Here is a 54,058-nt window from a genome sequence, read left to right as displayed (position 1 = left end):
CGCTGCTGGGCGCCGGGTGGACCCCGGACGCGCACACGGCGATGGTCGGCGACTCCCCGGCCGACGTGGCGGCCGCCCGCCGGCACGGGCTGACCGCGGTGGGCGTGACGTGGAGCGGCACCCCGGTCGGGGCACTGGCGGGCGCCGACGTGATCTGGAGTCGCGTGCCGTCGTGAGCAGAGGGCCGTCATGAGTGGGGGCCGCTGGGTGGTCCACCTCGACCTCGACTCGTTCTTCGCCTCCGCCGAGCAGCTCACCCGCCCGACCCTGCGCGGGCGCCCGGTGCTCGTCGGGGGCCTGGGGCCCCGCGGCATCGTCGCCGGGGCGTCGGGGGAGGCGAAGGCGTTCGGGGCGCGGTCGGCGATGCCGATGGCGCAGGCCCGCCGCGCGTGCCCGCCCGCCGTCGCCCTGCCGCCCCGCACGGCGGTCTACCGCACGCTCTCCGAGGCCTTCTTCGGCGTCGTCCGGGCGGCGGCGCCGGTGCTCGAGCAGGTCGCCTACGACGAGACGTTCGCCGAGCCCGCCGGGCTCGCGGGCGCCGGTCCCGACGACGTCCGCGCCTGGGCCGAGCAGGTCCGGGCCGACGTCCGCGCGTCGACGGGGCTCGCGGTGTCGGTGGGGGCGGGCTCGGGCAAGCAGGTCGCGAAGATCGCGTCGGGCCTGGCGAAGCCGGACGGCGTGCACGTGGTGGAGCACGGCGAGGAGCGCGCGCTGCTCGACCCGCTGCCGGTGCGGGCGCTGTGGGGGATCGGCCCGGTCGCCGAGACCACCCTCGCCCGTGCGGGCGTCACGACGATCGCGGCCCTCGCGGCCCTGCCGACCCCGGAGGTGACCGCCCTGCTCGGCTCCGCGATCGGGACCTCGCTGCACCGGCTCGCCCGCGGGATCGACGACCGGGCCGTGACGGAGCGCGGCGAGGCGAAGCAGGTGAGCGCCGAGACCACCTTCGACACCGACCTCTCCGACGTCGTCGCGGTCCGGCGCGCCGTCGCCGAGCTCGCCGCGTCCGCCCACCGCCGGCTGGTCGCCTCCGAGCGGGCGGCGCGCACGGTGACGGTGAAGGTCCGCGGCGGGGACTTCGTCACGCACACCCGGTCGGAGACCTCCACGATCGCCTCGACCGACCTGGCCGCCTTCACCACGACCGCCCAGCGGCTCGCGATCGACGCGCTGCCCGACGCCGGCGTGCGGCTCGTCGGGGTCTCCTACGCGGGCCTGACGACGGCGGTGCAGGGGACGCTGTTCGAGAGCGCGGCCCGGGAGGAGGACACGGGGGCGGTCCCGGCGGCCTCGTCGTCGGAGGTTCCCGACGAGGAGCCGGTGCCGGACCGCGCGGAGTGGCGCACCGGCGACGACGTGGCCCACCCGGAGCACGGGCACGGCTGGGTGCAGGGCGCCGGGCACGGGCGGGTCACGGTCCGCTTCGAGACCCGCTCGACGGGACCGGGGCGGGCGCGGACGTTCGGGGCCGACGACCCGGAGCTCACCCCGGCCGACCCGCTGGCGTCCCTGGCCTGACCGGCTCCGTGATGGCGGCGATCGTGACGTCCAGTGTCAGCATGGCCGCAGTGCGGACGCTCGGTGTCACGATCGCCGCATCGTCGAATCTCAGCAGACGACGCCGCGGAACGACTCCCGGAGCTCGGTGACGAACAGCTCGGGCTCCTCGAGCGAGGCGAAGTGACCCCCGCGGTCGAGGACGCTCCAGCGGCGCAGGTCGGTGTAGCGCGCCTCGACCCACGAGCGTGGCAGCTTCGCCATCTCGGCCGGGAACAGCGACACCGCCGAGGGCACGGTGACCGGCGAGCTCCGGTCGACCTGCGCGTTCTCCCAGTACATCCGCGCCGAGGAGGCTCCGGAGGCGCCGAACCAGTAGACGGCCACGTTGTCGAGCAGGCGCCTCGTCGGGACCGAGGGCTCCAGCGTGGCCCCGCCGAACGTCCACACGCCGAACTTCTCCGCGATCCAGGCGAGCTGGCCGACGGGGGAGTCGACGAGGGCGTAGCCGAGGGTCTGCGGGCGGGTGCGCTGCTGGCCCGAGTAGCCGCTGCCGACCTCGCGGAACTCGCGGGCCTGGCGCAGCCACTCCCGCTCCACGGCGGAGAGGTCCTCGTCGCGGGCGCCCTCGGGGCGCCCCGCCATCGGCATCGTCGTGTGCAGCATCGCGACGCGGTCGGGGTGCCGGACCCCGAGCGCGGTGGTGATCATCGCGCCCCAGTCGCCACCCTGCGCGAGGAAGCGGGGGTAGCCCAGTCGCGTCATGACGACGGCCCACGCGTCGGCGATGCGGTCGATGCCCCACCCCGTCGTCGTCGGCTTGTCGGAGAACCCGAAGCCCGGCAGGGACGGCGCGACCACGTGGAAGGCGGGCTCGACGGGGTCGGACGGGTCGGTCAGCGGGCGCACGACGTCGAGGAACTCGACGATCGAGCCGGGCCACCCGTGCGTGATCAGGAGTGGCTGTGCGTCACTACGTAGTGACTGTACGTGCATGAGATGGATGCCCAGGCCGTCCACCACCGTGCGGTACTGCCCCAGGTCGTTGAGCTCGGCCTGCAGGGCCGTGACGTCGTGGTCCTCCAGCCAGGCCCGCGTCAGCTCCGCGACGACGGCGGACGGGATGCCCTGCGACCAGTCCCCGACCGGCTCCGGCTCGGGCAGCCGGGCCCGGCGGAGACGTTCGTGCAGGTCGGCGACCTGGTCGGCCGGGACGTCGAGCTCGAAGGGCACCACGTCCTCGGTCGCGCCGAGCGGAGTGGTGCCGGCATCCGCGGCCGGGTTCCCGGCGTCGCTGTCGACCATGGGGGCGACGCTAACGGCCTCGTCCGGAAACCGCTGTGGCGGGCATCCGGTCGGGTGTCACCCCGACACGCCGCCGGATGGTCCCGGTCCCCCGAAGGTGGCATCTTCCGCCCACGCCGTCACACGGGCCGTCATCGTGGCGATGAACGGAGCGGAGGTGATCATCGTGCTGAACGAACGACCTGCGGCACTGCTGGCGGCAGCCGCGGATCTGGACGAGTGCGACGGCTACGTGGTCCTGGTCTTCGACCCGGAGACGGGGGAGATGGACGCCCACGGGCCCTACGAGGGGTTCGCGGCGACGCTCCGTGCCGAGGAGATGCGGCGCAACTTCGACGAGGACGGACTACCCGACGTGGTGGTCCGGGTGAGCAGGCTGCACCTGCCCTCACGGGTGCCCGCGCAGGCGTGGTGAGTCGGGTCCGGAGGGGGTAGACCCTCCGGCGTGACTCCCCAGGACGCGCAGCGCGGCGCAGGCGGACCCCCGACGACGGTGCGGGACGTGACGCTCGAGATCTTCCGGGCGCACGGCATGACGACGGTCTTCGGGAACCCCGGGTCCACCGAGCTCCCGATGCTCCAGGAGTTCCCCGACGACTTCACCTACGTCCTCGGGCTCCAGGAGGCGGTCGTCGTCGGGATGGCCGACGGCTACGCCCAGGCGACCGGGCGGCCCGCGCTCGTCAACCTGCACACCGCCCCCGGCGTCGGCAACGCCGTCGGGGCGCTGGTCAACGCGGCCGCCAACGGCACCCCGCTGGTGGTCACGGCCGGCCAACAGGTGCGCCCGATGCTCACGCTCGAGGCGATGCTCGCGAACCCGCGCGCCACCGAGCTGCCGCGCCCGACGGTCAAGTACTCGGCCGAGCCGCCGCGCGCCCAGGACGTGCCCGCGACGATCGCGCGGGCGATCCACCTCGCGACGACCCACCCCACCGGGCCGGTGTTCGTCTCGATCCCCATGGACGACTGGGACGTCGAGCTCACCGGCGACGACCTCGAGGTCGCCCGGCGGGCGGCGCAGCGCGTCGTCCGCCACCCCGCCGCCCCCGACGAGGCCGGCCTCGACACCCTCGTCGCAGCCCTCGACGCCGCGTCGGCGCCGGCCCTGGTGGTCGGCGGCGACGTCGACTCCGGCGGCGCGTTCGACGAGGCCGTGGCGCTCGCCGAGAGGCTGCAGTGCGCGGTCTACGGGCCGCCGTCGGACGGCCGCGTCGGCTTCCCCGAGAACCACCCGCTCTACCGCGGCTCGCTGCCCATGGCGATCGCCCCGGTGTCGGAGACCCTCGCCGCGCACGACGTCGTCGTCGTCCTCGGCACCGCGGTGTTCCGCTACTACCCCTACGTCCCGGGCGGCTTCCTGGCCGAGGGCACGGTGCTGCACCACGTGACCTCCGACCCCGACCAGGCCGCGCGCGCCCCGATGGGCGACGCGCTGGTGGCCGACCCGGCGACCGTCGTGCGGGCGCTGCTCGAGCGCGTGGCGCCCGGCGACCGCGCGGTCCCGGGGTCCGCGCCGACCACGACCGCCGCCCAGGCCTCGACCACCCCGGGAACTCTCACGCCCGAGGAGGTCTTCGACGTGGTCGGGGCCGTGTGGCCGGTCGACGGCGTGGTCGTCGACGAGACCCCCTCCAACCGCGCCGCCCTGCACGCGCGCCGCCCGGTGCAGCGCCCCGGCTCGTCGTTCTTCACGACGTCGGGCGGTCTGGGGTTCGGGTTGCCGGCGTCCGTGGGGGTCGCCCTGGCCGACCGGTCCCGCCCGGTCCTCGCGGCCATCGGCGACGGCTCGATGCAGTACGGGATCCAGGCGCTCGGCACCGCCGCCGCGCTCGGCGTGCCGGTCACGGTGCTCGTCCTGGAGAACCACGAGTACGCGATCCTCAAGTGGTTCGCCTCGCGGGAGAACACGCCGAAGGCGCCCGGGCTCGACCTCCCGGCCGTCGACTTCGGCGCCCTGGCCGCGGGCTACGGGGTGCCGGCCGAGTCGGTGTCGACCGCCGAGGAGCTGCGGGCCGCCCTGCAGCGCGGGCTCGACTCCGACGGGCCGCTCCTGATCTCGGTCCCCCTGGGCCGCGCTTCGGGCTGACGGTCCTGCGGCCCGAGTGGCAGCAATGGCACATCGCTGACATCTGACGTCAGCGATGTGCCATCGCTGACTCCGGCGCGGTACCCCGATCGATAACGACAACCGTTGTCGGATAACGTCCGGCCCGTGAAGATCGCCTTCGTCGGCAAGGGCGGCAGCGGCAAGACCACCCTCGCGTCGCTGTTCGCCCTGCGCGCCGCCGCGACCGGGGCGCCCGTGCTCGCGCTCGACGCCGACATCAACCAGAACCTGGCCGTCGCCCTCGGCGCCGACGAGACCACCGCGGCGGGCCTGCCCACGCTGTCCGGCCACGTCGGGGTGCTCAAGGAGTGGCTGCGCGGGGACAACCCGCGCCTCCCCGCCGCCGACCGGATGATCAAGACGACGCCGCCCGGCCGCGGCTCGCGGCTGCTGCGGGTCGACGAGGACAACCCGGCCTACGACGCCGCGATCCGCGAGGTCGTCCCCGGCGTCCGGCTCGGGCTGGCCGGCGCCTTCGACGACGCCGACCTCGGCGTCGCCTGCTTCCACGCCAAGACCGGCGCCGTCGAACTGCTGCTCGGCCACCTCGTCGACGGGCAGGGCGAGTACGTCGTCGTCGACATGACCGCCGGCGCCGACGCGTTCGCCTCCGGCCTGTTCACCCGCTTCGACCTCACGGTGCTGGTCTGCGAGCCGACGCTGCGCGCGGTCGGGGTGGTCCGCCAGTACGCGGGCTACGCCCGCGACTTCGGGGTGCGCCTCGGCGTCGTCGGGAACAAGATCGCCGATCCCGACGACGAGGCCTTCCTGCGGACCTCCCTTCCCGACGACGTCGGCCTGCTCGCCGTCCTCGGCTCCTCGGCCCACGTGCGGGCCGGCGACCGGGGCGCCGACCGGGCGATCGCCGGGCTGGAGCCGGAGAACGCGGCCGCGCTCGACGCCCTGCGCGCCACCCTCGACGCCCTGCCGCCGGACCGGGTGCGCTTCCAGGCCGACACCGTCGCCCTGCACCGGCGCAACGCCGAGCGCTGGGCCGGCGCCGCGCTGCTCGACCAGATCGACCCCGACTTCGTCCTGCCCGCCCCCACCTCCTAGGAGTCCCCGTGTCCCTCGACGTCTCCCCCGAGCTGCTCGCCGCCGCCGACCGCGACGAGGTGTCCGACGCCGACTTCGTCGCCTGCGTGCGCGACTCGCTGCCCTACGCATGGCAGGTCGTGTCCTCGGTGGCGGGCGCGGAGCCCGTGCCCGGGTCGCCGACCGTCCACGAGGTCCCGCCGCCCTCCGAGGCCGAGCGCGGCCAGCTGCTGCGCGCCCTCGCCTCGGACGCGATCCGTGGAGGCCTCGAGCGCCACTTCGGCGTGCGGCTCGCCTTCCAGAACTGCCACAAGGTCGCGGCCTTCGCGCCCGCGGGGCTCGACGGCGCCGACGCCGCGACGTACGCCGCGTTCGTCTCGCCGCGCGGGCAGCTGCTCAACCAGAGCCCGGCGCTGCGCGACTGCTGAGCGCTTGACCTGAACCGCGGGTGAGGTCGCACGCGCCGTCGGGCGTCCACCCGCTATCGAGATGCCGAGGTCGTCCCGCCCCGCGTAGCGTCGCGGGACGTGTCGACCCAGACGGAGCCCTCCACCAGGGGCGCCGAGAACCCACCCGCTCCCGCGGTCGAGGTCGCCGACCTCGTCAAGCGCTACCCGAAGGCGAAGACCAACGCGGTCGACGGCATCTCGTTCGCCGTCGCGCCCGGGGAGGTGTTCGGCCTGCTCGGCCCGAACGGCGCCGGCAAGACGACGACGATCGGGGTCCTGACGACCCGCGTCCGCAAGACCTCCGGCCGCGCCACCGTCGCCGGGATCGACGTCGAGGCCGACCCCGTCGGCGCCCGCGCGGTGCTCGGGGTGGTCCCGCAGCGGCCGAACCTCGACCGCTCGCTCGACTCCCGGGCCAACCTCGTCTGGCACGCCGCCTACCACGGTGTCCCGCGGGCCCGGCGCGGTCCGCTGGCCGACGAGCTCCTCGAGCGCATGGGGCTCACGGACAAGGCCACGACGAACCCCGACCAGCTCTCCGGCGGCCAGGCGCAGCGCCTCATCATCGCCCGCGGCCTCATGCACGACCCGCGGGTGCTCTTCCTCGACGAGCCCTCCACGGGGCTCGACCCGCAGGCGCGGCTCTTCGTCCACGACCGCGTCGCGGAGCTCGCGGCGGGCGGGGTGACGGTCGTGCTCACCACCCACGACATGGACGAGGCGGCCAAGCTCTCCGACCGCGTCGGCATCGTCGACCACGGGGTGCTGCTCGCCCTCGACACGCCCGCCGCGCTGGTGAGCCGCCTGACGGGGTCGGCCACCGTGGACCTGACCGTCACCGGCGTCGAGCCCGACCGGCTGCGGGAGCGGCTCGCCGCGGTGCGGGGCACCGCGGGCGCCGAGGTGCTCTCGGGCGGCGACGGGCCGGACGCGGCTCCGGCCCGCCTGCGCCTGCGCGTCGAGGGGGAGGCGGGTGCCGCGCTCCCCGGCCTGCTCGACGAGGTGGGCTCGGCCGGCGGCCGCGTCCTCGACGTCGCGCTCGGCGAGCCCACCCTCGAGGACGTCTTCATCGACCTGACCGGACGGGGACTGCGATGAGCACCACCGAGCTGCACCGCCCCCCGGCGGTCTCCCAGGGGAGGGCCTTCCTCGGCGTCCTCGGGCGCGACGTCGCCGTCACGGGCAAGGAGCTGGGCAGCTTCCTGTCCCAGGTCCTCGTCCAGCCGTTCTTCCTGCTGTTCGTCTTCGGCAAGGTGCTGGGCCAGCTCGGCTACATCGCGCCCGGCTACGCCCAGCTGCTGCTGCCCGGCCTGCTCGCGCTCAACGCGTTCTTCGTCGCGGTGCAGGCCGTGGCGCTGCCGCTGGTCATCGACTTCTCCTACACCAAGGAGATCGAGGACCGCCTGCTCGCGCCGCTGTCGACCCGCATGGTGGCGGTGGAGAAGATCGTGTTCGGGGCGCTCCGGGGTCTGATCGGGTCCCTGGTGATGATCCCGGTGGGCTACCTGGTGCTCGACGAGGTGGTCTGGGACCTGGGCGGGCTGCCGATCTCGGCGCTGCTGCTCGTGCTCGGCGCGCTCGCCGGCGGATCGGCGGGCCTCGTCATCGGGACGCTCGTGAGCCCGCGCCGGATCAACATCGTCTTCGCGGTGGTCATCACCCCGCTGCTGTTCACCGGCTGCACGCAGTTCCCGTTCCTGCAGATCGGGCAGCTGCGGTGGTTCCAGGTGATCTGCGCGCTCAACCCGATCACGTACGTGGCGGAGGGGCTGCGGGGGGCGCTGACGCCGCAGATCGTGCACCTGCCGGGCTGGCTGTGCGTGCTGGCGCTGGTGTTCTCGTGTCTGCTGTTCGGGGCGATCGGGATCCAGGGGTTCGTCCGCCGGGCGCTGGACTGACCGCCCCGACCAGGCGCAGCCAGACGACCGCGCCGAGCAGCGTCGGCACCGCGAACACGGGGCTCGGGAAGCCGAGCACCTGGCTCAGCGCGAGGTCGCCCACCGTGGCCACCGCCCCGGCCGCGAACCAGCCGGCGCCGGCCGTCGGCGGTGCCGGCCGGGCGGCGAACCGGAAGGTCGACCACGGCTTCGCGATCGAGAGCCACGCCTGGAACCCGAGGGCGGCGACCATGCACGCCGCGGCGGCGGCCATCCCGCCCGGGGCCGGGGCGTCGCCGGCGTCCACCGCGCGCAGCTGCACCGACAGGATGCCGATCCCCACGTAGAGCAGCCCGAGCGTGATCGCGAACTTCGCGGCGACCCACCCGTGACGGAGCAGGCCCCAGCGCGTGGCGAGGGCGAGCAGCACCCCGGTGACCGCGGAGGCGTTCGCGGCCGGCGCGAGCAGGGTCATGTCCAGCACGTGGGCCATGTCGACGGCGGCCGCGGCGCGCGCCGGCTCGTCGCGGGAGAGCGCGAACAGCACGACGAGGCCGAGCGCCGTGCTCATCCAGGCGAGCGAGGTCAGCACGTGGAGCCACACGAGGAGCTGCCGCCAGGTCCGCATGGACGACGACCCTCGTCGTCGGGCCGGGCCGCGACATCCGGGACGACCCTTGGTTCCCCCGGGGTGACGCAGGGTCGCCATCGGGGGGAAGTCCCTGATCGAGTGCCCCTTTCGGGGTAGTCCGGGCGCGTTTTCCGAGTACGGTCGTGCGCATCCCGGACCACGGCCGGGGGTCGCGAACGGGGGATCGCGTATGAACGGCGGGCTCGGAAGGGTCGAGGACAGGTCGGGGGAGACCACCGGGGAGATCGACCTCTCGCGGCTCCCGGGGCCCCGTGCCGCGGACGACGACGAGGCCGGTCCCCCTCGCGGGGTGACCGGGGAGGCGCCGCCCGACGAGGCCCGCCCCGAGCCCGATCCCGATCCCCAGGACGCGTGGACCGACGACGACGCCGGGCCCGATGACTGGGACGAGGAGCCGTTCCCCGACGGCCCGCTGCACGGCGACGTCCTGCACCGGGTGGTCGCCGCGGGCACGGCCGTGCTCGCCACCTCCGACCTGCACGGACGGCGCGACATCAGCGTGCTGTCCGGCCCGCGCTGCTTCCTGCGGGTCCTCGACGCGACGCGGCTCGCCTTCCCCGACGAGGGCGAGGAGTCGACCACCGCCGTCCGCGCGAACCTCGCCGAGGTCGCCGGGCTGGGCATGCTGCTCGTCGACCACGACGGTCGCCGGGGGCTGCACCTCGACGGCACCGCCCGGGTGGTGCCGGCCGCCGAGCTGCGCGCGGAGCACCCCGACCTGCCGGAGTCCCCGGTGCCGGGCCGGCCGACGGACGTCTGGGTGGTCGTCGAGGTCGGCGATCTCTACCCCCTCGACGGCGACGACGTGCCGCGCTTCGGCGCCGGTCGTCCCGCGGCCGCCCCGCCCCCCGAGCGGGGTCGCTCGCGGGGGACCCTGGCGGCGCTCGCCGTCCTGGGCGTGCTGGTGCTGCTGCTCGGGGCGCTCTCGATCGTGCTCGCGACGTCGGGTGGGCAGCAGGAGGTGGGTGCGCAGTCGCCCGCTCCCGCGCCGGCGCCCGCGGCCGACGCGGCCCCGACCGGGCCGCCGGTGCTGCGCGGGCAGGTGCGCCAGGTCCTCGACCCCGCGACCGTGGTGGTCGACGTCGACGGGCGCCCCGTCACCGTCGCGGTCGTCGGGCTCGACGCGGCGACGATCCCGGCGTGCGCCACGCCGGCCGCGCTCGCCTTCGCCCGCGAGACCCTCGACGGGCAGACCGTGACCCTCGTGCCCGACCCGACGCTGCCGCCGTCCCCGTCGGGGCCCACCCGCGCCTACGCCGTGCTCGGCAGCCAGCTCTCCTACACCGACGCGGCCATCCTCGGCGGGCACGCGAAGGCCTCGGGCGCCGCGCAGTACCGGGCCGTCTTCGACCGCGAGCAGGGCGTGGCGCAGGACGACGGGGTGGGCATGTGGGGCCCGCCCTGCGTGTCCTGACCCGCCCCGCGCTCTTCCCGACGAGCCCCGTGGCTCAGTCGGCGATCTTCGCGGCGACCTGCGCGAGCCGCGCGCCCTGCACCCGGGCCGCGACGAGGGCGTCGTCGTCGGGGGCCGACGACTTCTTCGACACCCACGACGCGCCGTAGGGGTTCCCCGAGCTCATCAGCGAGGGGTCGGCGGCGTAGCCGAGCGGCATGATCAGCGTGCCCCAGTGGTAGTAGACGTTGTTCATCGCGGCGATGGTCGTCTCGAGGCCGCCGTGCTCCGTCGAGGCCGAGGTGAACGAGGTCCCCACCTTCGACGCGAGCTTGCCCTGCGCCCACAGCCCGCCGGTGGTGTCGAGGAAGGCCTTGAGCTGCTCGGCGGCGCCGCCGAAGCGGGTGGGGCTGCCGAGCGCGATGCCGTCGGCCCACTCGAGGTCGTCGAGCGAGGCGGTGGTCTCGTAGGGGTTGTTCTCCACCCACTCCTTCCAGCGCCGGTTGCCCTCGATCGCCTCGGCGGGGGCCCGCTCGACGACGGGCCGCACGCGCACCTCGGCGCCCTCACCGCGCGCCCCCTCCCCGAGGGCCTCGGCGAGCGCGGCCACGTTGCCGGTGGCGGAGTAGAAGACGACGACGATCCTGGGGCGAGCGGAGCGACGGGGATTCGGCTCGGCCACGGGGGTCCTCCTTGCTCTGGGGTGTGGTGATCACCCTCTCGCGGCGGGCGGGTCACGGCACACTGGACCCGTGGTGGCAGCAGGCCGGTTCCCGGTGGGCAGGTCCGCCCCGCCGGCGGCGCGCAGCGGGGGCGGCGAGACCCTGCGCGGCCTCGTCGTGCTCTACCGGCGCCTCTCGGCCCTCGCCGCCGCCCCCGACGGACCCGGCGCGGTCACCCGGCTGCTGACCGGGGAGCTCCGGGTGGTGGCGGCCGTCGTCGCGCCCGACTCGACCGTCCTGGCGGCCTCCGCGCCCGGGGTCGACGAGGCGCGGGCCGCGGCGGTGCTGCGCGCCGAGATCGCCGAGCCGCGCTGGGAGCGGGTGCTCGCGGCCGCGGCCCGGGGCGGGCGGGCCCTGCGGGTGCCGGGGTCGGGCACGTGGGTGCGGGTGGTGGTCCCGGTCGAGGTCGCCGGGTCGGTCGCGGGGTTCCTGGTGGCCGAGGAGGACCCGGGGGAGGACGTCCGCCCGGCCGGCGACGACGTGGTCCTGCTCGCCGCCGAGCACGCCGCCACGATCGTCGGGGTGCTGCTCGGGCGCGAGCGGGTGCTCGCCGTGGCCGCCGGCCAGGTCCGCGACGACCTGATCTCGGGGCTCGTGCTGGGCCGCGCGCGGTCCTCGGCCGAGGCGGCGCAGTGGGCCGAGCACGTGGGGCTCGACGCCGACCGGACGCACCGCGTGCTCGTCGTCGTGCCCGCCGCTCCCGCCGAGGAGGAGGGGACCGCCCCCGCCGAGCTGCTCGCCACGGTCCGCGACCGGATCGCCCGCCTCGTCCCCGACGTCCTCGCGGTGGTGCGGGACCGCGAGGTGGTGGCGGTGATCCCGGCCGACGCCGATCCCGAGGGCGTCGGGAACCGGGTGGCCACCGGGATGGCCCGCGGTCGCGAGCCGTGGCCGGTGACGGTCGCGCTGGGCCGGGAGGTGCCCGACGTCGCGGGGCTCCCGGGCTCCTACGACCAGGCGCACCGCACCGTCGAGGCCGCCCGCCGGCTCGGCCGCGAGGGCCGCCTGCTGCGCTTCGAGGACCTCGGGGTCCACCGGCTGCTGCTGCAGGTCCCCGACCCCGAGGACGCCCGGGTGTTCGCCCGCGAGGTGCTCGGGCGCCTGGCCACCGACCCGTCCGAGCGCACGGTGGAGCTGATCCGCACGCTCGCGCGCTACTTCCGCGAGGACGGCAGCCCGCAGCGCACCGCGAAGGTCCTCTCGGTGCACCCCAACACCGTCGGCTACCGGCTGCGGCGCGCCGAGGAGCTCTCGGGTCTCGTCCTCGACCAGTACCGTGACCGGCTCGCCGCGCAGGTCGCCCTCGAGATCCTCGGGTGGATGGAGTGACGGGGTTCGGCTCGGGCGAGCGGAGCGACGGGGGATTCATCTCGGGCGAGCGGAGCGACGGGGGATTCACCGAGGCACTCTGGCGCGGGACGCTGCTCTGCGACGGCGCGATGGGCACGCTCGCGCAGGCCACCGGGGCGCGGGCCGACGGCGCCGGCAGCGAGCTGGTGCTGCTCGCGCCCGAGCTCGTCTCGGCGCTGCACCGGCGCTACACCGACGCGGGCGCGCAGGTGATCCAGACCCACACCTACGGCGCGGGCCGCCTGCGCCTCGCCCCCCACGGGCTGACCCGGCAGGTCCGCGAGATCAACCTGACCGCCGCCCGGCTGGCGCGGGCGGTCGCCGACGACGCCGGGCGCCGCGTGTTCGTGGCCGGGTCGATCTCCCCGGCCACCTCCCCGCGCGTCCCGGGCCCGGCCGACCCGGTCGCGGTGCGGGCGGCGGTCCGGGAGCAGGCCGCGGCCCTGACCGAGGGCGGGGCCGACCTGCTGATCCTCGAGACCTTCGCCCACGCCGAGGAGCTCGCCGACGCGCTCTCCGCCGCCCGCGAGGCCACCGACCTGCCGATCGTCGCGCAGGCGACGTTCGTCTTCGAGGACGGCGAGCCGGTGACCACCCACGGCGAGAGCCCGGAGGAGGTGGCCGCGGTGGTGGGTGCGCTCGGACCGGTCGCGATCGGGTCGAACTGCACCCTGGGGCCGCAGGGGCTGCTCACCGTGGTGCGGCGCATGGCGGCCGCCGTGCCACCCGGGGTCGCGGTGACCGCCCAGCCGAACGCGGGCCTGCCGCACGTCGTCTCCGACCGCAGCGTCCGGTTCGCCTCCGACGCCGCGCACTTCGGGCGCTACGCCGCGCGCTACGTCGCCGCCGGCGCCCGGCTCGTCGGCGGGTGCTGCGGGACCACCCCGGCGCACGTCGCGGCGGCCGCCACCGCGCTGGCCGAGGGCCCGGTCCCCGACGAGCCGGTGGTCCCGCCCCGCCGGGTCCTGCACCTGGCGCCCGGCCCGACACCGGACACGACGGCTCCGGGTAGGGCCGGCGAGCCGGGGCGCGGCGCGTTCGGGCGGTGGCTCGAGGCCCGGCACCGTCGTCCCCTGGTGGTCGCGGAGCTGACCGGGCCCGAGGGGCTCGACGCGCACGTGGCCCGCGGGCGGGCCGCGCTCGCGGCGGGCCCGGAGGTGCTCTGGGCGGGCCGCGAGCGCTCCCGGCGTCCGCGCACCACCGCCGCGGCCGTCGCCGCCGGGCTGCAGGAGGCGGTCGACGCCGACGTCGCGCTGACCGTGACCAGCTGGAACGCCAGCCGCATGGCCCTGCAGGCCGACCTGCTCGGGCTCGACGCCCTCGGCGTGCACACGATCGTCTGCGAGACCGGCAACCCGCCCGTGCACGCCGACCGCCCCGTGCGCGACGGGGTGTGGGAGGTCGACGCGGTCGGGCTCGTCGGGCTGGCGGCCGGGCTGACCGGCGGCGTCGACGCCGACGGGCTGCGCCTCCCGGCGGCGCCGTTCCGGGTGGGGGTGCGGGTCACGCCCGGCTCGGACGACCTCGACCGCGAGATGGCGCGCGTGCGGGAGAAGGTGGAGGCGGGTGCGGAGTTCCTCGTGACCCGCCCCGTCTTCGAGCTCGACCGGGTCCGGCGGGTGCTCGCGGGGCTCGCCGCGGTCGGCGTGCGAGTGCCGGTGCTGCTGACGGTCGCGCCGCTCTCCGGGTTCGCCGAGGCCGAGCACCTGGGCCACGAGGTGCCCGACGTGGTGGTCCCCGACGGGGTGCTCGCCCGCATGCGGGCGGCCGGGGACGACCCCGGGCCCGGCCTGGAGCTGGCCGCCGACCTCGTGGCGGAGGCGGTCGGCGAGGGGCTCGTCGCCGGCATCGTCGTGCGCCGGCCGGGTCCGGCGGAGGCGCTCGCGGAGGCGGTCACCCGGCTCGGGGAGACCGCGCGGGCCGCGCGCAGCCCGGCCGCGCGCGGCCGGGCCTGATCACACCGGGACGGGTGCGGTCCTCCCGTAGCTCTCGACGACGGGGGCGAGCTCGGCCGGCGTCGACGCGTGCATGATCACGCCGTCGACCCCGAGGTCGAGCTGGGCCGCCACCGCCGCGGCACACCTCTCCGGGCTCCCGGTCGCGGCGGGGGCGAGCCAGTCGGCCGGGAGCACGGTAGCGAGGTGCTCGATCTCGTCGCGGGTGGCGACGACGTCGGCCCACCCCCCGAGGCCCGCGACGACCGGGTCGGCGCGGAAGCGCTCGAGGTCGGCCGGGTCCCACCCGTTGGTGCGCACCAGGAGGTCCCCGTAGACCTGCAGGTAGGTCGCCAGCCGCGCCACCGTGCGCTTCAGCCGGGTCTCCTCGGGCAGGTGGTCGGGCACCGTCGCGAAGCAGGACCACACCCGGACCGCGGCGGGGTCGCGTCCGGCCCGCTCGGCGGCCTCGCGGACCGTGGCGACGCAACGGGCGGTCGTCTCGTCGGTGAAGAAGGTGTGCAGGACGACGGCGTCCGCCGCCCGGCCCGCCAGGGCCAGGGTCTGCGGTCCGAAGGCCGTCAGGGCGACCGGGATGTCCTCGTCGAACGTGGGATCGAGTCGCAGCGCGGGCCAGCTCCCGGCCGGGCCGTCGTGGCCGGTCACGGTCTCCCCGTGCCACAACCGGCGCATCAGCCCGATGAAGTCCTCGAGCTGCGCCGTGGTGGTCGGCGGCAGTCCGAAGGCCTTGAGCTGCGGCGCGAGCCCCCGCCCGAGCCCCAACGTGAACCGACCCCCGGTGAGCCGGTGCATCGTCGTGGCCCACGCCGCGGTCACGGCCGGGTGGCGCGTGTTGTGGTTCGTCGCGGCGGTGGCGACGCCGAGCTCCGAGGTGATCGCCCCCATCGCCCCGGTGAGGCAGGCCGCCTCCTTGATCGAGAAGCGCTCGGAGAGGAACGCGGTGCCGAACCCGAGCTCCTCGGCGAGGCGGACCTCGTCGAGCAGCTCCCGCGGTGACTCCGGCTGACCGCCGAGGGTGTAGAAGCCCAGCTCGGGGTGCCTCGTCACCGCCGCTGCTCCGGGACCCGCCGGGCGCGGACGGCCTCCACGGCGCCGCGGTCGGCCACGGCCGCGCAGTTCCGCTCCAGCAGGGCGAGGATGAGGGTGTTGACCTGCTCGACGTCCGGCAGCACGGCGATCGCGGCCGTGGTGATCATGAGTCCGCTCATCACCTGGGTGCGGTAGTCCTCGACGGCCTCCTCGACCGGGTAGCCGGGGTCGACCACGGCGTACTCGGCGAGGTAGTGCCGGAGCAGCCGGTCCTCGTGCTCGCGCCGGTCGGCGACGGTGAGGCTGCCCGAGAGGAAGTACCCGACGTCGTACATCGGGTTGCGCAGCCCGGTGACCTGCCAGTCGATGAGGACCGCGCGGACCGCGCCGTCCGCCTGCTCGAACAGCACGTTGTCGACCCGCGGGTCGCCGTGGGTGAGCGTCAGACGGGTCTGGGGCAGCAGGTGCCACTCGTGCGCGAGCTCGCTCGCCGCGGCGACGATCTCGAGGTCGTCGGCCGAGAGCCGGTCGCGGTAGCGCGTGAGCGCCGTCGCCGAGCCGGTCCGCACCATCGGGGTCCAGTAGTCGGCGGCCTCGGCCATGCGGATCGGCCACGCGGGTGCGGTGGCGGGATCGACGGGCGAGAAGGTCCCGTGCAGCCGGGCGAGCTGGGTGAGCACGGCGGCGGCCTCGGCCGGGCCGCACCCGGCGACCTGGTTGCCGGGGGTCGCGGCGGTGAGGTCCTCCACGACGAGGTTGATGTTGGTCTCGTCGCCGGCCACGTGGAACAGGTGCGGGATGCGGCAGGCGGCGCGTTCGGTGATCGCGCGGTAGCCGCCGATCTCGCGGTGGTAGGCACCGCTGCCCAGGCCGTGCTGGTGCACCTCGGGGGAGCGGGGCCGGAACTTCGCGACGACCGCGTCGGGGGCGCCCGGCGGACGGGTCGCGTAGTCGATGCCGACGTGGACGGTGTCGCTCACGTTGCCCGCGCCGATCGGGCGGCAGGTGACCCCGCGGACCTCCACACCGGGGAAGGCGTCGGCGAGGACCGCGCCGACCCAGTCGGCGTCGATCTCGGTGGTCTCGTGCAGCAGGGGGACGGAGGCGGTGAGGCTCACGGGTCGACCTCGATTCGTCGGGGGCGTCAGCCCCACGGTTCGGTGGAGTAGGGGGTGTTCCAGACGTCGGTGATGCGGCCGTCGGACACGCGGAAGACCTCGATGCCCGACAGCAGGCGCTCGGCGGTGCGGCCGCGGGCGGTCCAGACGAGGACGGCGAACTCGTCGTCGCCGGCCAGGACCTCGGCGGTGAAGAAGGGCTGCCACTGCGGGAGATCCGCGCGGATGCGGGCGACCTGGTCGTCGTGGCTGAGGGTGCGGGTGCCGCCGGGGTCGTGCCGGACGAGCCCGTCCGCGGTGATCTCGCGGACGAGCTCGACGTCTCCGGCGTGGTAGATCTCGTCGAGGTAGCGGCGGACGACCTCGACGGGGGAGGAGCCCACCGGGCTCAGCCGACGATCGTGACGGTGGCGGCGGTGCCGTCGACCTCGATCGTCGCGCCGTCGGGGATGCGGCCGGTGGCGTCGGTCGCCGACACCACGCACGGGATCCCGAGCTCGCGGCTGACGATCGCCGCGTGCGAGAACGGCGCGCCGACGTCGACGACCACCGCGGACGCGGCCACGAACAGCGGCGTCCAGGACGGGTCGGTGATCGGGGCGACGAGGATGTCGCCGGGCTCGAGCTCGGCGTCGTCGTCGGGGTCGGTGAAGATGCGGGCGCGGCCCCGGGTGACGCCGGTGCAGCCGGAGACGCCCTGGATCACCTCGCCCGCGGTGGCCGCGGTGTGGGTCCGGTCCGAGCGGCGCTTCCACTCCGAGAGCGGCGGCGCCTCGCCGACGACGACGAACGGCGGCTCGCGGTCGAACAGGTCGAGGTAGACCCGCTCGCGCTCGCGGAGCCGCTCGGTGAACGATGCCGGGTCGGCGAGCCAGGCGTCGAGCTCCTCGGCGAAGAGCATGAAGACCTGGGCGGGGGCGTCGAGGTGCCCGGCCGCCGCGGCGCGGCGCCCCAGCTCGAGGGCGGGCAGGCGCAGCTCGTGGACCAGCATCGCCGAGGTGGTGCGCGAGCGCTCCCGCCCCCGCAGCCACAGGGCCGCGGCCCGCAGGGCCACCTCGAACTGGCCCGACGCGTCGGGGTCGCCGGCGAGCATCTCGCGCACCGTGGCGGTGGCCGCCTCGCGCTCGGCGGCCCGCGCGGCGTTCTTCACCGCCGGGGCCTCGTCGTCGGGGACCGTGCGCATGCGGTCGACGGTGTGCAGCGCGAGCTCGGGGCGCAGGCCCCAGGTCATCGCGCGCAGCTCCCACTCGGCCGGGCCGCGGAAGTCCCAGGCGGCGAGGAAGGCGTCGAGGTGCTCGCGGAAGGCGACGACCTCCGGGTCGGTGGCCGCCGCGATCCGCTCGGCCAGTCCGGTCACGCCCTCGTCGAACAGGGCGGCGACCGGGCCGGAGCGGGCGAGGCGACTGAGCGCCCACATCCCGTTCGACGGGCCGGCCGAGTCGACGTCGCCGATGCCGCTGACGAGGGTGAGCCCGAGCTCGGGGCGCCCGACCGCGGCGGCGAGCTGGCCGACGGCGCCGAGCCCGACCCCGGACTTGAGGCTCGACTCGATGTGGTGCTGGAAGAGGCGGCGCTGCAGGGGGCCGAACGAGCGCAGCCGGTCGACGAGCTCCTGGTCGGACAGCGTGGCGACGTCGGGCCGGCCGGCGCGCACCGCGAGGACCTCTGCGCGGTCGGCGTCGTAGGCCGGCAGCCCCTCGGCGAGCAGGACCTCGTTCATCAGCCAGGCGCCGGCCTTCTCCGAGGACGCGGGGTCGTCGTCGAAGTCGCGACGCTCGCTCTCGTAGCTCGGGATGCCGGGCATGTCGCCGAAGTACTGCAGGTCGACGGCCTCGGCGCCCATGCCGGGCACCCGGACGCCGAAGAGCCGCATGAGCGACATGTTGATGTAGAGGTAGCTGCCGAAGGCGGGCAGCACGTTGCGGTCGACCGTCGAGTCGTAGAGGTCGTGCTCCCACACCCCGCAGGCCACGAAGGCGTCGCGCCAACCCGGCTCGAGGTACTCCTGGAAGCCGACCGACGCGTTCAGCGGCGAGATCGGGTCGGGGAAGATCTCACCGACGTTGGCCCGCGAGTACAGCGGGAACGTCTTCGAGGTCGCGTCGAAGATCGGCCAGTCGTTCACGGAGGTCTCTCCCTCGTCGCTGCCGGGGCCGCGCCGGTGACGGGCCCGCGGTCACCGGGCGACGTCGAGGCGGCGTCGCGCGCGATGTGACTCGCTCGTCGCATCGTGACGGGGGCCACGTCGGGCTGTCAAGCGACTCCCGGGCGACGGGGCGCTACACGAGCGGCAGGGCGCGGTGCCAGACCTCGCCGACGGCGGTCGCGAGCTGCTCGATGCGCTCGCGCCGCGGCGTCTCGGCGGCCAGCCCGATGTGCACGTAGGCGGTCTGCTCGATGGCCGACCCGAGGACGTCGGCGAGCAGGTCGAAGTCGGTCTCGGCGAGCCGTCCGCGGCGGTGCAGCTCGCGCAGCCACCGCGCCGTGCGCTCGACGTAGTTCGCCCGCTGGCGCAGCCACAGCTCGCTGAAGCCCTCGTCGGTGCTCGTCGCGGCGGCCTCGCGCATGACCCGCAGGATGCGGCGGTTGCGGGCGTAGGAGGTCAGGTACGCGCTGGTCAGGGCGATCAGCGTGGCGCGGTCGGTCCCGTCGCCGGAGCGGGCGGTCCGCTGCGTGGACGCCGTCAGCTCGTCGAGGCTGGGGCGCAGCGCCTCGAGGAAGATCTCGTCCTTGCTCGCGAAGTGGCGGTAGAAGTTGCCCTGCGAGACCCCGGCGCGGAACACGATGTCGGCGATGCGGGTGCGGCTGTAGCCGTACTCGGAGAAGCAGCCCACGGCGGCGTCGAGCAGCTCCTGGCGCGTCCGCAGGCCGCGGGTGTTCTTGCCGCGCCGCAGGGGCGCCGGCTCCGCGGCCGGGGGCCCGTCCTGCGCCTCCCCGGACGCCGCGCTCCCGCCGCTCACCCGCCCACCCCGATCCTCCGCCGTGAAGCAGTCGTCACGGTAGCGCACGCGGGGCGGTACCCGAGCCGCGGCGAACGTGGCGTTGCCCGAAGCACGATGCGACTGGTTCTATACATCTGTCCAGCGTCGACCCGGAGGGGAGCGCCCTGTGTACCCCGGCAGCATCGCCCGAGAGGCGCCGGACCGGCCGGCCGTGGTGCTCGCGGAGACCGGCGAGACCGTGACCTACGGCGAGCTCGACGGGCGCAGCGCCCGGCTCGCGACCGCGCTGCGCGCCGGGGGCCCGGGCCGGTCGGGCCTCGTCGACGGCGACGTCGTCGTGATCCTGCTGGGCAACGACGTGCGCTGGGGCGAGGTCTGCTGGGCCTGCTGGCGCAGCGGCCTCGTGCTCGCCGCCGTGAACCCCCACCTCACCGCCCGCGAGCTCGCCCCCGTGCTCGCCGACGCCGCGCCGCGGGTCGTCGTCACCACCCCCGACCTGGCGCCGGTCGCGGCCGAGGCGCTCGGCGCGGCGGCCCGGGGCGTGCGCTGGCTGCTCGTGGGCGGTGCCACTGACGGCGAGGACCTCGACGCCCTCGTCGCGGGCACCCCCCGCGATCCCGACCTGCCGGAGCGCGCCGGCGGGCGGCTCCTGTTCAGTTCGGGCACCACCGGCCGCCCCAAGCCCTTCCGTGTCCCGCCCCGCGACGTCCACCCCGACGACGTGGGCGTCCGGTCGGCCGGCCTGATGCGCATGCTCGGGTTCTCGGCGCCCGGCGCGGACGACCCGGACGTGCTGCTCGTCCCGGGTCCCGCCTACCACGCGGGCCCGCTCGGCTTCCTGCAGTCGCTGCACCAGGCCGGGGGCACGGTGGTGCTGATGCGGCGCTTCGACGCGGAGGCCGCGCTCGCGGCGATCGAGCACCACCGGGTCACCCACAGCCAGTGGGTCCCGACGATGTTCGTCCGCCTGCTGCGCCTGCCCGCGGACGTCCGGAACCGGTACGACCTGTCCTCCCACCGGATCGCCGTGCACGCCGCGGCCCCGTGCCCGCCCGCGGTGAAGCAGGCGGTGCTCGACTGGTGGGGGCCGATCGTCCACGAGTACTACGGGGCGAGCGAGGGCTACGGCCGCACCGTGATCGGCCCGCACGGGTGGCTCTCCCACCCCGGCTCCGTGGGCCGGGCCGTCGCGAGCACCGTGCACGTCACCGACGACGACGGCCGGGCCCTGCCGCCCGGCGAGGTCGGCACGGTCTGGTTCGCCACGCCCGACGCGGCCGAGCCCGCGCGTCGTCCGGACGGCTCGGCCGACCTCGGTGCCACGCCGGGGTGGGGCGCCGTCGGCGACCTCGGCCGCCTCGACGCCGAGGGTTTCCTGTACCTGACGGGGCGCGCGGGCCAGACGGTCATCACCGGCGGGGTGAACGTCTACCCCCGGGAGGTCGAGGACCTGCTCGCCGAGCACCCGCAGGTGGACGACGTGGCGGTCCTCGGCGTGCCCGACGAGGAGTTCGGCGAGCGGGTCGCCGCCGTGGTCGTCCCCGCGACCGGGGCGGGCCCCGACCTCGCCGGCGAGCTCGTCGGGTGGTGCCGAGCGCGGATCACGCATGTCAAGTGCCCCCGCGAGGTCCACCTGGTCGACGCCCTGCCCCGCAACGACACCGGCAAGCTCCTGCACCGCGTGCTGCGCGACCGCCTCGCGGGGGCGCACGCCGGACGAGGAGAGCCCTGATGGAGATGCTCCTCGTCCGCCACGGGCGCCCGGTCAGCGAGCACGCCGCCGACGGCGGGGCCGACCCGCAGCTCTCCGAGGAGGGCCGGCGCGACGCCGGACTGCTCGCCGAGTACCTCGCCTCCGGGATGGTGCCGGCCCCGGACGCGGTGTGGACGTCCCCGATGCGCCGGGCGCGCGAGACCGCCGGGTACCTGGTGGACCGGATGGCCCTGCCGCTGCGCGTCGACGACCGGCTCGCCGAGTTCGACGCCGGCGCCCCCAGCTACGTCCCCGTCGAGGAGGCGTCCGACACCGAGCAGGCCGAGCTGTGGCGGGCGCTGGAGACCGGCCGCTGGGGCGCGCACCGCTTCGATCCCGACGAGTTCGAGCGGCGGGTCCGCGCCGCGTTCGACGACGTGGTCGGGTCCGGCTCGGGCGGCGTGGTCGCCGTGGTGTGCCACGGCGGGGTCATCAACTCCTACCTCGGCGGCCTCCTCGCCCGGCCGCGCGGGATGTTCTGCCGCCTCGACTACACCTCGGTGAGCCGGGTCCTCGCCTCCCGTCGCGGCCACCGGCAGCTGGGCAGCCTCAACGAGACCGCCCACCTCCGGCTCGTCCGCCCGTCGGGACCCGGGTGAGGTCAGCCCTCGTCGGTCGCGTCGCGCGTGCGGCCGAGCGAGAGGATGAGGTCCTGGTGCAGCTCCATCCAGATGTCGTGGTAAGAGTCCTGCAGCGGCGCTGTGAACGCCGATCGCTCCCCGGCCCGGACCCGCGCGAGGGCGGCGCCGAGCCGGGCGCGGTAGGCACCCATGCGGTCGACCGCCGCCCCGAGGTCGTCGAGGACGCCGCCGACCCGGGCGTCGACGTCGGCCAGGCGCTCGACGACGGCCGCGTCGTGGGCCGGGTCGGCGTGGTCGTTCGGCGTGGCGTCGTCACCGCGCGTCTGCCAGGCGTGACAGACCGCCTTGAACTCGCCGTTGAGGGGCAGGAACCGCTCGTAGGCCTGCTCCAGGGCCGTGCGGTCGACCTCGTCGACGGCCTCGGCCAGCAGCGCGCCGTGCGCGGCCTTCCCGTCCTTCGTGAGGCTCCAGCCCTCCACCCGGCCGCCGGAGCGGTGCCGGACGAGACCCTCGGACTGGAGGGCGGCGAACCGGTCGGCGACCTCGGGCTCGGGCAGGGACACGATCCGGGCCGCGACCGCCGGACTGCTCATCCCCTTCACCCGCAGGGCGTGCATGGCCCGGAACCGGACGTCGTCCACCGTGTCCTCCTCGTCGCCGAAGTGTGAACGTCAGTTGCATCTCGACGCAGACTAGTGTTGCCTGTCACCGTCGGGCAAGCACGTCAGGGCCCGCAGCAGCCGGCCCAGCGAGGGGACGATGGTGACCACCGCGGCGAGTATCGACCTCACCGACGTGTCCGTGTTCGCCCAGGGCCGGGACGCCGAGGTCCTGCGGCTCCTGCGCGACGACCACCCGCTGCACTGGAACCCCGAGCCCGACGGCGGGCCCGGGTTCTGGTCGGTGACCCGCTACGCCGACGTCCGGCGCGTCGCCTCCGGGACCGACGTGACGGTGCGGGAGGGGACCCAGATCCCGAGCCGGCGCGCCGAGGGCGAGGGCGCCCGGAGCATCCACCACCTCGACGCCCCGGAGCACATGAAGCTGCGGCGCCTCGTCGTCCCGGCCCTGCGCCCGGCCGCGGTGAAGCACTGGGAGGCCGAGATCGTCGCGGTCGTCGACGAGCTGCTCGACCCGTGGATCGGCGCCGGCGAGTTCGACCTCGTCGCCGAGATCGCCGCGCAGCTGCCCCTGCTCGTCCTCGGCCGCCTGCTCGGGGTCCCCGCCGCCGACTGCCCCGACATCCTGCGGTGGACCAACCAGATGGCCTCGGCCGACCCGGAGTACTCCGCCGGCCCGGAGACCGCGGCCCGCGCCCGCGACGAGGTGTTCGCCTACTTCCGGGAGCTCGAGTCCGCCCGCCGCGAGGCGCCTGACGACGGCCTGGTGTCGGTGCTCGCGCGTGCCGAGGTCGACGGCTGCCCGCTGACCCGCGGCCAGCTCGACGCCTACTACCTGGTCCTCATGGTCGCCGGGAACGAGACCACCCGGAACCTGGTCTCCGGCGGCGTCCACGCGCTCAACCAGTTCCCCGGCAGCTGGGGGTGGGTCACCGCCGACCCCGCGACGAGGCTGTGCCCCGCGGTGGAGGAGATGCTCCGCTGGGTCTCCCCGGTCCTCTGCATGCGACGCACGGCGACGCAGCCCCTCGAGCTGCACGGCCGGACGGTCTCCCCGGGCGAGAAGATCGTGATGTGGTTCGCCTCGGGCAACCGCGACGAGCGGGTGTTCTCCGATCCCGACCGGTTCCGGCCCGACCGCGACGAGGGCGACCACCTCGGCTTCGGGTGGGGCGCGCACGCCTGCCTCGGCGCCCACCTGGCCCGGCTCGAGACGACGGTGTTCTTCCGGCGCCTGGCCGAGCGCGGCCTCGTCGTCGAGCAGACCGGGGAGATCGACCGGCTCGCGTCGAACTTCTTCCGCGGGACGAAGCACCTCCCGGTGCGGATCACCCGTGGCTGAGCGCCGGCGGGTGCTGGTGACCGGCGCGGCGTCGGGGATCGGGGCGGCGCTCGTGACGCAGCTGCGCGACGACTGCGAGGTGCTCGCCCTCGACCGCACCCCGCTCGACCCCGCCCCCGGGGTCGAGCCGCTGCACTGCGACCTGGCCGAACCCGCGCAGGTCGCGGCGGTCGTCGGGGAGCTTCGGGGCCGGGTCGACGCGGTCGCGCACGTCGCGGGCGTGCCGGGCACCGCTCCGGCCCCGACCGTCCTCGCGGTCAACGTGCTCGCCCCGCTGCAGCTGATCGGCGGCCTGCTCCCGGAGCTGCCGTCCGACGGGTCCGTCGTGACCGTGGCCTCGATCGCCGCGCACCGTTCCGCGGCCCCGGTCGAGGTCGTCGACGAGCTCCTGGCCTGCACCGACCCCGCCGGGATCGCGGCCTGGCTCGGACGCCACCCGCACACCGGGCCGGAGGCCTACGACGTCTCGAAGAAGGCGCTCGTGCGCTGGACCCTGCTCACGGCGGTGCGCCACCTCGCGGGCGTGCGGCTGAACTCGGTGAGCCCCGGCCCGGTGGAGACCCCGATCCTCGCCGACTTCCGCGCCTCCATGGGCGAGGCCGACATCGAGCGGGCCGCCGGGGCCGTGGGCCGCCACGGCCACCCGGAGGAGGTCGCCGCCGCCGTCGCGTTCCTGCTCGACCCCCGGGCTTCCTGGATCCGCGGGCTCGACCTGCCCCTCGACGGCGGGCTGACCGCCCTGCGCGCCGCCGCCGCCGCCAACGCCCCGGCTACTGCTCCCGAGGAGACCCCGTGACCGCGACCGGCGTCGTCCCCCTCGACGGCACCAGCCGCCTGGGCCGCGACCTCCTCGGCGGCAAGGCCACGAGCATCGACCGCATGCGCGCGCTCGGGCTGCCCGGCCCCGCGGCGTTCGCGATCACCACCGCCGTCGGCGCCCGGTGCCGCGACGGCCTTCCCGACGATGTCTGGGAGCAGGTCCGCGGCGCCGTGGCCGGTCTCGAGCGGGACACCGGACGCCGGTTCGGCGACCCCTCCTCGCCGCTGCTGGTGTCGGTGCGCTCCGGGGCCGCGCAGAGCATGCCCGGGATGATGGACACCGTCCTCAACCTCGGCCTGAACGCCCGTCTGACGGCGGCGCTCGCCGGGCAGAGCGGCGACCGGGCGTGGGCGGAGGACACGGCCGCGCGGTTCCGGCGGTCGTACGCCGACGTCGTCGACCCCGCCGGACCGCCCGACGACCCGTGGGACCAGCTGCGTGCGGCGATCGCGGCCGTCTTCCGCTCCTGGGACAGCCCGCGGGCCCGGGTCTACCGCGAGCGCTACGGCATCCCGCACGACGGCGGGACCGCGGTCACCGTGCAGGCGATGGTGTTCGGCAACCGCGACGCGCACAGCGGGACCGGGGTCGCCTTCAGCCGCGACCCGTCGACCGGTGCGCCGGAGCTCTACGGCGAGTGGGTCGCCGGGGGCCAGGGCGAGGACGTCGTCTCGGGCGCGGTCACCCCGGCGCGGCTCTCCGCCCTCGCCGACGCCATGCCCGACCTCCACGCCGAGCTCGCCGCGGCGGCAGCAGTCCTCGAGGCCGAGTACCGCGACATGGTCGACGTCGAGTTCACCGTCGAGTCGGGGCGCCTGTACGTGCTGCAGGCCCGGGCGGGCAAGCGGTCGGCCGCGGCGGCGGTCCGCATCGCCGTCGACCTCGCCGAGGCCGGGACCATCGACCGGGCGACCGCCCTCGGCCGGGTCACCCCCGAGCACGTCCGCGCCCGGCTCGAGGAGGTCACCGCGAGCGGCGGGCAGACCCTCGCGACGGGGACGGCCGCGGGGCCGGGGATCGCCACCGGCCTCGTCGTCACCGACCCCGATGACGCCCTCGACGCCGATCCCGACGTCCCGGTGGTCCTCGTCCGGCCCTTCACCGAGCCCGACGACGTCCCCGCGATGTACGCGGCGGTGGCCGTCGTGACCGAGCACGGCGGGACCACCTCGCACGCGGCCCTGGTGGCGCGCGAGGCGGGCGTGCCGTGCGTCGTGGGGTGCGGCGACGGCGTCGTGGCGGCCCTCGAGGGCCGGACCGTCACGGTCGACGGCACGCGCGGCGTGGTCCTCGACGGCGACCGCACCGCCGGCCCCGCCGACCGGGATCCGCTCCCGTGGGAGTCGACCCTGCTGGCGTGGGCGGCGGATCGCGCCGGGGTGCCGGGAGCGACCCTGGCGGAGCTCCCGGACCTGCTGGCGGGGTGAGCGGGCTCAGACGGTGACGGCCGCCGTGGGGCGCACACCGCCGGCGTGGACCGCGGCGCGCAGGCGCGCGACGGTCTCGCGCAGGTAGGTCACCTCGCGCGTCAGCGACTCGACGGTCTCGCCGGCGAAGTCGTACGCCAGCTCGTCGGGCATGACCACGACCCCGCAGCAGGGGCAGGTCGCGGGGCTCGTCATTCGAGGGTCCACCTTCCGGGGGTCCGGCCGTCGGGGTACTGATCACCAGTCTCCCGACGGGGGTCCCTCCCGGCACTGTGGTGCGGCCCAGCGTTGGGCGGCGCCCTTTGTGGTCGGGCACAGACCGGGGCCGGACTAGGCCAGGAGGACCTTGCGCCACTGCTCCACGCGCTCGTCGGGAATCCCGGCGTCGCGGGCGAGCTGCCGCGCCCCGTCGCCGTCGAGGCGGTCGAGCACCCCGACGATGTCGCCGCGCGTCACCCCGACGTCGCCGGCCCGCACCACGCCGGGGCGGATCGCCCCGCGGCGCTCCAGGCGCCGCTGCAGGGCGACCCGGCGGGCGTTGGTGCGGGAGAAGTCGGCGTCGACGGCGGCCCGGGTGACCCCGGCCAGGCGCAGGAGCACGGCGACCGACACCCCGGTGCGGTCCTTGCCCGCCGCGCAGTGCACGAGGACCGGGTGCGGCCCGTCGATCACGGCGTCGAGCACCGTCGGCAACCAGTTCGGGGCCGCGTCCACCAGCGCGAGGTAGAGCTCGCCGGGGCGCAGGCGCCGGTCGCTGCGGGCCAGCAGCTCGGGGGAGAGCGCGTCGACCATCGGCAGGTGCAGCCAGCGGGTGTCGGCGAGCGGGTAGGGGTGGTCGAGCTCGGGGTCGCTGCGCAGGTCGATCGCGACGCCCGGCGGCCACTCGACCCCCTCCGGCCAGCCCGGGGCGCCGGGGCCGTCGTCGGCGAAGGGCGCGTCGCCGCGCAGCAGGACCCCCGGCCGCGTCCGGCGCCCGTCGGTGGTCGGCAGCCCCGCGACCTCGCGGATGTTCGTGAGCGGGGGGCCGGGCGGGGTGTGCGCCTCGACGTCGCGGCGGGTGCCGGCCTCGCGGCGCAGGCGGCGGATGCGGTCGAGGGGGTTCCTCACCCCGCGGAACCTAGCGAGGGCGTGAAGCCGAAGGGCAGTTCGAGACGGTGCTCACGCAGGAAGGCCTCGTCGGCGAGCAGGTCGCGGGTGGGGGCGTCGGCGACCACGACGCCGTCGTCGATCACCACCGACCGCGGGCAGAGCTGCAGGGCGTAGGGCAGGTCGTGGGTGACCATGAGCATCGTCCGGTCGAGGCCCAGGAGGACCTCGGCGAGCTCCCGCCGCGCGACGGGGTCGAGGTTCGACGACGGCTCGTCGAGCACCAGGATCTCCGGGTCGCACGCCAGCACGGTCGCGAGGGCCACCCGGCGGCGCTGCCCGCCGGAGAGGTGCATGGGGGAGCGGTCGGCGTGGTCGGCCATCCCGACGGCGTCGAGGGCCGCGGCGCACCGGGCGGACAGCTCGGGCTCGACGACCCCGAAGTTCAGCGGCCCGAAGGCGACGTCGTCGCCCACGGTCGGCATGAACAGCTGGTCGTCGGGGTCCTGGAAGACGACGCCGACCCGGCGCCGGACCTCCTGCAGGTTCGGTTTCGTCACCTCGAGCCCGCCGACGCGCACGGTCCCGGCGCCCGCGCGGTGCACGCCGTTGAGGTGCAGGACGAGGGTCGTCTTGCCCGCGCCGTTGGGGCCCAGCAGCGCCACCCGCTCGCCCCGCTCGATGCGCAGGTCGACGCCGAAGAGCGCCTGGTGGCCGTCGGGGTAGGCGAACGCCAGGCCGGAGACCTCGAGCGAGGGCCCGCCCGCCGGCGTCACAGGTACGCCACGGCCGCGCCGGTCACCGCGACGGCGGCCGGGACGAGGGCGCGGAGCCAGGTCCGGGGGCTCGTCGGGACGTCGGAGCGCAGCGGCATGGCCCCGGAGTATCCGCGGGCGAGCATCGCCAGGTGCACCCGCTCCCCGCGCTCGTAGGCGCGGAGGAAGAGCGTCCCCACCCCGCGCACGGTCGCGCCGATCTGCCAGAGGAACCGCGGGTCGTGGCCGCGGGCGATGCGCGCCAGCCGCATCCGCCGGGCCTCGGCCGCGATCACCTCGAGGTAGCGGACCATCAGCGTCGCGATCGTGGTGATCATCGGTGGCACCCGCAGCCGGCCGAGCCCGACGAGCAGGTCGCGCACGGGCGTCGTCATGCCGAGGGTCACCGAGATCAGGACGCCGAGCGTGCCCTTGACCAGGATGTTCCACCCCGCGAGCAGGCCGTCGACCGACAGCGAGAGCCCGAGGAACTCGGTGCGGGGCCCGGCCGCGAAGAACGGCAGCAGCACCGCGAGCACCACGAACGGGGCCTCGATCAGCGAGCGTGCGGCGATCGAGGCGACCGGCAGGCGGGCCACGACCCAGATCCCGACGAGCAGCAGGAGGTGCAGCCCGAACACCCAGAACGCCGCCCGGGGCGTCGCGACGACGGCGAGCACCAGGACGAACGCGACGACGATCTTGACGTGCGCGGGCAGGCGGTGGACGAGGCTGTCGCCCGCGTGGTGCAGCGTGTGCGCGTGGCCCGCTCCCATCAGGGGCCGGACCTCCGGCGCAGCACCCAGAACAGGCCGCCCGCGATCGCCAGGGTCACCAGCACCCCGATCACGCCCGCGACGCCGGTCAGCGCGTCGTCGCCGCCCACGGTGTAGCCGGCGAGCGGGCTGCCGTCGGTGGCGTGCTCGCCGGCGTTCTGCGCGATGCACCGCCCCTCGAGCTGCTCGCCGTTCTCGACGCAGCCCGACTGCGTCACGGCGTCGAGCCCGTCGGGCGAGCTGCTCGCGGCGTACGAGACGACCCCGGCGAGCAGCAGGGCGACCAGCAGGAAGACCCCGAGGAATCCCGCGTAGCGGCGGTTGGCCGTGGAGGTGCTCACCGGACCGTCGTCTCCTTGATCTCCAGGCCCGCGCGCTGCCCGCGCAGCAGGTACACGAGGTCGGGGCGCACCGCGGCGACGGCGCCGACGGTCAGGGCGGTGATGAGGCCCTCGCCGATCCCGATCAGCGCGTGGAAGCCCGCCATCAGGCCGAACACCGTGCCGAGCGCGAGCCCCTGCCCGCCGAGGGCGTACTCGAGCACGAAGCCCATCGACGCGACGACCGTGTTCACCCAGGCCGCGACGAACGCCGTCACGAGGAGTCCCGCCCGCGATCGCCGGGCGAGGGGGCGCAGCGCCACCGCCACCGCGAACCCGACGAACGTCCCGATCAGCGCCATGTTCGTGATGTTCGTGCCGAGCGCGGAGAGGCCGCCGTCGGCGAAGAGCAGGGCCTGCAGGACGAGCACGATCGCGACGCAGAGCGCCCCGACGTAGGGCCCGACGAGGATCGCGGTGAGCGCGCCGCCCAGGAGGTGGCCGCTGACCCCCGGCAGCACCGGGAAGTTCAGCATCTGGACGGCGAAGACGAACGCGGCGACGAGGCCCGCGAGCGGGGCCGTGCGGTCGTCGAGGTCGCGCCGCGCCCGGGCCACGCAGATCGCGAGACCGACGAGTGCCACCAGCCCGAAGGCGATCGAGACCGGCGCGTCCACGATCCCGTCGCTCATGTGCATGGCGACGATCTCCGTGCGCATGCGTCCTCCCTCACCCGACCGTGTGTCCGGCGAAGAGTGTCGCAAGGCCGTGCCTGCTGCACTAGTCCTGCGACAGCTCCGCACTGGCCGTTCGGACGGTCCCCGCGCCCAGGAGGGTGTGCACGGCCCGGACGAAACCGTCGACGTCGTCGTAACCGAAGACCGCCCGCTGCAGGACGAAGCCGGGGATCACCGCCATGACGACGTGGGCGCCCGTCTCCGGGGCGAGGTCGTCCGGGACTACCCCGGCCTCCTGGCCCCGGCGCAGCCCGGCCGCGATGCGCGTCCGCAGGACGCCGAAGCCCCGGTGAACCCGGTCGCGCAGCGGCCCCGGCCGGGTCGCCTCCCCCCAGCCCTGGACCCCGCACCGCACCAGCTCGCCGAGGTCGACGACGCTGCCGTCCGGGATGCGGACCGTCTCCCCGCCCAGGGTCCCGACGACGGCCGTCACGAGGTCGGCCACGGTGGGGGCCGCGTCGCCGGAGACGGCCTCGTCGAGCCGTCCGGTCAGGATGGAGAAGGCCTGCCCCGCCACCTCGACGATGACGTCGTCCTTGCTGGTGAAGTGGCGGTAGAAGGCCCCGGTCGAGAGGCCGGCCTCCCGCGCGATGTCGGGCATCGAGGTCTGGTGGAAGCCGTCCCGGGCGAAGCAGCGCCGCGCGGCCGCGAGGATCTCGGTCCGCCGGGCCTCGCGTCGTTCGGGGGTCAGGCGGGGCACGTCACTCCTTCTTCCGTGAACGTTCGTTCGCCTTGACGACGGCCTCCCCGGAGGGTCACCATGGTGAAAGCTCGTTCACGGTAACCCGAGGAGGCGGTCATGGAGCGGACGACCTGCTGCGTGGTCGGGGGTGGTCCGGCCGGGATGGTGCTCGGCCTGCTGCTCGCCCGCGCCGGAGTCGAGGTCACGGTGCTGGAGAAGCACGGCGACTTCCTGCGCGACTTCCGCGGCGACACCGTGCACACCTCCACGCTGACGCTGCTCGACGAGCTCGGGCTCTGGCCCCGGTTCGACCGGCTGCCCTACCGGGCGCTGACCCGTGTCCGGGTCCGCCTCGACGGTGGGGAGGTGACGATGGCCGACCTGACGCGGCTCGACGAGCCGCACCCCATGATCGCGATGACCCCGCAGTGGCACCTGCTCGACATGCTGGCCACCGCCGCGCAGGAGGAGCCCACGTTCACCCTGCGCATGCGCACCGAGGTCACCGGCGTGGTCCGCGACGGCGGGCGGGTGACCGGGGTCCGGCTCGGCGACGGCACGGAGCTCGCGGCCGACCTCGTCGTGGCCTGCGACGGGCGCGACTCGCGGGTGCGGGCGGAGTCGGGCCTGCCGCTCAAGCGCTACGACGTGCCGATCGACGTCGAGTGGTTCCGGCTCCCGCGCCACGCCGACGACCCCGACGGCGGCCTGGGGCGCGTCGGGCGCGGCCGCTTCATGGTGCTGCTCGACCGCGGGGACTACTACCAGTGCGCGCTCGTCATCGGGAAGGGCACCGACGCCCGCCTCCGGTCGGGCTCGATCCAGGGGCTGCGCGACCTCCTCGCGGACATGAACCCGTGGATGGTCGGGCGCCTCGACTCCCTGGAGAGCTGGGACGACGTCAAGCTCCTCGAGGTCTCTCTCGACCGGCTGCGGCGCTGGTCGTCCCCCGGCCTGCTCTGCCTCGGGGACGCCGCGCACGCCATGTCGCCCATCGGCGGCGTCGGGATCAACCTCGCGGTGCAGGACGCGGTCGCGGCCGCCCGGGTGCTCGCCGCACCCCTGCTCGCGGCGGACGCGGCAGGCGTGGCGCGGGCCTCGACGGCGGTGCAGCGTCGTCGCACCGCCCCGACCGTGATCACGCAGACCGCGCAGGACCTCGCCCACCGCCGGGTGGTCGCGCCGATGCTCGACGCCGCGCCCGGGGAGAAGGACGCGACGTCGATCCCGCTGCCGTTCCGGGTGGTCCAGCGGTTCCCGGTGCTGCAGTGGGTGCCGGCCCGGCTCGTCGGGGTGGGCGCGCTGCCCGAGCACGCGCCCGACTTCGCGCGTCGTTCGGCGCTGCCCGTCGCCTGAGTGTCAGCACTGCGGCCATGCTGACACTGGACGTCACAATTGGGGGCTGTACGGATCAGCCGCCAAGCATGAAGAACTCGAGCGCGTTGCCGTCGGGGTCCTTCACCGACAGCGCCAGCCCGTAGTCGGCCTCGACGATCCCGGAGTGCTCGATCCCGGCCTCGTCGAGGTGGTCGCGCCACGCGGCCACCGCGTCGGCGTCGGAGCACCCGAACCCGACGTGGTCGAGGCCCACCCGGGCCGGGTCGAAGCGGTCGTCGGACGAGACCGTCTCGTGCTGGGTGAGCCCGAAGAGCTGGCCGTCGGCGAGGGCGAACACCCGCCGGCGGAACGGGCCGTCGGACAGCGTCATCGCGGGCTCGGCGCCGAAGAGCTTGACGTAGAAGGGCTCGCTGACGGCGAGGTCGCGGACGGACAGGGCGACGTGGTGCACGGCAGGCATCGTGGGCATGCCGAGGAGGTGCCCGATTGCACGCAATGAGATGCGCGCGCCGCCATGGATCGTGGTGGCGGCGTTCGTGACGTCCGGTGTCAGCATGGCCGCAGTGCGGACACTCAGGCGGCCACCGGGAAGCGGCGCGGACCCCGCAGGATCGTCGCCGTCTTGGGCACCGTCCGCCCCGCCGCGTGCAGGCCGGGGAGGCGCTCGGCGAGCATCCGCAGCGCCACCTCGCCCTCCATCCGGGCGAGCGCCGCGCCGAGGCAGAAGTGCACGCCCCCGGAGAACGCCAGGTGCCCCGTCGTCGGGACGCGGTTCAGGTCGAACCGGTCGGGGTCGGGGTGGGCCTCCGGGTCGCGCCCGGCCGCCGCGAGGAGCACCAGCACCGCCGAGTCGCGCCGCAGCGGCACACCCCCGATCTCGGTGTCCTCGTGCGCGATCCTCGCCGTGAGCTGCACCGGCGGGTCGTAGCGCAGGGTCTCCTCCACCGCGCCCGGTGCCAGCGTGGGGTCGGCGACGAGCGCCTCCCACTGCCCGGGCGTGGTCTGCAGGGCGCGCACGGCGTTCCCGACGAGGTTCGTGGTCGTCTCGAAGCCCGCCACCAGCAGCAGCTGGGCGAGGCTCACGAGCTCGTCGATCGTCATCGACCCCGCGTCGAGCGCCCCCACGAGCTGGGACACGACGTCCTCGCCCGGGTCGACCCGCCGCCGGGACACGAGGTCGACGAACAGCGCCCGCGCCTCGTGCGTGGTCCGGGCCAGCTCGTGGGCGTGCGCGGGGGAGCGGACCCCGTCGAGCGAGCTGCCCAGCGCCCGGCCCCACGCGGCGAACCGGTCGGCGTCGACCTCCGGGATCGCCAGCAGCCGCGCGATCACCGTGATCGGCAGCGGCGCCGCGAGATCGCGGACGAGGTCGAAGCGCCCGCGCGCGGCGGCGTCGTCGAGCAGCCGGCCCGTGATCGCCTCGGCCTCGGCGCGGTAGCGCTCCAGACGTCGCGGGGCGAAGGCGGGCGCGGCGAGGCGCCGCAGCCGGGTGTGGTCGGGCGGGTCGAGCCCGAGCAGCGACAGGTCGACCGGCTCGAGCAGCGACGGCTCGTCGGAGTCGGGCGCGAACGGCGCCCGCCCGTCGGCCAGCCGGACCCCGAATCGCCGGTCGCGCAGCACCTGGTCGCACAGCGCGTGCGTGGCGACGGCGCTGATCCCGGTGCGGCTGCGGATCACGCGTCGGGATTCCCGGACGACGGCGTAGGTCGGGTAGGGGTCGTGGCGCCAGGGCTTGTGCATCAGGCGCGCCACGGGGTCGCCGCGCAGGGCGAGCGCCAGCCCGCCGAGACGCATCGCGGCGATCCGACTGCCCAGAGCGAGATCTTCTCGGAGAGCCATCCGGGGGTCGGGCTCCTTCGATGCGTCGTGTGTCACGTGGCCGTGGCGGAGCGTCACGGTCAGAGTGGAGGTCACGGGTTACCCCACTGTGCCAGCGCACAGCGTCGACGACCGCCGGAAGGGAGCGCCAGGTGACCACCGACGGCACCCTCGAGCTCGCCCTCGACCCGGCGGCCCTGCTCCACGGCTGGCGACCCGGCACCGGTTCCTGGTTCTCCGGTCCCCGTGGCGGCCTCCTCACCCGCGGCGTCCACCAGCGCCTCGACGATCCCGACGAGGTCCCCGGCGTCCTGTCCCGGATCGCCGCGGACGGCGACGCGCCCGCCGTCGTCGTCGGGGCCCTGCCCTTCGACCCCACCCGCCCCGCCGCGCTCGCCGTGCCGCGGGAGATCACCTGGGCGGCGCCCCTGGGGCACGCGATCATGCCGGGCCCGGGCTCCGGCGTGGAGTTCGCGTCGCGCTCGGTCCCCGAGCCGGCGGCCTACGAGGCGATGGTCGCCGAGGCGCTGCGCCGCATGGAGGCGGGCGAGCTGGAGAAGGTCGTCCTGTCGCGGACGCTCGAGCTGCGCTGCGACGGCCCCGTCGACCAGCGCCGCCTGCTCCGCGAGCTCGCCGCCCGCGGCCCGTCCGGCTACGTCTTCGCCGTCGACCTCCCGTCGACGGGCGCGCCCCGCACGCTCGTCGGCGCCAGCCCCGAGCTCCTGCTCTCGCGCCGCGACGGCGAGGTCGTCGCGAACCCGCTCGCCGGCTCGGCCCGCCGCCTGCTCGACCCCGACGAGGACGCGGCCGTCGGTGCCGCCCTGCTCGCCTCGGCGAAGGACCGCCACGAGCACGCGCTCGTCGTCGACGACGTCGCGGCCGCCCTCCGGGGCGTGTGCGACGACCTCGAGGTGCCCGGCACCCCGTCGCTGATCCGCACCGACGCCCTGTGGCACCTGTCCACGACGATCCGCGGCCGCTCGGAGCTCCCGGCGCTCGACATCGCCCGCGCCCTGCACCCCACCCCCGCCGTCGGCGGCGTACCCCGCGCCGCGGCGAAGCGGGCGATCGCCGAGATCGAGCCGCACGACCGCGGCTTCTACACCGGCATGGTCGGCTGGTCCGACGCGAGCGGCGACGGCGAGTGGGTCGTCGCCCTGCGCTGCGGCGACGTCAGCGGCTCGACCGCCCACCTCTACGCCGGCGCGGGAATCGTCCCCGGCTCCGTCCCGGCCTCGGAGCTCGCCGAGACCGCCACGAAGCTGGAGACGATGCTCGCCTCGCTGTGACCTCGTGTCACGGCGAGCGGGCGATGACCAGCCGCACGACGAACCGCCACCGCGTCGGCAACAGCTCGGCGTAGACGCCGCCGCAGGCCACCGCGATCCGCTCGACCTCCTGCGCCAGCAGGTCGGCCGTCAGGCCGGCCGGGAGGAACAGGGTCACGCGGTCGGCCGCCGTGCGCGGCGACGTCCACAGGATAGTCGGGATGCGCCCGGCGTTGGAGTGGATGCGGGCCCGCACGAACGCGGTCCGCAACCGGTGCTGCAGGACCACGGCCCGGACCCGCAGCCATACGAGGTGACGCACCGGCGGCACCCCGAGCGGCAGCACGACGAGGGCGGTGAACCCGACGACCGCCGGCGCCGTCAGTCCCGCGAACCACGGCGCGGCGACGAAGGCCCCGACGAGGACGGCGAGCTCGTAGCGCCACCGCCAGACCGCGACGAACGGGTTCGGGCGGCGCACGGGGCGGATCGCCCGGTCGATCGCGCCGAGCAGGTCCTCGGGCTCGGCGCTCATCGGGGCGCTCCGGGTGGGAGGTCGAGCCGCTCGGCGACGACCTTCAGCGGGCTCTGCTCCGCCGGGACCGGCTCGGTGGGCGCGGCCAGCGCGTCGACGACCCCGCGTCCGGCACAGGACGGGCAGGTCTCGATCCCGCGGTAGCCGGCGCCGACGCAGCACGAGCACTCGCTCAGGCGGTCCCAGCGGGGGTCGCGGTACCGGCGGCCGGTGCCGTTGCGGATCGGCTCGACGGTCCAGCCGCGGCGGTGGGCGCGGAGGTCGTCGTGCAGGAAGAGATCGTTCGCGAGTCGGATGCACATGCGTTGACATGCGCGGTACAAAGGCAGCATCGCTTTTGCTCCTGACCGGGAGGGGAAGTCGATAACGGGCCTGAGTGCGGGCCCGCGGCGCATGGCCGGACTGTTGGTCCGACGATGTGATCGCAGAGAAGGCGTTGTGCAGGTGGTGTTGCCGCACCCCTGTGCAGCGCCTTTTCTGTGTCCCGAATGATCGCGAGAGATCGTCTCGCTCAGAGCCTCGTCCCAGTCGATCACTCCTCCCCGCCAGGGAATAGATCGGCCGTAGGGAGGTCCACCTCCCGGACTTCTGACCGAAGCTCCCGGCGTGTCTGCGACGCCCCCCGCCGCTGCCCACTACTTTGACTTGCGCCATACTGAACTGGCAAGTGACAACTTCGCCTCGCTCACGGTTCCACCCGGACGGCGGTGTTGTCGGGCACGGCGCGAGGGGGTCGGTCCGGTGACTGATGATCCGACTCCCACCACCCTGCGTCGGCAGCTCGGCGCGCAGCTCCGTGAACTTCGGCAGGCCAAGGGCAAGACCGCAGCTGAGGTCGCGCGGGACCTGCAGTTCTCGGTCAGCAAGATCTCACGCATGGAGTCCGGAGCGCGGGCCGTTAGTGAACCCGACATCGCGGCGCTCATCGCCTACTACGGCGTCGCTCACGAACTGGCAGAGGCGCTGGTAGAGACGGCTCGAGCCGGGAGGCGGCGGCGAGACGCATGGGTGGATGTCGCTTCGACGGGTTCCGACTTCCAGAAGTTCGTGCAATCGGGATTCGTAGAACTTGAGCGCGATGCCGATTTCATTCGCGAGTTCAATTCAGGCGTCGTGCCGGGCCTGTTGCAGACGAAACGCTATATGCAGGCCATGATGGACGCTGCTGAGCCGACTCGTCAGGATGTCGTCGATAAGGCCATTGAACTGAGGCTGAGTCGTCAGGGCCGACTCGCGCAGACGGGGCGGTACTCGGTAATCATCGACGAGGCGGCCCTGGCTCGTGTGGTCGGTGGGGCCTCGGTCATGGCCGAGCAATTGGGTGCACTGGGCAAGCGGATGGATACTGGCGCCGTCGATGCGCGGATCATCCCATTCACTTCCGGCTTTCATCCCGGCCTCAACAGTGTGTTCATCGCGCTCACGATGGGCGGCCCAGGGGTGCCGGACGCCGTATTCATCGAGGGTCTCATCGGCTTCCAGAAGTTCGACGGTGCGGACGAGGTCGCACGCTTCGAACACGTGTGGCAAGAACTTTTGACGTGCGCCGCGAGCGAGTCACAATCGAGAGCGCTCGTGGAAGCGCGTCGGTCGGCCTACGAAGGCTCGTCACGATGATCGGTTGCTCTTGGTCGCTGACCGGTGGGAACGATCCGGAAACGGAACTACCGGTGAGGAGTGGTCGGCGTTGATCGCCCCCGCAACACCGTCTGGCGCGTGTCCCGCCTCGGGGGACTGCGTGACCATGATCGTCGGAGCAGTCTCCCGCCAAATTCCAATGACGATTCTGCTCCCGGGGGTTCCGCTGTGATGATCGATGGACGTTTGCACGATTCGCTTGCGTGGCAGAAGGCCATGGCAAGCGTCCCCGGTGGCATGTGTGTCGAGGTTGCCGAGTGTTCCGGTGGTGTCGCCGTCCGCGACTCGAAGTGCCCTGAACAGGGTGCTCTTATGTATTCGAAGGCGGAGTTCGCCGCTTTCGTCGACGGCTGCCGGCAGGGCGAATTCGATCATCTTCTCTGACTGGCTCGTTCTGAGACAGTCAACCGAGAAGCTCCCGTCGAGCTCTACCCAAAGTTAGTGACGAGTGTCATTGTCGTTGCTCTTGATCGCCTGGCGAGGCGGTCGGCAGTGGGAGGTGACGACCGCGGGCATGATCGTCGAGAGGTTGGGCGAGTTGAAGTGGCTGAAGGCCACGATGAGCCAGCCTGTCGGGATGTGCGTGGAGGTGGCCGCTCACCCAGAGGGTGTCGCCGTGCGGCACTCGGTGACCCCCGAGGACGGAGCCATCGTCTACACCTGCGAGGAGTTCGCAGCGTTCCTCGATGGTGCCAAGCGCGGCGAGTTCGACCACCTCGTCTAAGTGCTTGGCGATCTGGTCGTGGCGGCACGGGCTCAGTCACTGCTATCGAACGGGGTCGGCTTAGACGGCGCTTGCTGGTGCGGATTCGCTTTGTAGCCCGACTTGAACGTTTCCACTTCAGTGGTATCTGCGGCTAACTTTGTGACGACGCCCTCGTCTTCGGCAATTGTCACGATTACAGAATCGCCCTGAAACGCGCTTCGAAGTGCGAATTCCGGTGTACGGACGCGCGTAGGGACGAATCACGCCGAGCGCGATTCTCTCATCGTGCTCGGTCATTCTTAATGGTCGCCTGCCTGGGCATGTCTCGATTCGGTCACGGTTGGGCTTTGTCAAGGCTGGGGGCGGGAGGGTGGTCGCATCAGTTGAGCGGTCGCGCTCGCGAGCATCTCTAGTCGTGGGAACCGCAGACCGTGGTCCTCCGACCGATAGGCGCAGGCACCATCAATGGCGATACCCGACGAGGCCAAGTTCCCGCACAGTCGGCTGCCTCCGAGTCACCCCCGACCGCACCGCCGCGTTGAGGGGGCGACAGCCCTGGATCTCGATGTCGAGCAGTAGGAGGCGCGCACGTGCCTAAGACCGAGGACGCGTCAACTGGGAGGTACGTGTGGCAGCCGGGGCCGCGCGACCACCCGCCCAGCTCCCCAAGTCCGAACTCCGTCCGGCAGGGCGGCGGCGAGGTTGGCCCCCTCGCCGCCGCCAACTGCAACCCAGCCGCTTCTCAACAGCAGGGAGTGTAAGCGTGTCATATGCAGGTGAAGGTGCTCCGCACGACCGTCCCGAACCCGAAGACCCGCAAGTCGGCGGGGCTTCCGACTTCGCCGATGACTCGGACGCCAACCTCCCAGATCTCCCTGGTGGAGAGGGCGGTGTGAACGCGGACCCGAGCGAAGCAGTGCCGCAAGACGAGCCGGACCAGGACGCCAACCTCCCGGGTCTCCCTGATGGGGAGGGCGGTGTGAAGGCAGACCCGAGCGAAGCAGTGTCGCAAGACGAGCTGGACCGGGACGCCAAGCCCTCGTGGAGCGTCCGGCTCTACGCCGCGGTCGCAACTACGGGGCCCGTGTTGACCTTCTTGATGGAGGCAGCTCAGACCGCCTACACAGTCGAGCAGTGGAGGCGCGGGCAGGCGTAGGTCGGGTGGTGACAAGGGCGTCGGGTGAACAAAGGTTGACCACTCTGGTGTGCCCTTACTAGGGGCAGAAGTCGCCGCCGAGACGGTCCTGGTGCGCACCAGGACCGTCTCGGCGCGAGGCTTCTGCCTTGCGGCCCGGCACTCAGGGACAAGCTGGGTGGGGCAAGGTCGTGCGGCGCCCCTCGCGCTTGTAGACGCCCTCGACCACGCGACTCCGACTTCGAGTGCGCCGCGCTCTCCCTGCAGGTCCACCGCGTCTCCCAAGAGGCGCGTCGCGCGAAGTCGGGTAGCACTACTACTGGACACTTTGATCAGGCGCCTTGAGACGCTGTCGTCCTCCTCCGCGACAATGGGACCGTGACGATTACCTGGGCCGAGCTCAAGGAGCAGCACACGCTCCACGAGGACGAGGCGATCCTCGTGCTCGACAAGCCCGCCGGCTGGTCGGTCATGGGCGAGCGCCACGACACCGACATCGTCCGGCTCGCCGCCGACGAGGGCGAGAAGCTCTGGCCCGCTCACCGCATCGACAAGGTGACCAGCGGCGTCGTCCTGTTCGCCCGGCAGCTCGAGGTGCACGGCGACCTCACCCGCCAGTTCAACAAGCGCACGGTCGAGAAGTCCTACCTCGCGATCACCGCCACCACCGGGCTGCCCGACCGCGGCTCGATCGAGCTGCCGCTCGGCGTCGGGCGCAAGAACCGGGTGCGGATCGCGGCGGCCCGCGAGGCCATCGTCGAGCAGGACGGGGTGTGGTCGGTCCCGGCCGACGCCGTGACCGGCACGGAGACCTACCCGAGCACGACCAACTTCGAGAAGCTCGGCGAGCACGACGGGCGCACCCTGCTCGCCCTCCACCCGCTGACGGGGCGGCGCCACCAGATCCGCGTGCACCTCGCGTGGATCGGCCACGCGATCCTCGGCGACCCGCTCTTCGACAAGAACCCGACGACGCGCACCGGGCTGCACGCCCACCGCCTCGCCTTCGACGCCCCCGACGGGCAGCGCCTCACCATCACGGCCGAGCCCGGCGAGGACTTCCGCGCTCTGTGGCCGGCGGCCCTGTGAGCACTAATCCGTGCTCCGACACGGATCAGTGCTCACAAGTGCTCACCCCAAAGCCTCCGCCAGCAGGTCGAGCGAGGCCGCGAGGGCGTCCGCGTCGAGCACCGGGAAGAACTCGAGGAGCTTCTCGTCGGTGATGGCCGACCAGTCGTAGGTCAGGGTGACGCGGGTGCCGTCGCCCTCCTCGGCGAGCCGGTAGGTCCAGGTGTAGCCGGCGGGGCGCTGGCCGGGGCCGGCGGGCGCCCACCCGAGCGCGACGTCGGGCTCGTAGACCACCACGTGGTTCTCCACCACGTAGTCGCCGATCTGCTCGTTGTGCATGTCCATCGTGAACACGTCGCCGAGCTCGGTGATCGCGAGGTGCGTCTGCGAGGCGCGGACCATGCCCGAGGCGTCGAGGTCGGGGTGGCGGTCGGGGTCGGCGATCAGCGCGAACGTGCGCTCCGGCGGCGCGTCGACCGTGCGGGACACCTCGATCTGGCGGTCAGACGTCATGGGCATGATCGTGGCACGCCCGGGGGTACAGGCCCGTCGTGGGAGCGCGCATCACCCTCGTGCAGGGCGACATCACGACGCAGGAGGTCGACGCGGTGGTCAACGCCGCGAACTCCGGCCTGCTCGGCGGCGGCGGGGTCGACGGCGCGATCCACCGCGCGGGAGGGCCCGACATCCTCGCGGAGTGCCGGGAGCTGCGGGCGACGTCGCTGCCCGACGGGCTCCCCACCGGGCAGGCGGTCGCGACGACGGCCGGGAGGCTCCCCGCGCGCCACGTGATCCACACCGTGGGCCCGGTGTACGCGAAGCGCGAGGACCGCTCGGACCTCCTCGCGAGCGCCTACCGCGAGTCGCTGCGGGTCGCCGACGAGCTCGGGGCGCGGACAGTGGCGTTCCCCGCGATCTCGGCCGGTGTCTACGGCTGGCCGATGGACGACGCGGCGCGGATCGCCGTGCAGACCGTCGACTCCACCCGGTCGGCGGTCGAGGAGGTGCGCTTCGTCCTGTTCGGGGACGCCGCGTACCAGGCGTTCACCCGGGCGGTCGACCAACTGGGCTGATGGTCCGGATCCCGACCGGCTCCCGACGCCGAAGGGGTGAGCGCCGCCCGGGTTGCCCCGGCGTGACCGGTTCCTGTCATGCGGACGGGTCGTGACCGGGCCCGGACGGCCTCGTTGTCGCTGTCGTGTGCGCTCGGGGGGAGCCGTGTGCGCACGCCGGCACGGCGCGTGGCCGGCGCGGTAACGACCGAGCGAGGACCATTGACTCAGGGCAGGCATCGAGCAGGGCGAGCGCAGCGACGGGGAGCGAACTCGGAGCGGTCGGGCACGGGGCGCTTCGTCCTGACGGCGGCGGCGATCGGGATGGGCGTGGTCCAGGCGTCGGGGATCGCGGCGGCCGCGCCGGGTCCGGCTCCGGCCGGGACGGCGCCGGGTGTCGGGGGCACCCCGTGTACGACGAAGGCCATCAAGGCCTGCGTCGACCTCTCCGAGAACAAGACGTGGCTGCTGGACGGTGACGGCAACGTCGTCTACGGGCCGGTGGCGAACACCCATGGCTCGAAGGGGCACGAGACCCCGACCGGCGACTTCATCATCCAGCGCAAGGACCAATACCACGTCAGTCAGGAGTTCGAGGGCGCGAAGATGCCCTACGCGGTGTTCTTCGACAACAGCGGCCGGGCGTTCCACCAGGGCACGCTCGAGCGGCAGTCCGCGGGCTGCGTCCGGCTGAACGAGGACGACGCGAAGCGCTTCTTCGAGCACCTCAACCCGAACGACCGGGTCCAGATCGTCCAGTAGGTCCCACCACCAGGGCCCCGGGGAGCACCGCTCCCCGGGGCCCTCGTGCGTGTCAGGCGCGGCGGCGCAGCACGAGAGCGACGGCGCCGATCACGACGACGACCGCGAGCAGGACGAACGGCCAGGCCGGGGTCCCGCCCCCGTCGTCGCCCGCCGGGCTCGACGCGGCGGCCGGGCTGGCCTGGGTGGGCGGCCCCGCGGTCGCCGGGGCGGCCGGGGCGGCGGGGCTGGTCGCGGGCGTGGCGGCCGGGCCCGGCGTGGTGAGCGTGAACGAGAGCGCCCCGGACACCGGGTGGCCGTCGTCGGAGACGATCCGGTAGCCGACCTCGTAGCGGCCGGCTGGCCCGAGCGGGTTCACCCCGACCGAGATCCTGTTGTCGTCGGCCGTCGCGGGGCCCGCCTCGTAGCGGGTGGCGCCGTCGGGCCCGACGACGGTGACCGTCGCGGTGTTCGGGGTCGGCGCCTCGCTGAAGGTCAGCGTGATCCGCGACGGCGCGGTGGCGACGGAGGCGCCGTCGGCGGGGTCGCTGCCCTCGAGCACGTCGTGGGCGGAGGCGGGTGCCGCGCCCAGCAGGACGAGGAGCGCGGTCAGGGCGGTCAGCAGGGCAGGGCGGAGCAGGGCGCGGGGGCGCCCGGAGTGGATGGTCATGGTCTCTTCCGGGGTCGGTCGACGGTGGTCGCGCGGGTCAGGGGACGCACCGGGGGACCGCGGAGGGGACGGGTCGGCAGGAGGACGGTGGCGGTGGGCTTCCGCGCGGTGCGCGCGGGCACGAGAGGGGTTCCCGACGAGGGCCGTGGTCCGGCCGGGACGGTGAGCAGCCCGACGATCCGGTCGGCGACCAGGGCGAGGACCGCGCGGTCGGCCCGGGTGACCCCGAGCGCGACGAGCAGGGTGGTGACGACGTGCGCGGCGACCATCGCGGGCGACGGGCCCGTGGGGCCGTGGTCCATCCCCGCGTGCCCGGCCCCCATCGCGACGTGCCAGGCCAGCTGGCCCGCGGCGAGGATCGCCGCGAGCCGGACCGCACCGGGCCGTCGTCGGGACAGCCAGCCGGCCGACGCGGCGACGAGGACCCCCGTGGCGAGCACGCCCGGCGTGATCTCCGGGGCACCGCCGCCCGCCTCGACGTGCAGCGCGGCGCCGAGGGCGGGCGCGAGTGCGCCCACCGCCACCGCCCGCGCCGAGGTCATCCCTCCACGGTAGGCCGCAGGTCGGGGTCACCGGCGGGGACGAGGCAGGTGCGCACCCAGGAGGAGACCTCCCAGGCGGCCTGGTGCGCGACGTGCGGGAGCAGGCGCGGCATCGAGACGTAGCCGTGGCAGGCGCCGCGGTAGTCGGTGTAGCGCGTGGTCACCCCGGCCGCGGTGAGGGCGTCGGCGTAGCGGATGCCGTGGTCGCGCAGCGGGTCGTGCTCCGCGGTCTGGACGAGGGCGGGCGGCAGGCCGGTGAGGTCGGCGCGCAGCGGGGACGCGTACGGGTCGGTGCCGTCGGCCCCGGCCAGGTAGAGGCGGTGGAACCCGCGGATGTCGGAGGCGTGCAGGATCGGCGCCTCGGGGATCTCCCGCTCCGAGGGCAGGACGTCGACCATCTCCGTGCCCGGGTAGACCAGGCACTGGGCACCGATCCCCGGGGCGTCCTCGCCCCGGGCGCGGGCGTCGCGTGCCATGAGGCAGACGACGGTGGCGAGGTTGCCGCCCGCGCTGTCGCCCATCACGGCGACCCGCCGGGGGTCGATGCCCCAGCCGTTGGGCTCGGCGACGATCGCGGCGACGGCGCCGTAGCAGTCGTGCGCGGGGACCGGGAACGGGTGCTCGGGGGCGAGCCGGTAGTCGACCGACACCACGACCGCCCCGGCGAGCAGCGAGACCTCGCCGCAGAACCAGTCGGACTGGTCGAGGTCGCCCTGGACGAAGCCGCCGCCGTGGAAGTTCACGACGAGCGGCGCGGGCACCGACGCGGTCCGCGGCGGCCGGTAGACGCGGACGGGCAGCGTGACGTCGTCGAGCTCGACCCGGCCGTCCTCGGTGACGACCCGGCGGTCGTGGTGCCCGACGATCACGCGCCCGGCGGGCCCGGCCTGGATGCGTCCGCTGCGCTCCCGGGCCGCGGGGACCTCGTCGGGAGACAGATCGGCGACGGAGCCGCCGAGGGTGCTGCGCAGCGCGCCGAGCAGCCGGGTCCGCAGGGGGAGACGCACGGCGGCGAGCCTAACGTCACCGCCCGGTTGACATCGCGGAGCGTATTCGTTGTGATCGGGTGCGTGGTCGACACGATTCCGGTGGTGATGCGGACGCGATTCACGCGCCGCCGCCACATCGACCTCGTCCTGGTCTCCTCGGGCATCTGTCGCTGACGCCTCCTGCACCGCCGTCGTGCGGTGTTCCGGTACGCCCGTGCGTGCAGTTCTTCCCGACGAATGCCGCGGTAGACCCGCGGTTATTCGTGCTGCCCCCAGGAATTCCTCCGGAGGAATCGTCATGACCGACGTACTCGATTCGACGATCGACATCGCCGCACTGCCCGCACCCACCACCGAGGCCGGATGGCTCGAACGCGCACGGCTCGTCCGCCGCGTCCTCGAGTCCGACGCCGCCGAGCGCGACCGCGCCGGTGCCACCCCGTACGCCGAGGTCGCGCTCCTCAAGGACTCCGGTCTCGTCACCGTGCTCGGCCCGCCCGAGCACGGCGGGGCCGGGCTGGAGTGGCCCGCGGCCTACCGCATCGTCCGCGAGGTGGCGGCGGGCGACGGGTCGATCGGCCAGCTCCTCGGCTACCACTACCTGTGGTTCTGGGCGGCCCGGCTCGTCGGGACGCCGGAACAGATCGCGGCGGTGGAGGAGCAGGCCACCGTCAACCGCTGGTTCTTCGGCGGCGCGGTGAATCCGCGCGACGCCGACGTCGTCATCACCGACGAGGGCGATTCGATCGTCTACCGCGGTCGGAAGTCGTTCTCCACCGGGTCGAAGGTCTCCGACGTCACCGTTCTCGAGGGCGTCGTGGAGAACACCGACACCCACGTCTTCGCGATCGTGCCGTCGGACCAGCCGGCCCTGCAGTTCCACGACGACTGGGACAACATCGGGCAGCGGCTCACCGAATCCGGGAGCGTGACGATCGACGGGGTGCGCGTCCCGTGGACCGACGCCGCCGGTTTCCGGGACAAGCAGTTCACCCCGCGCGTGTACAACACGCTGAACGTGCCCGTGATCCAGCTGGTGTTCGTGAACTTCTACCTGGGAATTGCCCGGGGGGCGCTCGACACCGCCGCGGAGTACACCCGCACGGTCACCCGACCGTGGCTGCACGGCGGGCACGAGCGGGCGGTCGACGAGCCGTACGTGCTGGACACCTACGGCGAGCTGTGGTCCCGGCTCTGGGCGGCCGAGGCGCTCGCCGACGCGGTGGCGGTGGAGTCGCTGACGATCCACCGCGACCCCGACGGGGTCACCCAGCAGGCGCGGGGCGAGCACGAGGTGCGGGTGGCGGCGGCGAAGGCGCAGGCCACCGACGTCGCGCTGGACGTGACGGCCCGCATCTTCGAGGTCGTCGGCGCCCGGGGAACGACTTCGTCACTCGCTCTCGACCGGTTCTGGCGCAACGTGCGGACGCACTCGCTGCACGACCCGGTGGCCTACAAGCGCCGTGAGGTCGGGGCGTTCACGCTGACCGGCGAACTGCCCCCGCCCACCTGGTACAGCTAGGTGCTCCGCTCGTGAGCACTAATCCGTGCCTGGACACGGATTAGTGCTCACCAGTGCTCACACCGTGGCGCTCACGTCCACCTTGATGTTGCCCCGGGTGGCCTTCGAGTAGGGGCAGAGCTGGTGGGCGCGCCCGACGAGGCGGTCGGCGGTGTCCTGGTCGGTGCCGGGCAGGTGCGCGACGATCGCGACCTCGAGGCCGAAGCTCTCGGAGTCGGGCCCGATGCCCACCTCGGCCTCGACCGAGGACTCGTCGATGCCGACCTTCTCCTGGCCGGCGGCGAGCTTGAGCGCCTGGTGGAAGCACGCGGCGAAGCCCGCGGCGAAGAGCTGCTCGGGGTTGGTGGCGTTGCCGGGTCCGCCCATCTCCTTCGGCATCGACATGTCCTGGTCGATGATGCCGTCGTCGGACCTGACGTGGCCGTTCCGGGCGTCTCCGGAGGAGGTGGCCGACGCGACGTACTTGATGTCCATGCGGTCGGCTACCCCGAACGGGCCGGACTCACCAGGAAGGCCGACGTTTCTCGACGAAGGCCGTCACACCCTCCCGGCCCTCCGGCGACAGGCCGCGGTCGCCGATCGACTTGGCCTCCACCTCGAAGTGGGCGTCGGTCAGCGTGCCGGGGGCCGAGCGGACCAGCGCCTTCGTGGCGGCGAGGGCCTGCGGGGGGCCGGCCGCGATCGTGGCGGCGAGCGCGTCGGTCTCGGCGCGCAGGTCGTCGTCGGGGACCACCCGGCTCGCCAGGCCGGCGACGAGGGCCTCGTCGGCGCCCATCGGCCGGTTGGTGAGGAACATGTCGAGCGCCCGGGCGCGGCCCACCGCCGCGGGGAGCGTCGCGGTCATCCCGCCGTCGGGGGTCAGCCCGATCGCGGTGTACGCGGGTCGCAGCCGTGCGCCCGCGCCCAGGACGATCACGTCGCCGGTGAGCACGAGCGAGAGCCCGATGCCGGCCGCCCAGCCCTGCACCCCGACGACGACGGGCGCGCGCAGCGCGAGGATCAGGCGCTGGCAGGCGTGGAAATCGTCGGCGAGGGCGGAGAGCGACGAGTCGGGGTCCGCCGCGAAGCCGCGGACGTCGCCGCCGACGCAGAAGTTCGCGCCCTCGGCCACGATCTCGAGCACCCGCGCCGACTGCGCCGGCCCGGCGAGCGCCTCGCGGAACTGGCGGCCGAACTCGAAGTCGACGACGTTGTGCCCCGGCCCGTTCGCCAGCACCAGGCGGACGACGCCGTCGTCGCCCTCGATCCGCACCCGCTCGTCGCTCACGTGTCCTCCTCGATCATGTGGTCCGGGTCGGAGCCTGCCACGCTGGGCTCCCGCCGAGTGAGAGGAGCCGGAGACGTGCCCGACCTGCACATCCCTGCCGCCGAGGGTTCGCACCAGGAGGCCTACCTGGCCACGCCGCCCGGCACCGGGCCGTGGCCCGGCGTCGTCGTGCTCCAGGACGTCTTCGGTGTCGGCCAGAACGTGCGCGATCACACCGACCGGCTCGCCGCCGCCGGGTACCTCGCCGTGGCCCCGAAGCTCTACACGCCGCGCGGGGGCGGCATCCGCTGCATCGCGGCCGTCTTCCGCGCGATGACCAGCGGGCAGGGCCCCGCGTTCGACGACATCGAGGCCGCCCGCGCCTGGCTCGCGGACCGCGACGAGTGCACGGGGCGCATCGGCGTCATCGGCTTCTGTCAGGGCGGCGGCTTCGCGCTGCTCGCCGCGGCCCGCCACGACTTCGCGGCGGCCGCCCCGAACTACGGCTTCGTCCCCACCGACGCGGAGCGCGAGCTCGAGGGCATCTGCCCGGTCGTCGCGAGCTTCGGGGGCCAGGACACCGCGCTGAAGGGCCACCCGGAGCGGCTCGAGAAGGCGCTGACCACGCTCGGGGTGGAGAAGGACATCAAGACCTACCCCACGGCGGGGCACTCGTTCCACGAGCGCTTCTACGCGGAGACGCTCGTCCGACACCTCGGGGCGGGCTACGACCCGGCCGCCTCGGAGGACTCGTGGCGGCGCGTCGAGGCCTTCTTCGGCACGCACCTCGCGTCATGACGAACCCGCCGGAGCTCGACTCCTACCTCATCGACATGGACGGCGTCCTCGTCCACGAGGAGAACGCGCTGCCCGGGGCGGACGAGTTCATCCGCCGCCTGGGCGAGGCGGGGAAGACCTTCCTCGTCCTCACCAACAACTCGATCTACACCCCGCGCGACCTGCGGGCCCGGCTGCACGCGAGCGGCATCGACATCCCGGCCGAGAACCTGTGGACCTCGGCGCTGGCGACCGCGCAGTTCCTCGACGACCAGCGGCCCGAGGGCACGGCGTTCGTGGTGGGGGAGGCCGGCCTGACGACCGCGCTGCACGAGGTCGGGTACGTCCTCACCGAGCGCGACCCCGACTACGTGGTGATCGGCGAGACCCGCACCTACTCGTTCGAGGCGATCACGCGGGCGATCCGGCTCATCGAGCGCGGGTCGCGCTTCATCTGCACCAACCCCGACGCCACCGGCCCGAGCGCCGAGGGGACGCTCCCCGCCACGGGGTCGGTCGCCGCGCTGATCACGCACGCGACCCGGAAGAAGCCGTACTTCGTCGGGAAGCCCAACCCGCTGATGATCCGGGCGGGGCTGAACACGATCGGCGCGCACTCCGAGACCACCGCGATGATCGGCGACCGGATGGACACCGACATGGTGGCCGGCATGGAGGCGGGGCTGCACACGATCCTCGTGCTCACCGGCGTCACCGACGAGGCGGAGCTCGAGCGCTACCCCTACCGGCCGAACCAGATCGTCGCCAGCGTGGCCCATCTGGAGGTGGGCTCGCGGGGCTGACCACAGCAGTCGTCGGGAAAACCGGGTACTCCTTCTCCATGCCCGACGACTTCGAGGACCTCCCCTCGACCCTGCAGCGGTCACCGAAGAAGGCGCGCGACACCTACGCCGAGGCGAAGGCGTCCGCGGAGGAGACCTACGGCAAGGGCGAGCGGGCGTCGCGGACCGCCTACGCCGCGCTGAAGCACACGCACGAGAAGGTCGGCGACCACTGGGAGCCGAAGGAGGAGAAGGGCCCGTCCGACTCCCGCGCGAGCAGCGGCGGGTCGAACCCCTCCGGCGAGTCCGCGGGCGGGGTCGACGCGAACGCCTCGAAGAAGCACCTCTACGAGCGGGCGAAGGAGCTCGACGTCGAGGGCCGCTCGTCGATGGACAAGGACGAGCTGGTCGACGCGCTGCAGAAGGCGAACGACCGGGCGACCAGGAAGGCCCGGGAGGACTCGTGAGCCTGCCGCCGCAGGACGACGTCAGCGGCGAGGGCCCGGCCGGGCTCGGCGGGGAGCCCCTGGCGCCCGCCCGCCCGGAGGTCGGGACGAGTCCCGACGGGCGTCGGCTGGGGTGGCCGGAGATCGTCGTCGGGGCCGTCGCCTACGTCGCGATCCAGCTGGCGGCGGGGTTCCTGCTCATCAGCGCCACCGGCGCGCTCCCGTCGGCCCCCGTGCTGCTCGGAGTCTCGGCAGCCTCGGCGCTCGGGGCGGTGGCGATCGCCCTCGGGATGCGGGTGCGCTCCCTCGCCGCGCTGGGGCTGCGCCGGGTCCCCCTGCGCACGATCGGCCTCGCGATCGCCCTCGGTGTCGCCGTGTGGCTCGTCTCCCGGGTGCTGATCATCGTCTACATCAGCCTCACCGGGGACCAGACCGACCCGCAGGCCGCGCTCACCCAGTTCTCCGGCGGGCTCTCGGCCGTCCTCGTGGTGGTGCTCGGCGGGCTGCTGGTGCCGCTGGGGGAGGAGCTGCTCTTCCGCGGCATCGGCTACGGCTCGCTGCGCCGCTACCGCGTGGTCCTCGCGACGATCGTGTCGTCGCTGCTGTTCGCGCTGGCGCACGGGCTCAACGTCGTGTTCCTCGCCGTGCTCGTGCTCGCGGTGCTCAACGCCGTGCTCTACGAACGCACCCGGTCGGTCTGGCCGTGCTTCGCCACGCACGCGACGTTCAACCTGTGCTCGTTCGGGGTGCTGCTCGCCGTGCTGTAGCCCGGCGGGTGGATGGACCACTCCGCGGGTGGGCACTCCCTCCTCCGACGAGAACGAGGAGACCGGGGCGGGAACGCCCCGGTCGGGAGGAGACCCATGACGACGGTGGCCGAGCCCCTGGCCGACATCGAGATCCGCGACCCGGCCACGGACGAGATGGTCGGCCGGGTCCGTCCTGCCGGGCAGGAGCAGGTCGACGACGCCGTCGGGCGTGCGGTCGCCGCCGCCCCGGGCTGGGCGCGGACCGCGCCGGGCGACCGGGCCGGCATGGTCAAGGAGGCCGCCCTCGCCCTGCGCGGGGTGGCCGACGAGCTCGCCCGGCTCAACGAGACCGAGACGGGCCGCCCGTACGACGACGCCCTGGGTGGCGTCCTGGCGGCCGCCGGCACCCTCGAGCAGTACGCGGAGCTCGGGCCGCTGCACCGCGGCCGGTCGCTGCAGGGCTCCTGGTCGGCGACCGACCTCATGGTGCCCGGCCCCTACGGCGTCGTCGCCGCCATCACCCCGTGGAACGACCCGGTGGCCGTCGCCGCCGGGCTGATCGGCGCCGCGCTCGTCACCGGCAACACCGTGGTGCACAAGCCCTCCGAGCGCTGCCCGCACCTCGGACGCCGCTTCGCCGACCTCGTCGCCTCGTTCCTGCCCGACGGCGTCCTCACCGTCGTCGACGGCGGTGGCCCCACCGGCGCGCTGCTCTCCGGGCACGCCGGGATCGACGTGGTGGCGCACGTCGGCTCGATCGCCGCCGGGCGGGCGATCGCCGAGGCGGCGGTGGGCACGGGCGCGAAGGTCCTGCTCGAGAACGGCGGCAACGACCCGCTCATCGTCGACGACGGCGTCGACCCCGTCTGGGCGGCGGGCCAGGTGGCGCTCGGCTCCTACGCCAACGGCGGCCAGGTCTGCGTGTCGGTCGAGCGCGTCTACTGCCACGCCGCGGTCGCCGACGAGTTCCTCGCCGCGCTCGCCGAGGAGGCCACCCGCTGGGTGTACCGCCCGTCGGCCGAGGGCGAGAAGGCGCTCGGCCCGCTGGTCGACCGTCGCCAGCGCGAGCACGTGCACTCCCACGTCGCGGAGGCCCTCGAGGCCGGCGCGACCGCCCACGTCGGCGGGGCGATCCCGGCCGGGCCGGGGGCCTTCTACCCCGCGACCGTGGTCAGCGGCTGCACGCCCGACATGCGCATCCTGCGCGAGGAGACCTTCGGCCCGGTGGCCGCGGTGCGGGTGGTCGACTCGTTCGACCAGGCCCTCGCCGAGGCGATCGACGACCCCCACGGCCTCGCGGCCACGGTGCTCACCCCCGACATGGCGCACGCCCAGGAGGCGTGGCGGGCGCTGCCCGTCGGCACCGTGAAGATCAACGCCGCGTTCGGCGGGGCCCCCGGCGGCGCGGCCGAGCCGCGCGGGCTCTCCGGGACGGGCTTCGGCTACGGCCCGGAGCTCCTCGACGAGATGACCACGACGAAGGTCGTCCACATCGAGCCCTGCCCCACCCGTCACACGCAGTAGGAGGTCGCCACGCGCGGTGGTCGATCGTCACCCCTGAACGGGTGAGATCGTTACGCCGACGTGATGTACCCGCCCTCCGCTCCCGGACCGTCGGCGCCCGACCCGGAGACCTCGCTCATCGAGCCCGGGTCGCGCCGCCGGCCGGGGACGCCGTCGCCGGCGCACTCCCTGCTGGGCTTCGTCGTCGCGGCGACGGCGGCGCTGGGCGTCGTCGTGGCGACCGGGGTGGCCCCGGTGACGAGCCTCGCGGCGATGGCCGGGGTGGCCACGGTGTCGACCGTCGCGCACCCCGGGGTGCCCGCCGCCCCGGCCCTGCCCGCGCTCGGCCCGGCCCCGACCACGGACGCGACCGTGTCCGACGAGCCGGCGACGACGGCACCGACCACCACGACGGCCCCCCGTCGCGCCGTCGTGCGGACCACGCCGAAGCCGGTCGTGCCTCAAGCCGTGAAGCCCGTGCCGCCGCCCGTCGTCGTGCCCCCGCCGGTGCAGCCCCCGAAGGTCGATCCGCCGAAGGTCGACCCCCCGGAGCAGGACCCGCCGGCCACCCAGGACCCGCCGACCACTGAGCCTCCGACGCAGGACCCGCCGGCCACCGATCCGCCGACGAAGGTGCCTGACGGCCCGTGAGCACTAATGCGTGTCCAGACACGGATTAGTGCTCACGGGCGCGCAGCGCACCTCTAGCGCATGAGCTCCACGAGGTCGCCGGGCAGCTGCTCGAGCGTCCGGTCGACGTCGCTCTCGGGCAGCCACTCGCGCAGCAGCCGGAGCACCTGCTCCACCTGGCGCTGCACCTCCTCGGCGTCCACCGAGTGCACGTGGCCGCTCACGGCGTCGACGAACTGGGCGCGGTCGATCGAGCGGGCCGCGTCGTCCGACGGGCGCTGCGCCCGCAGCTCGGCGGAGAGCTCCGGCGGGAGGCTGACGGTCAGGTCCTGTGCGAGGCCCGAGCTCACGGCCTTGCCGAACTCGTTCAGCGTGGCCCGCGTGAGCACCTCGGCCTCGCTGATGGTGTCCAGGCCGAGGCGGCGCTGCACCTGGCCGGTGAAGGCGGAGAGCGTCGCGCTCGAGCGGTCGGGGTTCGGGTCGTTCGGGTTCGGGTCGTTCTGGACGGGCGGGGTGGTCATGGGGTCCTCTCGTCGTTCGTCAGGTCAGTGGCCCTCGGCGGCGGCCTGCTCGACGCCGGCCGACCAGCGCTCGCGTCGCTCGTCGTCGGTGGCCTCCCACCAGGCCGGACCGCGCTCACCGAGCGCGGTCTTCGCGGCCTGGACGCGGTCGCGGGCGGCCCGCTCGGCCTCGGGGTCTTCGGCCTTCAGCGCCGCCCCGACGTCGCGACGCGCCGCCATCAGCCACTTCCGCAGCCGGGACGCGTCGTCCTCCGGGATCGCCGGGTCGGTCGCCCGCCAGCGACGGCCGTCGATCACCACGAAGTGACCGTCGGCGGTCTTCTCGGGCATGGGGGCGGGTGCCCCGGCGATCGTCGTCGGACACCTCAGGCGCGGGCGAGGCGCGCCACCGCGTCGACGACCCGCTCCGGGGCGATGTCGAGGCACTCGTGGTCGAACGGGCACACCAGCTGGCGGCAGGGCGAGCAGGTCGTCGGGCGGTTGAGCACCTCGGCGGGCACGGTCCGCGGCGCGTACTGCCCCACCTCCTCGGTGCCGGCGAACAGCTCGACGACCGGCGTCCCCACGGCGTCGGCGAGGTGCGCCCCGCCGGAGTTGTTCACGACGACCGCGTCGGCCCCCGCCACGAGGTCGGCCAGTCCGGCGAGGTCGAGCTCCCCGACCAGCCGCACCGCGCCGTCGACGCCCTCGGCGGCCCGCTCGACGAGGTCGGCCTCCTTCGCGGTGCCGGTGACCACCACGGTCCACCCCAGCCCGGCAATCCCGCGGCCCGCGGCGGCGAACCGCTCGGGCGACCAGCGCCGCGAGGGGCAGCTGGCCCCGGGGGCGACGACGACGTAGCGGCCGGCCGGGCGCGGCGCCCCCGCGTCGGCCGGCACCGTCACCGCGAGATCGGCGCCGAGGGACGGGACGCCGACGGCGGCGAGCACCAGCAGCGCCCGGTCGACCTGGTGGCCGTCGTCGGGGGGCGCGGGGACCCAGTGGGTGAGGGCGTCGCCGCCGAACTCCTTGCTGGTGCCGACCCGCACCGGGATCCCCGCCCGCCGGCACACGGCCGCGGCCGGCCAGGGCGACTGGGAGAACGAGGTGAGGACGACCGCGGCGTCGTAGTGGCGCTCGGCGAGGGTGTCGACGAGGTCGGCGTCGGGATCGGGGTCCAGCGCCTCGGCCGCGTTGGGCAGCCGCTGCCACGACACGGACGCGACCACCACGTCGTCGAGCTCGCCCACCAGCGGCGCGGCGGCGGCGCCGGCCGGGGAGGCGAGCAGCTCGATCCGGGCCCGGGGCGCGGCGGCCCGCAGGGCGCGCAGGGCGGGCACGGTCATGATCACGTCGCCCACGTTGTCGGGCCGGACGACGAGGACGCGCGTCATCGCCGACCAGTCGGGGTCGCCGGACCCGGGGCGGTGGTTCCCGGGATGCGGGCTCCCGGGATCGGGTGCTCCGGGGTGGGCGGGGAGGTCCATGCGCTGCTGGTACCCGTCCGGCGGCCGGCCACGCGACGAGGGCTGACGGCGGTCGGCCGACGTTCGCCCGATCGGGGTAGGTAGACCTCGGCGAACGGGCTAACAACGAGGGTCGACGCGGCGAACTGAGTGGTGCACGGAGTCACTGCCGGTTCACCGGGAGTCACGGGCCGTGCTCCCCGCTGCCGGTCCCCGCGAGTCCCTCCCACGCACCCAGGAGTCCCCATGTCGACGTCGCTCCGTTCCGCCGTCACCGCCGCCGCCGCGGCCGCCCTGTTCTTCCTGCCCGCGGTGGCCGCCGCGGCGCCGAGCCAGGCGCTGCCCGGCCCGTGCACGCAGTCCGGCGGCGCCGTGACCTGCACCTACCTGGCCTCCGGCGGGGAGCAGACCCTCGCCGTGCCGGCCAACGCGACCAACGTGCGGGTCGTCGTCAAGGGCGGCGCCGGCGGACGCGGTGGCGCGGGTGCCGGGGGCGTCGTCGGTGGGGCCGGTGGCGCCGGGGCCTCGGTGTCCGGCGCGGTCGCCGGGGCCGCGGGCACCACGCTGCGCATCGTGCCCGGCGGGCAGGGCGCGGCCGGTGGCG

At 74.4% G+C, this 54,058-nt stretch carries 59 protein-coding genes and 1 pseudogene (1 of these 60 cut by a window edge); 32 read left to right on the top strand and 28 right to left on the bottom strand.

Annotated elements, in window-relative coordinates; genetic code table 11:
- Together ACFPBZ_RS23560 and ACFPBZ_RS23555 are read left to right on the top strand one after the other, a co-directional pair.
- Positions 1-176 carry the 3' portion of an HAD family hydrolase gene (locus ACFPBZ_RS23560; RefSeq protein ID WP_378038549.1) on the top strand. The gene continues 259 nt to the left of window position 1, outside the view, so 176 of the gene's 435 nt are visible here — the last part of the coding sequence; the start codon falls outside the window, past its left edge; the stop codon is at positions 174-176.
- 13 nt (positions 177-189) lie between these two features.
- Positions 190-1,518 (top strand): DNA polymerase IV, encoded by a 1,329-nt coding sequence (locus ACFPBZ_RS23555; RefSeq protein WP_378038548.1) that lies wholly within the window; start codon positions 190-192, stop codon positions 1,516-1,518.
- A 90-nt stretch (positions 1,519-1,608) separates the two neighbouring features.
- Here ACFPBZ_RS23555 and ACFPBZ_RS23550 read toward each other — a convergent pair whose 3' ends face one another.
- Entirely contained in the window at positions 1,609-2,802 is a 1,194-nt protein-coding gene (locus tag ACFPBZ_RS23550; protein WP_378038547.1) for an epoxide hydrolase family protein, read from the bottom strand.
- Between the two features lie 142 nt (positions 2,803-2,944).
- On the opposite strand from ACFPBZ_RS23550, the gene ACFPBZ_RS23545 reads away from it, so the two are divergent.
- The 7 genes from ACFPBZ_RS23545 (at position 2,945) to ACFPBZ_RS23515 (ending at position 10,339) form a co-directional block, all read left to right on the top strand.
- The gene (locus ACFPBZ_RS23545; RefSeq protein WP_378038546.1) at positions 2,945-3,217 is read left to right on the top strand and encodes a hypothetical protein; all 273 of its coding nucleotides are present in this window, start codon (positions 2,945-2,947) and stop codon (positions 3,215-3,217) included.
- A 30-nt stretch (positions 3,218-3,247) separates the two neighbouring features.
- Positions 3,248-4,891, top strand: a complete 1,644-nt coding sequence (gene mdlC / locus ACFPBZ_RS23540) for a benzoylformate decarboxylase (RefSeq protein WP_378038545.1) — start codon at positions 3,248-3,250, stop codon at positions 4,889-4,891.
- A gap of 126 nt (positions 4,892-5,017) precedes the next feature.
- Complete coding sequence (locus ACFPBZ_RS23535; RefSeq protein ID WP_378038544.1) at positions 5,018-5,968, top strand: ATP-binding protein; 951 nt, start codon at positions 5,018-5,020, stop codon at positions 5,966-5,968.
- 8 nt (positions 5,969-5,976) lie between these two features.
- Positions 5,977-6,375: an SCO5389 family protein gene (locus tag ACFPBZ_RS23530; RefSeq protein WP_378038543.1), complete on the top strand. Its 399-nt coding sequence runs from the start codon at positions 5,977-5,979 to the stop codon at positions 6,373-6,375.
- Between the two features lie 99 nt (positions 6,376-6,474).
- Entirely contained in the window at positions 6,475-7,494 is a 1,020-nt protein-coding gene (locus ACFPBZ_RS23525) for an ABC transporter ATP-binding protein (protein WP_378038542.1), read from the top strand.
- Positions 7,491-8,294, top strand: a complete 804-nt coding sequence (locus ACFPBZ_RS23520; protein ID WP_378038541.1) for an ABC transporter permease — start codon at positions 7,491-7,493, stop codon at positions 8,292-8,294. The genes ACFPBZ_RS23525 and ACFPBZ_RS23520 overlap by 4 nt, the downstream gene beginning before the upstream one ends.
- A gap of 800 nt (positions 8,295-9,094) precedes the next feature.
- A complete protein-coding gene (locus ACFPBZ_RS23515) occupies positions 9,095-10,339 on the top strand; it encodes a pyridoxamine 5'-phosphate oxidase family protein (protein ID WP_378038540.1) in 1,245 nt (414 codons plus the stop codon).
- Positions 10,340-10,373: 34 nt separating this feature from the next.
- Here ACFPBZ_RS23515 and wrbA read toward each other — a convergent pair whose 3' ends face one another.
- The gene (gene wrbA / locus ACFPBZ_RS23510; RefSeq protein WP_378038539.1) at positions 10,374-11,000 is read right to left on the bottom strand and encodes an NAD(P)H:quinone oxidoreductase; all 627 of its coding nucleotides are present in this window, start codon (positions 10,998-11,000) and stop codon (positions 10,374-10,376) included.
- Between the two features lie 70 nt (positions 11,001-11,070).
- Here wrbA and ACFPBZ_RS23505 point away from each other — a divergent pair, with 70 nt between their 5' ends.
- A complete protein-coding gene (locus tag ACFPBZ_RS23505) occupies positions 11,071-12,369 on the top strand; it encodes a PucR family transcriptional regulator (protein WP_378038538.1) in 1,299 nt (432 codons plus the stop codon).
- On the top strand, positions 12,357-14,345 hold the full coding sequence (locus ACFPBZ_RS23500; protein ID WP_378038537.1) for a homocysteine S-methyltransferase family protein: 1,989 nt from the start codon (positions 12,357-12,359) through the stop codon (positions 14,343-14,345). Before ACFPBZ_RS23505 ends, ACFPBZ_RS23500 begins: the two co-directional genes overlap by 13 nt.
- Here ACFPBZ_RS23500 and ACFPBZ_RS23495 read toward each other — a convergent pair whose 3' ends face one another.
- The 5 genes from ACFPBZ_RS23495 to ACFPBZ_RS23475 form a co-directional block, all read right to left on the bottom strand.
- Positions 14,346-15,392: a TIGR03857 family LLM class F420-dependent oxidoreductase gene (locus ACFPBZ_RS23495; protein WP_378038536.1), complete on the bottom strand. Its 1,047-nt coding sequence runs from the start codon at positions 15,390-15,392 to the stop codon at positions 14,346-14,348.
- A complete protein-coding gene (locus ACFPBZ_RS23490) occupies positions 15,389-16,492 on the bottom strand; it encodes a phosphotransferase family protein (RefSeq protein ID WP_378038535.1) in 1,104 nt (367 codons plus the stop codon). The genes ACFPBZ_RS23495 and ACFPBZ_RS23490 overlap by 4 nt, the downstream gene beginning before the upstream one ends.
- A gap of 26 nt (positions 16,493-16,518) precedes the next feature.
- Positions 16,519-16,875 carry a nuclear transport factor 2 family protein gene (locus ACFPBZ_RS23485; protein ID WP_378038534.1) on the bottom strand — a complete coding sequence of 119 codons (357 nt, stop codon included), beginning with the start codon at positions 16,873-16,875 and terminating at the stop codon, positions 16,519-16,521.
- A 5-nt stretch (positions 16,876-16,880) separates the two neighbouring features.
- Positions 16,881-18,617: a PEP-utilizing enzyme gene (locus ACFPBZ_RS23480; protein WP_378038533.1), complete on the bottom strand. Its 1,737-nt coding sequence runs from the start codon at positions 18,615-18,617 to the stop codon at positions 16,881-16,883.
- A gap of 154 nt (positions 18,618-18,771) precedes the next feature.
- On the bottom strand, positions 18,772-19,452 hold the full coding sequence (locus tag ACFPBZ_RS23475; protein ID WP_378038532.1) for a TetR/AcrR family transcriptional regulator: 681 nt from the start codon (positions 19,450-19,452) through the stop codon (positions 18,772-18,774).
- Between the two features lie 148 nt (positions 19,453-19,600).
- Here ACFPBZ_RS23475 and ACFPBZ_RS23470 point away from each other — a divergent pair, with 148 nt between their 5' ends.
- Both ACFPBZ_RS23470 and ACFPBZ_RS23465 read left to right on the top strand, forming a co-directional pair.
- Complete coding sequence (locus tag ACFPBZ_RS23470) at positions 19,601-21,166, top strand: AMP-binding protein (RefSeq protein ID WP_378038531.1); 1,566 nt, start codon at positions 19,601-19,603, stop codon at positions 21,164-21,166.
- Complete coding sequence (locus tag ACFPBZ_RS23465; protein WP_378038530.1) at positions 21,166-21,786, top strand: histidine phosphatase family protein; 621 nt, start codon at positions 21,166-21,168, stop codon at positions 21,784-21,786. The genes ACFPBZ_RS23470 and ACFPBZ_RS23465 overlap by 1 nt, the downstream gene beginning before the upstream one ends.
- A 2-nt stretch (positions 21,787-21,788) precedes the next feature.
- Here the strand turns inward: ACFPBZ_RS23465 and ACFPBZ_RS23460 are convergent, their stop codons facing one another.
- Positions 21,789-22,409, bottom strand: coding sequence for a MarR family transcriptional regulator (locus tag ACFPBZ_RS23460; protein WP_378038529.1), 621 nt, complete (start codon positions 22,407-22,409; stop codon positions 21,789-21,791).
- 118 nt (positions 22,410-22,527) lie between these two features.
- Here ACFPBZ_RS23460 and ACFPBZ_RS23455 point away from each other — a divergent pair, with 118 nt between their 5' ends.
- From ACFPBZ_RS23455 to ACFPBZ_RS23445, 3 genes are read left to right on the top strand one after another with little or no spacing between them, the layout of a single operon-like run.
- On the top strand, positions 22,528-23,730 hold the full coding sequence (locus tag ACFPBZ_RS23455) for a cytochrome P450 (RefSeq protein WP_378038528.1): 1,203 nt from the start codon (positions 22,528-22,530) through the stop codon (positions 23,728-23,730).
- Positions 23,723-24,526, top strand: a complete 804-nt coding sequence (locus ACFPBZ_RS23450; protein ID WP_378038527.1) for an SDR family oxidoreductase — start codon at positions 23,723-23,725, stop codon at positions 24,524-24,526. The genes ACFPBZ_RS23455 and ACFPBZ_RS23450 overlap by 8 nt, the downstream gene beginning before the upstream one ends.
- Positions 24,523-25,977, top strand: coding sequence for a pyruvate, phosphate dikinase (locus tag ACFPBZ_RS23445; RefSeq protein ID WP_378038526.1), 1,455 nt, complete (start codon positions 24,523-24,525; stop codon positions 25,975-25,977). Before ACFPBZ_RS23450 ends, ACFPBZ_RS23445 begins: the two co-directional genes overlap by 4 nt.
- Positions 25,978-25,983: 6 nt before the next feature.
- Here ACFPBZ_RS23445 and ACFPBZ_RS23440 read toward each other — a convergent pair whose 3' ends face one another.
- From ACFPBZ_RS23440 to ACFPBZ_RS23410, 7 genes are all read right to left on the bottom strand, one after another.
- Entirely contained in the window at positions 25,984-26,172 is a 189-nt protein-coding gene (locus ACFPBZ_RS23440; RefSeq protein WP_378038525.1) for a hypothetical protein, read from the bottom strand.
- A 135-nt stretch (positions 26,173-26,307) separates the two neighbouring features.
- The gene (locus ACFPBZ_RS23435) at positions 26,308-27,084 is read right to left on the bottom strand and encodes a tyrosine-protein phosphatase (RefSeq protein ID WP_378038524.1); all 777 of its coding nucleotides are present in this window, start codon (positions 27,082-27,084) and stop codon (positions 26,308-26,310) included.
- A complete protein-coding gene (locus tag ACFPBZ_RS23430; RefSeq protein ID WP_378038523.1) occupies positions 27,081-27,839 on the bottom strand; it encodes an energy-coupling factor ABC transporter ATP-binding protein in 759 nt (252 codons plus the stop codon). The genes ACFPBZ_RS23435 and ACFPBZ_RS23430 overlap by 4 nt, the downstream gene beginning before the upstream one ends.
- The gene (gene cbiQ / locus ACFPBZ_RS23425; RefSeq protein ID WP_378038522.1) at positions 27,836-28,594 is read right to left on the bottom strand and encodes a cobalt ECF transporter T component CbiQ; all 759 of its coding nucleotides are present in this window, start codon (positions 28,592-28,594) and stop codon (positions 27,836-27,838) included. The genes ACFPBZ_RS23430 and cbiQ overlap by 4 nt, the downstream gene beginning before the upstream one ends.
- The gene (locus ACFPBZ_RS23420) at positions 28,594-28,935 is read right to left on the bottom strand and encodes a PDGLE domain-containing protein (RefSeq protein ID WP_378038521.1); all 342 of its coding nucleotides are present in this window, start codon (positions 28,933-28,935) and stop codon (positions 28,594-28,596) included. Before ACFPBZ_RS23420 ends, cbiQ begins: the two co-directional genes overlap by 1 nt.
- A complete protein-coding gene (locus ACFPBZ_RS23415; RefSeq protein WP_378038520.1) occupies positions 28,932-29,633 on the bottom strand; it encodes an energy-coupling factor ABC transporter permease in 702 nt (233 codons plus the stop codon). The genes ACFPBZ_RS23420 and ACFPBZ_RS23415 overlap by 4 nt, the downstream gene beginning before the upstream one ends.
- 61 nt (positions 29,634-29,694) lie before the next feature.
- Complete coding sequence (locus tag ACFPBZ_RS23410; protein ID WP_378038519.1) at positions 29,695-30,351, bottom strand: TetR/AcrR family transcriptional regulator; 657 nt, start codon at positions 30,349-30,351, stop codon at positions 29,695-29,697.
- Between the two features lie 99 nt (positions 30,352-30,450).
- Here ACFPBZ_RS23410 and ACFPBZ_RS23405 point away from each other — a divergent pair, with 99 nt between their 5' ends.
- Positions 30,451-31,689, top strand: coding sequence for an FAD-dependent oxidoreductase (locus ACFPBZ_RS23405; protein ID WP_378038518.1), 1,239 nt, complete (start codon positions 30,451-30,453; stop codon positions 31,687-31,689).
- A 55-nt stretch (positions 31,690-31,744) separates the two neighbouring features.
- Here ACFPBZ_RS23405 and ACFPBZ_RS23400 read toward each other — a convergent pair whose 3' ends face one another.
- On the bottom strand, positions 31,745-32,227 hold the full coding sequence (locus tag ACFPBZ_RS23400) for a VOC family protein (protein ID WP_378038517.1): 483 nt from the start codon (positions 32,225-32,227) through the stop codon (positions 31,745-31,747).
- A gap of 17 nt (positions 32,228-32,244) precedes the next feature.
- Entirely contained in the window at positions 32,245-33,510 is a 1,266-nt protein-coding gene (locus tag ACFPBZ_RS23395) for a cytochrome P450 (RefSeq protein ID WP_378038516.1), read from the bottom strand.
- Positions 33,511-33,641: 131 nt separating this feature from the next.
- Between ACFPBZ_RS23395 and ACFPBZ_RS23390 the strand changes: the two genes are divergently transcribed.
- On the top strand, positions 33,642-34,778 hold the full coding sequence (locus ACFPBZ_RS23390) for an isochorismate synthase (RefSeq protein ID WP_378038515.1): 1,137 nt from the start codon (positions 33,642-33,644) through the stop codon (positions 34,776-34,778).
- A gap of 7 nt (positions 34,779-34,785) precedes the next feature.
- Here ACFPBZ_RS23390 and ACFPBZ_RS23385 read toward each other — a convergent pair whose 3' ends face one another.
- Together ACFPBZ_RS23385 and ACFPBZ_RS23380 are read right to left on the bottom strand one after the other, a co-directional pair.
- Complete coding sequence (locus ACFPBZ_RS23385) at positions 34,786-35,292, bottom strand: hypothetical protein (protein WP_378038514.1); 507 nt, start codon at positions 35,290-35,292, stop codon at positions 34,786-34,788.
- On the bottom strand, positions 35,289-35,594 hold the full coding sequence (locus ACFPBZ_RS23380) for a hypothetical protein (protein ID WP_378038513.1): 306 nt from the start codon (positions 35,592-35,594) through the stop codon (positions 35,289-35,291). Before ACFPBZ_RS23380 ends, ACFPBZ_RS23385 begins: the two co-directional genes overlap by 4 nt.
- A gap of 439 nt (positions 35,595-36,033) precedes the next feature.
- Between ACFPBZ_RS23380 and ACFPBZ_RS23375 the strand changes: the two genes are divergently transcribed.
- The 4 genes from ACFPBZ_RS23375 to ACFPBZ_RS23360 all read left to right on the top strand — a co-directional run bounded on the left by ACFPBZ_RS23375 (position 36,034) and on the right by ACFPBZ_RS23360 (position 39,860).
- Positions 36,034-36,909, top strand: coding sequence for a helix-turn-helix domain-containing protein (locus tag ACFPBZ_RS23375; RefSeq protein ID WP_378038512.1), 876 nt, complete (start codon positions 36,034-36,036; stop codon positions 36,907-36,909).
- A 192-nt stretch (positions 36,910-37,101) separates the two neighbouring features.
- The gene (locus tag ACFPBZ_RS23370) at positions 37,102-37,314 is read left to right on the top strand and encodes a DUF397 domain-containing protein (RefSeq protein ID WP_378038511.1); all 213 of its coding nucleotides are present in this window, start codon (positions 37,102-37,104) and stop codon (positions 37,312-37,314) included.
- Between the two features lie 130 nt (positions 37,315-37,444).
- Positions 37,445-37,654 (top strand): DUF397 domain-containing protein, encoded by a 210-nt coding sequence (locus tag ACFPBZ_RS23365; RefSeq protein WP_378038510.1) that lies wholly within the window; start codon positions 37,445-37,447, stop codon positions 37,652-37,654.
- A gap of 1,495 nt (positions 37,655-39,149) precedes the next feature.
- Positions 39,150-39,860: an RluA family pseudouridine synthase gene (locus tag ACFPBZ_RS23360; protein ID WP_378038509.1), complete on the top strand. Its 711-nt coding sequence runs from the start codon at positions 39,150-39,152 to the stop codon at positions 39,858-39,860.
- 42 nt (positions 39,861-39,902) lie between these two features.
- Here the strand turns inward: ACFPBZ_RS23360 and ACFPBZ_RS23355 are convergent, their stop codons facing one another.
- Positions 39,903-40,352 (bottom strand): SRPBCC family protein, encoded by a 450-nt coding sequence (locus tag ACFPBZ_RS23355; protein ID WP_378038508.1) that lies wholly within the window; start codon positions 40,350-40,352, stop codon positions 39,903-39,905.
- Between the two features lie 38 nt (positions 40,353-40,390).
- Between ACFPBZ_RS23355 and ACFPBZ_RS23350 the strand changes: the two genes are divergently transcribed.
- Both ACFPBZ_RS23350 and ACFPBZ_RS23345 read left to right on the top strand, forming a co-directional pair.
- Positions 40,391-40,912 carry an O-acetyl-ADP-ribose deacetylase gene (locus ACFPBZ_RS23350; RefSeq protein WP_378038507.1) on the top strand — a complete coding sequence of 174 codons (522 nt, stop codon included), beginning with the start codon at positions 40,391-40,393 and terminating at the stop codon, positions 40,910-40,912.
- 303 nt (positions 40,913-41,215) lie between these two features.
- Positions 41,216-41,653 carry a L,D-transpeptidase gene (locus tag ACFPBZ_RS23345; RefSeq protein WP_378038506.1) on the top strand — a complete coding sequence of 146 codons (438 nt, stop codon included), beginning with the start codon at positions 41,216-41,218 and terminating at the stop codon, positions 41,651-41,653.
- 52 nt (positions 41,654-41,705) lie between these two features.
- On the opposite strand, the gene ACFPBZ_RS23340 is transcribed toward ACFPBZ_RS23345, so the two are convergent.
- From ACFPBZ_RS23340 to ACFPBZ_RS23330, 3 genes are read right to left on the bottom strand one after another with little or no spacing between them, the layout of a single operon-like run.
- Entirely contained in the window at positions 41,706-42,302 is a 597-nt protein-coding gene (locus ACFPBZ_RS23340) for a copper resistance CopC family protein (RefSeq protein ID WP_378038505.1), read from the bottom strand.
- Positions 42,299-42,844, bottom strand: coding sequence for a hypothetical protein (locus ACFPBZ_RS23335; RefSeq protein WP_378038504.1), 546 nt, complete (start codon positions 42,842-42,844; stop codon positions 42,299-42,301). Before ACFPBZ_RS23335 ends, ACFPBZ_RS23340 begins: the two co-directional genes overlap by 4 nt.
- A complete protein-coding gene (locus ACFPBZ_RS23330) occupies positions 42,841-43,851 on the bottom strand; it encodes an alpha/beta hydrolase (RefSeq protein ID WP_378038503.1) in 1,011 nt (336 codons plus the stop codon). Before ACFPBZ_RS23330 ends, ACFPBZ_RS23335 begins: the two co-directional genes overlap by 4 nt.
- 280 nt (positions 43,852-44,131) lie before the next feature.
- Here ACFPBZ_RS23330 and ACFPBZ_RS23325 point away from each other — a divergent pair, with 280 nt between their 5' ends.
- Positions 44,132-45,355, top strand: coding sequence for an acyl-CoA dehydrogenase family protein (locus tag ACFPBZ_RS23325; protein ID WP_378038502.1), 1,224 nt, complete (start codon positions 44,132-44,134; stop codon positions 45,353-45,355).
- Between the two features lie 57 nt (positions 45,356-45,412).
- Here ACFPBZ_RS23325 and ACFPBZ_RS23320 read toward each other — a convergent pair whose 3' ends face one another.
- Positions 45,413-45,829 carry an organic hydroperoxide resistance protein gene (locus tag ACFPBZ_RS23320; RefSeq protein ID WP_378038501.1) on the bottom strand — a complete coding sequence of 139 codons (417 nt, stop codon included), beginning with the start codon at positions 45,827-45,829 and terminating at the stop codon, positions 45,413-45,415.
- 28 nt (positions 45,830-45,857) lie between these two features.
- Positions 45,858-46,622, bottom strand: a complete 765-nt coding sequence (locus ACFPBZ_RS23315; RefSeq protein ID WP_378038500.1) for an enoyl-CoA hydratase/isomerase family protein — start codon at positions 46,620-46,622, stop codon at positions 45,858-45,860.
- A gap of 75 nt (positions 46,623-46,697) precedes the next feature.
- Between ACFPBZ_RS23315 and ACFPBZ_RS23310 the strand changes: the two genes are divergently transcribed.
- The 6 genes from ACFPBZ_RS23310 (at position 46,698) to ACFPBZ_RS23285 (ending at position 51,509) form a co-directional block, all read left to right on the top strand.
- A complete protein-coding gene (locus ACFPBZ_RS23310; RefSeq protein ID WP_378038499.1) occupies positions 46,698-47,399 on the top strand; it encodes a dienelactone hydrolase family protein in 702 nt (233 codons plus the stop codon).
- Positions 47,396-48,181 (top strand): HAD-IIA family hydrolase, encoded by a 786-nt coding sequence (locus ACFPBZ_RS23305; RefSeq protein ID WP_378038498.1) that lies wholly within the window; start codon positions 47,396-47,398, stop codon positions 48,179-48,181. Before ACFPBZ_RS23310 ends, ACFPBZ_RS23305 begins: the two co-directional genes overlap by 4 nt.
- 38 nt (positions 48,182-48,219) lie before the next feature.
- Entirely contained in the window at positions 48,220-48,627 is a 408-nt protein-coding gene (locus ACFPBZ_RS23300; RefSeq protein WP_378038497.1) for a ChaB family protein, read from the top strand.
- Positions 48,624-49,373 (top strand): CPBP family intramembrane glutamic endopeptidase, encoded by a 750-nt coding sequence (locus ACFPBZ_RS23295; RefSeq protein ID WP_378038496.1) that lies wholly within the window; start codon positions 48,624-48,626, stop codon positions 49,371-49,373. The genes ACFPBZ_RS23300 and ACFPBZ_RS23295 overlap by 4 nt, the downstream gene beginning before the upstream one ends.
- A 96-nt stretch (positions 49,374-49,469) precedes the next feature.
- The gene (locus ACFPBZ_RS23290) at positions 49,470-50,879 is read left to right on the top strand and encodes an aldehyde dehydrogenase family protein (RefSeq protein WP_378038495.1); all 1,410 of its coding nucleotides are present in this window, start codon (positions 49,470-49,472) and stop codon (positions 50,877-50,879) included.
- A gap of 63 nt (positions 50,880-50,942) precedes the next feature.
- Positions 50,943-51,509: a hypothetical protein gene (locus ACFPBZ_RS23285; RefSeq protein ID WP_378038494.1), complete on the top strand. Its 567-nt coding sequence runs from the start codon at positions 50,943-50,945 to the stop codon at positions 51,507-51,509.
- Positions 51,510-51,562: 53 nt separating this feature from the next.
- On the opposite strand, the gene ACFPBZ_RS23280 is transcribed toward ACFPBZ_RS23285, so the two are convergent.
- Genes ACFPBZ_RS23280 through ACFPBZ_RS23270 form a run of 3 tightly spaced genes read right to left on the bottom strand, consistent with a single transcriptional unit; the run spans position 51,563 to position 53,475 of the window.
- Positions 51,563-52,009: a DUF2267 domain-containing protein gene (locus tag ACFPBZ_RS23280; RefSeq protein ID WP_378038493.1), complete on the bottom strand. Its 447-nt coding sequence runs from the start codon at positions 52,007-52,009 to the stop codon at positions 51,563-51,565.
- 24 nt (positions 52,010-52,033) lie between these two features.
- On the bottom strand, positions 52,034-52,339 hold the full coding sequence (locus tag ACFPBZ_RS23275; RefSeq protein ID WP_378038492.1) for a hypothetical protein: 306 nt from the start codon (positions 52,337-52,339) through the stop codon (positions 52,034-52,036).
- Positions 52,340-52,374: 35 nt separating this feature from the next.
- Positions 52,375-53,475, bottom strand: a complete 1,101-nt coding sequence (locus ACFPBZ_RS23270; RefSeq protein WP_378038491.1) for a glycosyltransferase family 9 protein — start codon at positions 53,473-53,475, stop codon at positions 52,375-52,377.
- 225 nt (positions 53,476-53,700) lie between these two features.
- Here ACFPBZ_RS23270 and ACFPBZ_RS23265 point away from each other — a divergent pair.
- A pseudogene (locus tag ACFPBZ_RS23265) lies at positions 53,701-54,058 on the top strand (hypothetical protein); the annotation flags it as partial.

Origin of the sequence: Actinomycetospora atypica (genome assembly GCF_042653685.1) — a bacterium.
Lineage (GTDB): Bacteria > Actinomycetota > Actinomycetes > Mycobacteriales > Pseudonocardiaceae > Actinomycetospora > Actinomycetospora atypica.
Note: the sequence above shows the minus strand (reverse complement) of the source record. Positions and strands in the feature narration are given on the sequence as shown.

Coding starts and splice junctions, on each gene's coding strand:
- ACFPBZ_RS23555 (WP_378038548.1), top strand. CDS start 190: ATGAGTGGGGGCCGCTGGGTGGTCCACCTCGACCTCGACTCGTTCTTC.
- ACFPBZ_RS23550 (WP_378038547.1), bottom strand. CDS start 2,802: ATGGTCGACAGCGACGCCGGGAACCCGGCCGCGGATGCCGGCACCACT.
- ACFPBZ_RS23545 (WP_378038546.1), top strand. CDS start 2,945: ATGAACGGAGCGGAGGTGATCATCGTGCTGAACGAACGACCTGCGGCA.
- ACFPBZ_RS23520 (WP_378038541.1), top strand. CDS start 7,491: ATGAGCACCACCGAGCTGCACCGCCCCCCGGCGGTCTCCCAGGGGAGG.
- ACFPBZ_RS23515 (WP_378038540.1), top strand. CDS start 9,095: ATGAACGGCGGGCTCGGAAGGGTCGAGGACAGGTCGGGGGAGACCACC.
- ACFPBZ_RS23465 (WP_378038530.1), top strand. CDS start 21,166: ATGGAGATGCTCCTCGTCCGCCACGGGCGCCCGGTCAGCGAGCACGCC.
- ACFPBZ_RS23455 (WP_378038528.1), top strand. CDS start 22,528: ATGGTGACCACCGCGGCGAGTATCGACCTCACCGACGTGTCCGTGTTC.
- ACFPBZ_RS23440 (WP_378038525.1), bottom strand. CDS start 26,172: ATGACGAGCCCCGCGACCTGCCCCTGCTGCGGGGTCGTGGTCATGCCC.
- cbiQ (WP_378038522.1), bottom strand. CDS start 28,594: ATGGGAGCGGGCCACGCGCACACGCTGCACCACGCGGGCGACAGCCTC.
- ACFPBZ_RS23415 (WP_378038520.1), bottom strand. CDS start 29,633: ATGCGCACGGAGATCGTCGCCATGCACATGAGCGACGGGATCGTGGAC.
- ACFPBZ_RS23405 (WP_378038518.1), top strand. CDS start 30,451: ATGGAGCGGACGACCTGCTGCGTGGTCGGGGGTGGTCCGGCCGGGATG.
- ACFPBZ_RS23400 (WP_378038517.1), bottom strand. CDS start 32,227: ATGCTGACACCGGACGTCACGAACGCCGCCACCACGATCCATGGCGGC.
- ACFPBZ_RS23395 (WP_378038516.1), bottom strand. CDS start 33,510: ATGGCTCTCCGAGAAGATCTCGCTCTGGGCAGTCGGATCGCCGCGATG.
- ACFPBZ_RS23385 (WP_378038514.1), bottom strand. CDS start 35,292: ATGAGCGCCGAGCCCGAGGACCTGCTCGGCGCGATCGACCGGGCGATC.
- ACFPBZ_RS23380 (WP_378038513.1), bottom strand. CDS start 35,594: ATGTGCATCCGACTCGCGAACGATCTCTTCCTGCACGACGACCTCCGC.
- ACFPBZ_RS23370 (WP_378038511.1), top strand. CDS start 37,102: ATGATCGATGGACGTTTGCACGATTCGCTTGCGTGGCAGAAGGCCATG.
- ACFPBZ_RS23365 (WP_378038510.1), top strand. CDS start 37,445: ATGATCGTCGAGAGGTTGGGCGAGTTGAAGTGGCTGAAGGCCACGATG.
- ACFPBZ_RS23355 (WP_378038508.1), bottom strand. CDS start 40,352: ATGACGTCTGACCGCCAGATCGAGGTGTCCCGCACGGTCGACGCGCCG.
- ACFPBZ_RS23345 (WP_378038506.1), top strand. CDS start 41,216: ATGGGCGTGGTCCAGGCGTCGGGGATCGCGGCGGCCGCGCCGGGTCCG.
- ACFPBZ_RS23340 (WP_378038505.1), bottom strand. CDS start 42,302: ATGACCATCCACTCCGGGCGCCCCCGCGCCCTGCTCCGCCCTGCCCTG.
- ACFPBZ_RS23335 (WP_378038504.1), bottom strand. CDS start 42,844: ATGACCTCGGCGCGGGCGGTGGCGGTGGGCGCACTCGCGCCCGCCCTC.
- ACFPBZ_RS23325 (WP_378038502.1), top strand. CDS start 44,132: ATGACCGACGTACTCGATTCGACGATCGACATCGCCGCACTGCCCGCA.
- ACFPBZ_RS23320 (WP_378038501.1), bottom strand. CDS start 45,829: ATGGACATCAAGTACGTCGCGTCGGCCACCTCCTCCGGAGACGCCCGG.
- ACFPBZ_RS23305 (WP_378038498.1), top strand. CDS start 47,396: ATGACGAACCCGCCGGAGCTCGACTCCTACCTCATCGACATGGACGGC.
- ACFPBZ_RS23300 (WP_378038497.1), top strand. CDS start 48,220: ATGCCCGACGACTTCGAGGACCTCCCCTCGACCCTGCAGCGGTCACCG.
- ACFPBZ_RS23290 (WP_378038495.1), top strand. CDS start 49,470: ATGACGACGGTGGCCGAGCCCCTGGCCGACATCGAGATCCGCGACCCG.
- ACFPBZ_RS23285 (WP_378038494.1), top strand. CDS start 50,943: ATGTACCCGCCCTCCGCTCCCGGACCGTCGGCGCCCGACCCGGAGACC.
- ACFPBZ_RS23280 (WP_378038493.1), bottom strand. CDS start 52,009: ATGACCACCCCGCCCGTCCAGAACGACCCGAACCCGAACGACCCGAAC.
- ACFPBZ_RS23275 (WP_378038492.1), bottom strand. CDS start 52,339: ATGCCCGAGAAGACCGCCGACGGTCACTTCGTGGTGATCGACGGCCGT.
- ACFPBZ_RS23270 (WP_378038491.1), bottom strand. CDS start 53,475: ATGGACCTCCCCGCCCACCCCGGAGCACCCGATCCCGGGAGCCCGCAT.